Source organism: Pseudoalteromonas sp. BSi20480, from assembly GCF_000241365.1.
Lineage (GTDB): Bacteria > Pseudomonadota > Gammaproteobacteria > Enterobacterales > Alteromonadaceae > Pseudoalteromonas > Pseudoalteromonas marina.
This window is the reverse complement of sequence record NZ_BADX01000134.1, coordinates 1-42,438: the sequence shown is the minus strand read 5'-3', so window position 1 is coordinate 42,438 and position 42,438 is coordinate 1. Positions and strand designations below refer to the sequence as shown.

The following is a 42,438-nucleotide window of genomic DNA, read 5'->3' as shown; positions in this document are numbered from 1 at the left end:
CTTTTTTGTTTTTTAAATTTTAAAAAAGAGCAAACTAGCATTAGATTTTACTTTTTATTTCATCATAAACTTTTGCATGGCTTTTTGAGAATTCCACATTAGTTCTATCTATTTTATTTAACCACAAAGCCGCTTGTGTTTTGTTACCCAACTCCCAATACGATTGCGCTAAACGTAAACTATAGGTTGCTTGGTAAATGCTATCCGGTTCGATGTAGTCGAACGCAGTTTTATAATATTTTACTGCGTTATTAAAATCATTATGCTTAAAATATGAAAAAGCTAAGTTACCTAGCGCAATTACAGTTTTAGCATGGTGTTTTGTTCTTTTTATAGCGTTGTAAGCTTTTAAATTACTTTCTATCGCTTGAGGGTACTGTTGCCAATTGTAATAAATGTGCCCTTTATTGATGTGCAGCTCAAAGTGAAAAATAGCATCACTACTTTTTGCATAACGCTTTTCGGCATCAAGCAATACCCTTAGTGCCTTTTTTTTATCGCCAAATATGTGCTGTAAATTAGCCAGCTCTACAAGCCTTAAAGGATCACCAAATACATTATAAATTTCATCAAGTTGAGCAAATGCTTTTGCCGCATAGGCTTTCGCTTGTTGCTTATCACCCAAGTAATTAAGCGATTTAGCATAATAAAAATAAACTTGTATTTTAAATGCGCCAGGTAATTCTTCTTGGTCAACAAAGGGGCTTAATGCGCTATGAAGATTATCGAATTTTTGATAATCAAAATAATAGTCAAACTCGTAAGTTTTCAATTTATACCAATTAGAGGAGTTCTTTTGTGTATTTAAAAGGCGAGATTGAATGTAGGTTAAGCAATCTTGGTCTGTTTTCATACAAAACACTTCATGATCACTTAAGTTTTCAGAGGCTTTTGCACCCATGCTTACATATAAAAGTAAAAAACAATTAAAACATGCTTCAGCATTAGAACACTCATATTAGCCACATAAGTTTTAAGTGTAATATGAGTGTGCTCTATTTAACAATGGATAAAATAACTACGCGTATTGCCCGGCTGCAAATCCACAGCTCCAAGCGTACTGAAAGTTATACCCTCCAAGCCAACCGGTTACATCCGTTACTTCCCCTATAAAGTACAAGCCTTGTGATTTTTTGGCTTCAAACGTTTTAGAGCTTAGTTCGTCAGTATTTACACCACCCAGGGTTACTTCTGCAGTTCTATAACCTTCGGTTCCGTTGGGTTTTATTTGCCACGCATGAATGTAGTTAGCAAGGTCTTCAATTTGACTATGGGTAAGCTGATTAATATTGCAATCAGGTATTGCATTGCTTTCATGTAGTATTTCAATGAACCGTTTTGGCAATATTGTCGTTAGGCTATTTTTTAGTGATTTTTGAGGTTGCGTTTCTCGCCAGTCTGCAAGCCGCTGTTTTAAATCTAGCTCAGGAAGTAGGTTAATAGTAACAGCCTGCCCTGCACGCCAAAATGAACTTATTTGTAATATAGCGGGGCCAGATAAACCACGGTGCGTAAATAATATATTTTCTTTAAATGTGGTGCCGTCTTCACTTGTTACTTCGCACGGTATGCTAACGCCTGATAACCCTTCAAAGCGCTCTTTGTCGTGTTGGTGAAGGGTAAATGGTACAAGCGCGGCCATAGTAGGTAGTACGTTTAAACCAAACTGCTCAGCAATTTTATAACCAATAGGTGTAGCACCAAGCTTGGGCATAGTAAGCCCGCCCGACGCAACCACTAACGACTCACAATGCAAAGTCTCTTGCTCTGTGGTAACGCTATAACCCGACTCTGTTTTTTGAACACTAATCACTTCACTGCGCAAGGCTATGTTTACACCCGCCCACTCGCATTCTGTTAAAAGTATATTAACAATATCTTGCGCACTGTTATCGCAAAATAGCTGGCCTAACGTCTTATGATGGTATGCCAAACCGTGGCGGTCCACCAGCTCGATAAAGTCATGTTGCGTATAACGGCTCAAACATGATTTAACAAAATGTGGATTACCGCATAAATAGTTTTCTGGTGCGGCGTTTTCGTTTGTAAAATTACAGCGCCCGCCACCACTAATTAAAATTTTACGACCCGGCTTTTTACCCATGTCTAGCACTGTAACACGTCGGCCTCGGTATCCAGCTTGCGCCGCACACATTAATCCAGCCGCTCCCGCGCCAATTACAATTACATCTACCTGGGTCATCTATTTATCTCACTTAACAATTTGCTCGATTATAGCAAAATTTAATCGCCAGCAATGTACAGAATTCATTATTACAAATAACACAACAAATATATTTTCTACTTTTTAAAAGTATTAAAAATACAAATTAAAAAGCAGTACCTTTATATCATTTTTATTTTATATGACAAATACAAAACAATGACAAACCCCTTTAAAACACTCGTTATAACTAAATGAAATAGGGACATAATGATTTAGTATTTTAACTTTATTAACACATAATTTACCTTTGTACCTGCATTGTGACAATTCATCACGATATAACTAATAAAAAAATCTAGGGAAAATTATGACAACAAGTAAAACATTTAATAAGTGTGCAATAGCACTTACCATTAGTACGCTTTTTGCTACTGCATCAAGCATGGCCAATCCGGCACAACCAATTGGCCCTTCAGTGGCTGATACAACAGCTAAACTTCAAAATCAAAGTGGCTTTGAAACGCAATTCATCATTAAATATAAAAATAACAACGTTGATGCACTGAGTTACTCTACTGCAGATGAAAGCCCTGTAAACATGAAAGCACGTGCAAAAAACTTTGTTAAAAACTTTGCCTCTAAAAAAGGAAAAGTTAAAGCAAAGTACATTCGCGCAATGGCACTAAATAACCACCATGTTATGCGAGCAGATAAAAAACTTAGCGCAGCAGAAGCACAAGAGTTTATGCAAGAAATGGTTGATTCAGGCAACGTTGAGTACATTGAAGTTGACCAAATGTTAAAACCTTTTGCGACACCTAACGATCCGCGCTATGGCGACCAGTGGCACTACTATGAGCAAGCTGGCGGTCTAAACTTACCAACAGCTTGGGACACCGCAACAGGTAGTGGTGTAGTAGTGGCTGTTCTTGATACAGGTTACCGCCCTCATGCCGATTTAAACGCTAATATTTTGCCAGGTTACGATATGATTTCTAACCTATCAGTTGCTAACGATGGTGGCGGCCGTGATAGCGATGCACGTGATCCGGGCGATGCAGTAGCAGCCGGCGAATGTGGTAATAATGGTGCGCAAGGGTCTAGCTGGCATGGTACGCACGTTGCGGGTACTGTTGCAGCCGTTACAAATAATGGTGAAGGCGTTGCCGGTGTTGCTTATGACGCAAAAGTAGTTCCAGTGCGTGTACTTGGTAAATGTGGTGGTTTAACGTCTGATATTGCCGACGGCATTATTTGGGCATCTGGCGGTAACGTATCGGGCATCCCTGGAAACCCTAACCCAGCAGATGTTATTAACATGAGCTTAGGCGGAAGTGGCTCTTGTAGTTCTACAACACAAAATGCAATCAATACAGCTCGCAACAATGGCGCTGTTGTAGTTATTGCAGCAGGTAACGATAACGATAACTCAGCAAACTACAACCCAGGTAACTGTAACGGTGTTGTTAATGTAGCATCAGTTGGTCGAAATGGTGGCCGTGCTTATTACTCAAACTACGGTAGTAACATTGATGTTGCTGCACCCGGTGGTGCACAAAGCTTTGCTAACGATTCTGAAGGTGTTCTGTCTACGTATAACTCAGGATCGTCTTCTCCATCAACCGATAGCTATTCATTCTCTCAAGGTACATCTATGGCCGCTCCGCACGTAGCGGGTGTAGCTGCACTTATCAAGCAAGCAAAACCAAATGCTACGCCTGATGAAATTGAGAGTATTTTAAAATCGTCTACTCGCTCATTCCCTGCAACATGTAACAACTGTGGTACAGGTATTGTTGATGCTGCAGCTGCTGTTGCCGCAGCAAGTGGCGGTACAACACCACCCACAACAGGTGATAGTGAACTTGTTGATGGCGAAGCTAAAACCGGCTTAAGCGGTGGTGCTAACGCACAAGATTTTTACACCATGACCGTACCAAGCGGAGCAACCAATGTGACGTTTACAATGAGCGGTGGTACAGGTGATGCCGATCTATACGTTCGTGCTGGCAGCCAACCAACTACATCAAGCTACGACTGTCGTCCGTACAAAGGCGGCAACAGCGAAGAATGTTCTATCGATAATCCAACGGCAGGTACATACCATGTAATGCTTCGTGGTTACTCTGCCTACTCTGGTGTTAGTTTGGTAGGTAATATCACAGGTGCATCTTCTGGTGGCGGTTCAGGCACACCTGAAGCAGGTGGCGGTACTGTTAGTGACGTAAGTGCCAGTGCTGGTCAGTGGAAACACTACACACTAGATGTGCCTGCTGGTATGTCTACATTTACTGTAACTACTTCTGGTGGTACAGGTGATGCTGATTTATTTGTGAAGTTTGGTAGTCAGCCAACATCGTCTAGCTACGATTGTCGTCCATATAAAAATGGTAATGCTGAAACATGTACCTTTAATAATCCACAAGCCGGTACATGGCATTTAAGTGTAAATGCTTACAGAACTTTCTCTGGTTTAACTATTAGCGGACAATACCAACCATAATAGTAATTTCATAATCTTTGGGATAGCAAAGGCCAAACTGACTGTTTGGCCTTTTTTTGTGAATAAGATAATTTTTTAGTTTAATGAGGCTTAATACTAACGAGCTATTTTTAGACAACTAAGCCTCGTCAATCACTAGAGGAAGCTTCGTTATATACCTGTTTTATAAAAAGATTAAACGAACAATATCGGTTTTATTCCTTAAAACTGGTTGGGTATAGTTGCTAATGAACATACGTATTAGTTCAAATATATTACTAACTTATCACCAGAAAACAAAAAACCCAGCCTAAGCTGGGTTTTTAAATTCTAAAAAACTAAAATTACTTGATTTTAGCTTCTTTGAAAATCACGTGTTTACGAGCCTTAGGATCGAACTTTTTGATTTCCATCTTTTCAGGCATGTTACGTTTGTTTTTGTCAGTAGTGTAGAAAAAACCAGTACCGGCAGTTGAAACTAAACGGATTTTATCGCGCATGATTCAGTTCCTTAAACTTTTTCGCCGCGAGCACGGATTTCTGTAAGAACCGCGTCGATGCCTTTTTTATCGATAATACGCATACCTTTAGTAGTAGTGCGTAATGTTACAAAACGTTTTTCACTTTCAACCCAAAAACGGTGTGTTTGTAGGTTAGGTAGGAAACGACGTCTAGTCGCGTTTCTCGCGTGTGAACGGTGGTTACCAACCGCTGGACGCTTACCTGTAACTTGACATACTTTAGACATGTCTATATATCTCCAATAACTTCGCTCGAGCTTAATTTAATCTAAGGCCGTGTATTTCTGCCCTAGATAAATCGAAGGGCGCTCTTTATACAGCTTTTACAGGCAAAGATCAAATACTGATCTATCCAACCAGCTCATATGTAAATTTGATAGCGGCCAATTATAAAGATCGAATGCCCTTAGGGAAAGTAAAAACTGCATTTAAATTAAACTAATTTGCTAAAATGTATTAAACCGCTCATTTTTAGCACATTTCTATATCAAAGAGAGTTAAATAAGGCCACGCTCGGCAAACGAAACACACGTTTCACCTCCCACAATGATATGGTCAAGCACATTTATGTCTACTAATTGCAGTGCTTGCTGCAATTTATTGGTAATAAGCTTATCTGCTTGGCTTGGTTCAGCAATCCCACTTGGATGGTTATGAGCAAAGATAACAGCCGCTGCATTATTTTTAAGTGCTGCTTTAACAACCTCCCGCGGATACACACTTGCGGCATTTATTGTGCCGTAAAAAAGAATCTCATCTTTTACTAAGCGGTTTTGACTATCAAGATAAAGCACCATAAATACCTCTTGCTGTAGACCCCGCATTTGAATGGTTAGGTAATCGTATACTGAATTAGGGGAGTTAAACACGGCATCTCGTTGGCAGCGCTCCTGCATATAACGCTGACTTAATTCAAGTACCGCTTGTAATTGAACATACTTCGCCGTTCCCAATCCTTTTTGCGAACAAAATTCGTCCATGCTGGCATTAAACAAGTTATGTAATGTTTTATTTTCGTTCAGTAAGTGCTGAGCCAACTCTATTACGTTCATCCCCGGCAACCCGGTACGTAAAAATATGGCAAGGAGCTCTGCATCACTTAGCGCTTTAGCGCCTTTTTCGATAAGCTTTTCACGTGGGCGTTGAGCATTGGGCAGTGAAGTTAGTTGCATTTTTTCATCCTTGAATAACTCATGTGTCTTATAAATGTAATGCAAAATAAAAATTTAGCTTGTAATTTTAAATTAAAAACTTAGCTGAACGAGTAAAGATTTGTTATTTTAGGCGCCATATTTAATAAGATTGACAGACAACCATGATGACGTTAACAAACAAAAAAATTGTACTGGGTATTAGCGGTGGAATTGCAGCCTATAAATGCGCTGAGCTCGTAAGACGATTAAAAGAGCATGGTTGTGAAGTAAAAGTTGTCATGACTGAGTCAGCTAAGCATTTTATTACGCCACTCACAATGCAAGCCGTTAGCGGCGAGATAGTATCGGATTCATTGCTCGACCCTGCCGCTGAAGCCGCGATGGGACACATTGAGTTTGCCAAGTGGGCTGATCTTATTTTAGTCGCTCCTGCAACATGTAATATCATTGCAAAAATGGCGACCGGCATTGCAGACGACTTACTGACGACTTTACTGCTTGCGACCCCAGCAAAAGTTGCGGTAGCTCCAGCTATGAACCAGCAAATGTATGCACATGCTGCAACGCAAGCAAACCTAGCCACTTTAAAAGCGCGTAACGTTCTTATTTGGGGCCCGGGTAAAGGAGAGCAAGCGTGTGGTGATGTTGGCTCAGGACGTATGCTTGAACCACATGAGCTTGTAGCGTTATGTCTTGAAAAGCAACCTCCTCAAATTTTAGCTGGTAAAACAATTACTATCACTGCAGGCCCAACCCGTGAGCCGCTTGACCCTGTTAGGTTTATATCAAACCATAGCTCTGGAAAAATGGGTTACGCACTTGCAGAAGCCGCGTTGTTACTCGGTGCTAACGTTAATTTAATTTCTGGCCCTGTAACTATCAAAGCCCCTATTGGTGCAAATCTAATAAATATAGAAAGCGCAGAGCAACTATTAAATGAAGCACTAGTATATGCACCGCAGTCGGATGCGTTTATTGGCTGCGCAGCTGTTGCCGATTACAGAGCTGGCGAAGTAGCAACTCAAAAAATGAAAAAGCAAGGCGACGAGCTAACACTAACGTTAGTTAAAAACCCAGATGTCATTGCAGCGGTTGCTAATATAGAAAAAAACCGCCCTTACACTGTGGGTTTTGCCGCTGAAACGCAAAACGTTGAGAGTTATGCTAAAGGTAAATTAGTTAATAAAAACCTAGATATGATATGCGCAAACGATGTATCGCAAAGTGGTTTAGGGTTTAATTCTGATCAAAACGCGTTGACTCTGTATTGGCAAAATAAACAGTTAGAATTGCCCGTTAGCAGTAAAAGTACAATTGCTTTAAAAGTGATCGAACAGCTGGCTAAACATCTATAAAAGGCTGGAAACAAACTGAATAAAACATTAACATATGCTTTTCATTTGAACAAAAAATGATTAACCCCAGCCAAGAATAACTAATAAAAAAGGAATGTTCATGCCTGCGACAAAAAGAAGTAATCGCAAAGAGCAAATACTGCAAGCACTCGCACAAATGTTAGAAACAAGCCCTGGTCAACGAATCACCACAGCTAAACTAGCTGCTGAGGTTGGTGTATCTGAAGCGGCCCTGTATCGTCACTTTCCTAGCAAAGCGCGTATGTTTGAAGGCTTAATCGAGTTTATTGAAGACACTCTTTTATCGCGCATCAACCTTATTTTAGAAAACGAAAAAGAAAGCCAAACCCGTGTTTATAATATTTTACTTTTACTTTTAACATTTGCCGAAAAAACCCTGGTATTACCCGTATTTTAACCGGTGATGCGCTGCAAGGTGAACAAGAGCGCTTACGTGAACGCGTTCAAAGCTTTTTTGAAAAATTAGAAACCCAACTTAAACAAGTACTTAGAGAACGCAAGCTTCGTGAAGGAAAAAACTTCCAAAGCGATGAGCTTACACTGGCTAACTTTTTACTTGCCTATGTTGAAGGAAAAATGAATCAATTTGTGCGCAGTGACTTTAAAACTAAGCCAAGCGTCCAATTTGAAAAACAATGGCCTGAATTGCAAAAAATTTGGCTCTAACATAATTATACCCGCTGAATTAATTTTTAAATAAAACGACCAAATGGTCGTTTTATCGTTTATACCTGTTACTTATCGCCACCACCTGCCTTCTATCCTATCTGGTCGAAATATTAGTCAAACTCGTTACAATAAAATAATGTTAAAAAACGAGATTCAATAATGAAAACAAAGCTCACCCTACTAAGTAGCGCACTTATTACTGGCTTAGTCAGCACCGCGCCTAATGCAAAAGAGGCATTAGAATTCACAGATGTATTTAACTTTAAATCAGCCAAAGGCACACAACTATCTGAAGATGGACGTATTTTATCTTTAAGTGCCACGCCATACCGCGGCAATGCTGCAGGTCAGGTTTACTCTTTAACCTCAAATAGTTTAATCAGCGAAGTGGACCGCGGCACCAAGCCGTTTATAAACAAAGCAGCCAACTGGACTGCATTTACACAAGTACCCACATTACTCGAAAAAGAAACCACCAAGAAAAAAAACACGCTTAAAAATAACTTAGTGCTAGTGAATACTGAAACAGGTGAGCAAAAAAGTTTTGAGAATGTAGAAGACTACGTATTATCAAACGACGGGGTATGGCTTGCGTATCGCTTAGATAAAAAAGCAGATAAAACTGATAATGTAGAAAAAAATACCAAAAATGAGAGTAAAGAGGAAGACAGCAGCGCCATTTCACCTGACAAAAAAGACAAGGTTTACTCGCTCGTTATTGTTAATTTAAAAAACCAACAAAGTGAAACTATTGATAACGTTTTTAGTTACAGTATAAGTGCTACCAATGATCAGCTTTTACTAAGCCAAAGTTACCCTGATGGTAACGACAACCAAATAAAGCTAATCACACTAACATCTTTTAAAAGTGAAGTGCTAATTGATGAACCCGGTGTTATTGCTAATAAAATAGCATGGCACCCAATCGAAGCAACCGTAGCATTTACATTGGGTAATTATGTAAACGAAGATACCCGCCGTCGAAACCACTCACTACAATTATGGAAAAACGAAACACTTTCAACTATTGAATCTACAAACAAAGAGTGGACTATAGGCAAAACCGCAAAACTAAGCTGGTCAGAAAACGGCGAACGCTTATACTTTGAAAACCGACCAAAACTTGCAGCGAAAGTAAAAGCCAAAGAATTCGTAGATGAAACCTCACTCTATGACATTGCCACTATTCGCGAGCAAAAAGGCTTGGATGTTTGGCATAATAAAGACCCAGAAATAAAACCACGAGAAAAACAGCAATGGAACGCGGTTAATAAGCACCGTCACTACGAAGCCGTATACCATGTAAATTCACAAAAAGTGGTTCAACTAAGTACCCCTGCAATGCCTAGTGTTGCTCTTAATACAGAACGCGATACTTCCTTACTGGGCTCGTCAAATACTCCCTATTTAGAAAAAATAATGTATGGCGGCTTTTTTGCAGATTACTACGCTGTAAACATTAATACAGGCAAGCAAACTCCTATTGTGACTAACAGCCCTTTTAGACCTTCTCTTTCTCCTAATGGCTTATTTGCAGCTTACTTTGCTGACAACCAAATACAACTAAAAGAATTAGCTAACAATAAAGTTACTCCGGTTACAAAAGCCATAAAAGCAACTTTTGCCGACGACAAACACGACTACCCATCAGATCAACCAGGCTATGGTTTTGCAGGCTGGATGAGCGATAGCAGCCAAGTACTTGCTTATAGCAAATATGATATTTGGGCGTTTAATGTAAACACCAATCAAGCTAAACGCTTAACAAATGGAAAGCAGACTAATACACAGTATCGCGTCATTAATCTTGATAGAAACCAGGTAGGCTTTAAACAAGATGAAACACTGCTAGTTACTGCTGTTGACCTTCAAACAAAGCAACGGGGGATTGCAAAGCTTGATTTAGAAAACACGACCATTACTGAAGTACTCAGTGGTGATAAACGTTTTGATATTGTTAAAAAGGCCAAGAAAGCAGATAAATACCTATTTACGGAACAGAGTTATCATCAGTTCCCAGATTTCTATCAAACCGACTTAAGCTTTTTAAGCACACAAAAAGTAACTGATTTGAACCCTCAAACCGCAAATTTTGCTTGGGGTGAAAAACCTGAACTGATTAGCTACAAAGGCTTTGATGGTGAAGACTTGCAAGGTGTTTTAATAAAACCTGACGGTTACAAAAAAGGCGATAAAGTGCCTGTTGTCGTTTATTTTTATCGTTACATGAGCCAGCGTATGTTTGATTTTCCTAAAATGGAGTTAAATCATCGCCCTAATTTCCCAATGTTTACATCAAATGGCTACGCCATCTTTTTACCTGATATTCGTTTTGAAATAGGTCACCCGGGCAAATCGTCAACGCAAACCATGATCAACGCCACCCAAAAGTTAATAGATCTTGGTATTGCCGATCCAAACAAAATTGGCTTGCAAGGTCACTCATGGGCCGGGTACCAAAGTGCATTTATGATCACCCAAACAGATATGTTTAAAGCGGTTGTATCAGGCGCGCCGGTATCTAACATGACCAGCGCATACAGTGGCATACGCTTAAAGTCAGGCCTTGCTCGCCAGTTTCAATACGAAACAGGACAAAGCCGCATAGGTAAAAACTTATTTGAGGCACCAGAGTTATATATTGAAAACTCACCCGTATTTTTTGCTGACAAGGTCAATACGCCAATTTTAATCATGTTTGGAGACAAAGATGATGCGGTGCCTTGGCACGAAGGCGTACAGTATTATTTAGCACTTCGTCGTGCAGGCAAAGATGCCACTTTTTTACAGTATGAAGGTGAACCGCATCACCTTAAAAAATTCCCAAATCAGGTCGATTTTTCAGTCCGTATGATGCAGTACTTCGATCATTACCTAAAAGGTCAGCCTGCAGCTAAATGGATGATTGAAGGTGAAGCATTTATAAGTGAGTGAACTGAGACATTCATAAATAAACATGATAAAAGCTGATCAGGGTACTCTGACAGATAGAGGCCGATATTACTCAGTAATATCGGCCTCTAAATAGTCAATTATTTTTCCAGCAACAAAAAAGCCGCGATAATCGCGGCTTTTTTTAAATTACTAATAATTACAAACCAGCACGGTCTTTAATTACAGGAATAAGCGCAGAACCTGCGTGATTGCCTTCAGCCCAGGCTATGTCGGCACCGTCTGACAATGAACTTTTAGATAAGTTTTTAACAATATACTCACCTGCATCTACAGCATTGCTGGCAACAGCATGACGCAATAAGTTATTACCGTTACATTGAATAGAATCATATATGTTACGAATTTTTACACGAGAGCTTTTTAACTTACTACGTAAACGGTTTTTATCATCTGCTGCGATATACTCGCAAATAGATATTGCTAGTTGATCATCAGCTTTTACTGGAGCTGTGTACGAAAGTGAAACTGCAGCGATAGCAGAAATAACAACTAACTTTGATAATTTAAACATTGTCGACCCTTGTTTGGTACTTTATTCCTACGTTAACTGGTTAATATTGTACCAACCTAGTTAACCTTTCGCAATAATGTTAGCAGTATTTATATAAAGTTACGAATTTATAACTATGTTTATTTTTTTCGTCTGGCTGTTTAGATTGCTCTTCTTTCACTTCCCAATTTGCAATAGCTTGGTAATCAGGGAACTGTGTATCGCCTTCAACATCGAGATCAATAAAGGTTAAATATAAGCGCTCAGTTTGTGTTAAAAACTGCTGATAAACATTTCCACCACCAATAATCATCACTTCTTCAACATCACAAACCAAGCTCAGCGCGGCCTCTGGGCTTGTTACCGTTTCAATACCTTCGGCCTTATATTCAGTGTTGCGCGTAATAATAATATTGCGTCTACCAGGTAAAGGACGGCCAATAGACTCAAAAGTTTTACGACCCATGATCACAGGCTTGCCTGTAGTAACGGCTTTAAAATGTTGGAGATCTGCAGGTAAATGCCACGGCATTTTATTATCAAGACCAATAACACGGTTATTTGCCATAGCGGCAATCATTGAAATAATCACATTAAATACCTAATACTTTACTATTAAAAAACAAAAAGGAGCCTACGCTCCTTTTTATATTTAATGAAAATTAACGTTCGTAGACTACTTCTACATCGTAATCATCTTCATCCCAGTCATCCCAATCATCATCGCCTTTGGTGGCTTTTTGATGGTAGGTATCCCACTTAAATTCTATTTCTTCATCTTCAACTTGCTCAAACTTCTCTTTAGGCATGCTATCAAGCAATGTCATAATATCGTGTATAAGCGGTTGAGTATGCAGCTTGTTAATAGCTGAGATTTGATAAATATTTTCAGACTCACCTAGCTCTTGTGCAATCGCATCGCATAGTGCTTGTGCTTCATCTTCAGGTAACAAATCTATTTTATTAAATACTAACCAACGCGGCTTTTCTGCAAGTTTAGGGCTGTATTGATGCAGTTCGTTTATAATTGCAAACGCATTATCGACTGGGTTTGATCCATCTACAGGCATTACGTCAATAATGTGCAATAACACACGACAACGCTCTAAATGCTTTAAGAAGCGGATACCTAAACCGGCACCATCAGACGCACCTTCAATCAACCCAGGTATATCAGCTATTACAAATGACTTGTTAGCTTCCGGACGCACTACACCTAAATTAGGAATAAGCGTTGTAAATGGGTAATCAGCTACTTTTGGTCTTGCTGCTGACACACTGCGAATAAAGGTCGATTTACCAGCATTTGGCAAACCTAGTAAACCTACGTCAGCTAGCAATAGTAACTCTAATTTTAAGTTACGTACTTCACCGGGTGTACCTAGTGTTTTTTGACGAGGCGCTCGGTTAGTACTTGATTTAAAACGTGCATTCCCCAAGCCGTGGAAACCACCTTTTGCAACCAAAATTCGTTGACCATGTTGGGTCAAATCACCAAGCCCTTCTTGCGTATCAACATCGGTTATACGCGTACCCACAGGGACCATTACAAACAAGTCGTCTGCTTTTTTACCTGTACAGTTTCGGCTACGTCCGTTTGTACCGCGTTCAGCTCTGTGAAAGCGCTCAAACTGATAGTCAATCAGGGTATTTAAGTTTTCATCAGCTTGTAGATAAACACTACCACCGTCTCCACCGTCACCGCCGTCAGGCCCACCATCTGGGACATATTTTTCACGTCGGAAAGACACGATACCGCTTCCGCCGTCTCCGGCCTCTGCGCGAATTTCTACTTCATCTACAAACTTCATGATTACTCACTTTAGGGATTGGCTTGCTAATTTATACATTATATACCGAAGCCAAGCCGATTGCAGGCTTGGCTTTGGTATATATTTTTGTCTCAAAACAAAAAACCCCGCAAAGGCGGGGTTTTTTAACTACCTTACTGATTACTCAGTTACGATAGTTACGTATTTACGGTTTAAAGGACCTTTTTGTTCAAATTGAACTTTACCATCTGCTTTTGCAAAGATAGTGTGGTCTTTACCGATACCTACGTTTGTACCAGGGTGGAAACGTGTTCCACGCTGACGAACAATGATGCTACCCGCTAGAACTGATTCGCCACCAAAACGCTTAACACCTAGGCGTTTGCTTTCTGAATCGCGACCGTTACGAGTACTACCAGCTGCTTTTTTATGTGCCATTTCTAAGTACCTCTAATTAAGCGCTAATGCCAGTGATTTTAACTTCAGTGAACCATTGACGGTGGCCCATTTGCTTACGAGAATGCTTACGGCGTCTAAATTTAACAACCTTAATTTTCTCACCGCGACCATGTGAAACAACCTCAGCTGTTATCTTACCACCGTTTACGAACGGTACACCGATCTCGATCTTCTCACCATCAGCAACTAAAAGCACTGAATCAAATTCAACTGCCGCACCAGTTTCAACGTCTAATTTTTCAAGACGAATCGTTTGACCTTCAGTCACACGATGCTGTTTACCACCACTTTGGAAAACCGCGTACATAATTAACTCCGTCTGTGCACCCTCAAATCGGCGCAACTAAAATATTCTTCGATAGGGCGCGAAGTTTACGCTAACGCGAAATAACTAGCAAGCCTATTTTGTAATTAAAATGAATAAAAAGTAGCTGCTTTGAGAGCAATTCAATATTTTCTCTATTTTATATTAATTAAGCCTTTTGCCAAGCGCTTTTTAACTCTTTGCAAAAATAACCCTACTAATAAAATTACAACCTGCGTCGACCATTATTCAAACTCAAAAACCATCTTTCATCGTCTAGTAATTAAACACATTTGTGATTGAATTAAGCACTTATTAAGCACTTTAGGTAGGTTTTTAAATCAATCGTCACAAAATATCGAGCTAGTGCGTTTTTTGTTGTACAATCTGCGCCGTTCACACATAAAAATTGGCTCGGAGATCAATGGATATAAAAGCTATCCAGGCGTTAATAGAAAGCGATATGAATGACGTCAATCAACTTATACATGCGCAAATGCGCTCAGAGGTGGCGTTAGTAAACCAACTTGGTTTATACATAGTTAATAGCGGCGGCAAACGCGTTCGCCCTATGTTGGCTATTTTAGCTGCCAAAGCGCTAGGTTATACTGGTAAAGACCACATTACACTTGCGACCATTGTTGAGTTTATTCACACCGCGACCTTATTACACGACGACGTTGTTGATGAGTCAAACTTACGCCGAGGCACCCCGACCGCTAACGCTGAATTTGGTAATGCTGCTAGCGTATTAGTTGGCGACTTTATATACACGCGCTCATTCCAGTTAATGGTTGGTTTAGGCAAAATGCAAATTATGCAAATACTCGCCGATGCTACCAATATCATTGCTGAAGGTGAAGTGCTGCAACTTATGAATTGCAACGATCCAGACACAACCGAAGCCAGCTACATGCAAGTTATTTACTCCAAAACGGCTAAGCTGTTTGAAGCTGCTACCGGGCTTGCTGCTATTATTACCAACAATGATGAAGCCACGCTCAATGCATTAAACTTATACGGTATGCACTTAGGTACGGCATTTCAACTTGTTGACGATGTGCTTGATTATAACGCCGATGCAGACCAGCTAGGTAAAAATATAGGCGATGATCTAGCCGAAGGTAAGCCTACCCTACCACTTATATATGCAATGCAACACGGTAATGCGCATCAAACACAGTTAATTCGTGATGCCATTGAGCACAGTAATGGTATGGAACATTTAGAAGAGATTTTATCTACGTTAAAACAAACCAATGCGCTTGAGTTTACAATGCAAAAAGCAGAGCTTGAAGCCGATAAAGCAATTGCTTGCTTAGATTTTCTACCAGAATCTGAATACAAGCACGCATTGGTAAGCTTAGCCCGTATAGCCGTTGACCGTGATCACTAGCCTTAACGAGCCTCTTATTCAACATTAAGAGTAAATAACATTCGAGCAACAAAAAAAGCCTGCAAATAGCAGGCTTTTTTAATGCTCATTCTGGCTATTACGCCATGAAATCAACACCTTCTTTGATGTCTTTTTTCAGTGTTTCAAGCATATCGTTCTTCGCTTTTTCTTCAAACGCGCTTAGCTCGCCGTAAGAAAGAATTTCTTCAACGCCGTTTTTACCTAAACGTACTGGGTGTGCAAAATACTCTGCATCCCCATCTTCAACAGCAACGTATGCGTAATCTACAACATCTTCACCTTGTAGGCCTTTAACTAAAGACATACAAAAACGTGCTGCAGCAGCACCCATTGATAATGTAGCTGAACCACCACCTGCTTTAGCGTTTACTACTTCAGTACCTGCATTTTGGATACGTGGAGTAAGTGCTGCAACTTCGTCTTCAGTGAAAGTTACGCCTTCCACTTGAGAAAGTAGAGGAAGAATAGTTGTGCCAGAGTGACCACCAATTACTGGTACTTTAACTGTAGCAACGTCTACGCCTTTAAGTTCAGCAACAAATGCTTCTGAACGAATCACGTCAAGCGTAGTAATACCAAATACACGGCTTGCATCGTATGTGCCTGCTTTTTTGAACACTTCAGCAACAATCGGTACTGTGCCGTTTACTGGGTTCGTAATGATACCCACAAGTGCTTTAGGACAACTAGCTACAATGCCTTCAGCTAGTGTTTTAATGATACCGGCATTTACGTTAAATAAATCTGCACGATCCATACCTGGTTTACGTGGCATACCCGCTGGGATTAAAACAATATCAGCACCGTCAAGCGCTTTGTTTAAATCGTCTGCGCCAAAACCTGCTACTTTAACATCAGTTGGGATGTGTGATAGGTCAACAGCAACACCTGGTACAACTGGTGCAACATCGTAAAGTGATAATTCAGAACCAGCTGGTAAGCCTGTTTTTAATAGTAAAGACAATGCTTGACCGATACCGCCTGCAGCACCTAATACAGCAACTTTCATTGGAATTCTCCGTCATTTGAGGTAGGAAATACTTGTGGCCCTTAAGATAATGAAATTAGCGCCTAAAAACAAATTTATCGGGCCTATTTTGCGATATTTTCGACCATAGTTGTAAACTTTGGTGGTTTATCGCATCAAACTGTCAAGTTGACTAAACAACTGCTGCATAATTATTCATTTTTGTGTAGTATTTACAGCATAAATAACAATAATGAATAAAGACTATGCAACCTCAAGATAAACAAGAAGCATTGGTAAAAGCGTTTAAATCACTTTTAAAAGAAGAAAACTTTGGCTCTCAGGGCGAGATAGTTGATGCGCTTAAAGAGCAAGGCTTTGACAATATAAGCCAGAGTAAAGTGTCACGCATGTTAAGTAAGTTTGGTGCTGTGCGAACCCGCAACGCTAAACAAGAAATGGTTTACTGCCTACCCGCTGAAATGGGAGTGCCGACAGCTAAAAGCCCATTACGCCAGTTAGTCATTGATATTATGCATAATGAAATGATGATCATTATTCGCACCAGCCCAGGCGCTGCGCAGCTTATTGCCCGCTTACTTGACTCGTTAGGAAAGGCCGATGGTGTATTAGGTACTATTGCCGGAGACGATACTATATTTATTGCTCCAGCAAAAATTTCTGAAATAGATGTCACACTTGAACGTGTACGTATTTTGTTTGATACGGTTTAAATTTGCTTTAAAAACCCAACTGAGGGGGCAAAAAAAGCTGACCCCATATCGGCTTGAGTAAAATCAAGCCAATGATCGTAACACTCCCCCTCTCCTAAACGGCTATTTAATACAGCCTCAAATGCAGTACCAGTACTTGCGCAGCTTATGCATAACATACCTTGCTCATAAACATCGCCATAAGGCATGCTTTGATTCAACAAAAGGGGTTGCCCCTCTTCATCTTTTAACTCACTACGCGTGGCATGACTGGTATTTAATGCTGGGGTTATAAGCGTATTATCAAGTCGTGTACGGCCCATAATTTGCTCTTGCTCACTGAGCGATAAGTGCTGCCAAACAGTTAAGTCGTGTTTATAGCGCTGAACATGAATATAACTTCCCTGATCTTCAAAACAACCAGGTTTATTAATTAAAGCAGTTGAACGCTTTTTTCTTCCATGTGGCATATCACCACCATAAATAAAACCATTAAAATCTCGGCCATCTAAAAAACGAAAGTTACGTATTTGCTCCACCAGCTCTACATCAGGTGCAAAAAGCTTTAAAACTTGCAATGCAAATAAGTGGTTTACGTCTTCTCTGTCTGAACGCACCTGCACAAACAAGTCGCACGGCTGAACACTCATTTGGTGATCTGGATGATTTATATTAGGAAAGCTTTGCAACTCACTAGGAATATACTCAGGAAGAATATGAGGCCAATATTGGGCGCCAATGGCAACAACGCACGACAACATCGACTCTGAAAACTGATCATTAAACTCTTCTTCGATTGCGCTTACTTGTTTTAATTTAGCGCGCAATGATTCGTCTTGACCATCAAACACATTAAAAAATAAATGCAAACCATGCAGGTTTGCTTCAGCACAAATCCCAGATTGCGCTTGCGCCATTGTTATTCCTCAGTTTTACAGATATAAACACAGTGAATGACATTAATTATGATTCAAAAAAATTCACTGTGTGGGGTTTATTTTTATTATAACCTGCTCATTGATTTCAAATGATTGGCCATATTGCGCTTCAACTTCAAGCGTTTGTTCGGCTATAACAACTTTATAAACATACGCAGAGCCAATAAAGCGACGACTTAATATTGTAGCCCGTTTACTGAGTTTGTCACTTTGACACTCTTGCACAAGTTCAATTTGGTGAGGTCGCACATATAACTCACCACTACATGGATAGCAGCTCGTTTGCATATCTGACTCAACGGTGCCAAAAGGTGTTTTATATTCAGTAGCCGTTAATGCTTCTGCGGATAAGTATATGCCTTGACCTAGAAACTCTGCAACCACCTTTGACCTAGGAGCAGCAAAAAGCTGCTCTGGCGTGCCTTGTTGGGCAATACTACCGCGATCCATAATGGCAAGCGTATCAGAAAAAGCAAAAGCCTCTTCTTTTGAATGGGTAACAAATACCGCTGATACTTGTTGCGCCTTAATAATACGGCGAATATCTGCAATTAATTCAAAACGAACTTGGGTATCTATATTTGAAAACGGCTCATCAAGAAGTAGTAAACTTGGTTTATAAGCCAACGCACGGGCAATCGCAACGCGTTGCTGCTGCCCACCAGAAAGCTGGTGAGGAAATCTATCTGCGCAACCAGACAAATGCACTAACTGAAGCATTTCATCCACACGCTGTTGTTTTTCGGATTGGCTCATTTTACCTAACCCAAACGCAATGTTATTTGCTACGCTTAGATGAGGAAACAACGCGTAATCTTGAAACATCATACCTATATTTCGGTGCTCTGGTGCAATAAATGTTGACCCATCACTTACCAGCTTGCCATCTATAAATACACTTCCGTGCTTGGCCTCAACTAAGCCTGCAATGGCTTTTAATGTGGTGGTTTTACCGCAGCCACTGGCACCAAGCAAGCATACAATCTCATCTTTACCCACGGTTAAGTCTAAGTTTTCGATCACCTTTGTACCGTTATAGTGATAGCTGACACCTTGCAAAATTAAACTACTCATTTAAGTGTGTTGCTCCATAGAACGATTAATAAAATACAAGGGGATAAATCCAACAATAACAATAGATAAAGCAGATATAGAAGCCAGCTCTAACTGCTCATCACTCACGTACTGAAAAACATGCGTTGCTAGACTTTCAAAGTTAAATGGTCTGAGTAATAACGCAGCAGGAAGTTCTTTCATGCATTCAATAAAAACGAGTAAGGCAGCTGTCAGTAAGCCTCTTCTTAATAAAGGTAGGTGCACTAAACGCAATGTTTGGCCTTGGCTTTTACCCATAGACTGGCTTGCCATATCAAGTGATGGACTAATACGCACAAAGCTCGACTCTATCGCTCCGTGAGCAATGGCATAAAACCGAACGACATAAGCAATCACAATAGTAAACACACTGCCTGTTAGTAACAGACCTATGTCTAAATTATAAGGCTCTAATACATTATTAATACTACTTTCTAACAGTGTTAAAGGTAATAAAACGGCAATTGCTAATACGGTGCCAGGCAGTGCATAGCCCGTACTCGCTAGTCGCCCAGGAACGAGAGGGTAAGACTGTGTTGCTATACGCTGATAAAAAACAACAAAAACACCTAATGCAATTGTTATTACGCTCACAACGCCTGCCACTTTTAGGCTTTGCCACGCATAATTAAAAAACTCAGCACTCCATGCTTTTTCAAAGTAGGTAATGGCGTAATTAAGTAGTACTGCAATCGGGATCACAAAAGATACAAGTAAAACCGTGCCACAAAATGCCGTTGCTAACCAAGCCGACTTTCCCTTTAAAATATAAAGTGCTTCACTATTTACGCCCGATTGGCGTTCAAATACAGCTTGATTACGACGACTAAAGCGCTCTGCCATAAGCGCTAAAAATAGAAGTAACAGCATGACACCTGATATTTTTGCAGCAGCAGTCAAGGAGTAATAACCAAACCATGTATCGTATACCGCGGTTGTGAGCGTGCTAACAGCAAAATAACTTACTGTTGCAAAATCGGCCATTGTTTCCATACTAATAAGCGCAAGGGCCGCAACAATAGAACCACGAGATAATACAAGACTCACTTTAAAAAAACTTTTAGTTGGGGAAAGTCCCATTAATTGACTTGCCTGTACCAATTTAAAAGACTGCTCTCTCAAAGCCGTTTTAAAAATTAAAAATAAGTATGGGTAAAGCACCAAGGCAATCATGACTATTGCGCCCGGCAGGGTACGTATATCAAAAAACCAATAGTCACTGGGAGATTGCCAGCCAAACCACTCCCTTAGAGTTATTTGCACGGGTCCTGCGTAATCAAGTAAATCAGTATACACGTAGGCAATAATGTAAGTAGGCATAGCAAGGGGCAGCATGAGCGCCCATTCAAAATGTTTTTTACCGGGAAAGTTACAATAAGCAGTTAGCCAACCAAGTGGCAACGCGATAACACTACTGAGTGCACACACACCCAATATAAGTAGTACAGTATTAGAAATGTAATCCCAAAGCACAGTGTCCCAAAGGTGAGTAAAAACCTCTGAGTTGCCTTGTAGCGATTCAAAAAGAAGGAAGAACAACGGGGCCGACAAAACTAAACCTGTCGACCACGCGAATAGCTGCCATTTAGACAGCTTAAATTTATAAGTCATTAAAGATCGAACTTCACCTCATCAATTAACTTAAGCGCTAACGGACGATATTTACTGATCTCATCAAGTGGCAAGCTATCTTCTTTAAAGCTGCCCCATGATGCAACCAAACTGGATAATTGCACACCAGGCTTAACTGGGTATTCCATATTAAGCGATGCATACATGTTTTGCGCTTTATTGTCGGTCATATACTCTATGAGTTTCAAGGCATTTTCAGGGTTTTTAGCATATTTAGTAATAACGGCCCCCGAAACATTAATATGTGAACCACGATTAATTTGATTAGGAAAATTAATGTGTACCGTCTCAGCCCATGTTTTTTGTTCTTCGTCTTGCAACATTTTACCTAAGTAGTAACTATTGCCTAACGCAAGATTACATAGCCCCTCTTTAACGGCTTTAACTTGAGCACGGTCATTGCCTTGTGGTTTACGTGCTAAATTAGCCTTGACGCCTTCAAGCCATGTTTTAGTTTGCGCTTCACCGTGATGAGCAATCATTGAAGCAACTAACCCTAAGTTATACGGATGTTTACCTGAACGAGTACAAATTTGCCCTTTATACTTTGGATCGGCTAGTTCTTCGTAAGTGAGCTTTGGTAATGCGCCCAAACGATCTTTGGACGAATATACATTTCGCACGCGTTTTGTTAGCGCGACCCATTGGCCATCTCCATCTCGAAAAGCAGAAGGTACGTTAGCATTTACATTAGTACTATTAATTGTTTGAGTTAAGTTTAAATCTTCCAATTGAATGAGTGCACTAAAATTAGAAGTAAGAACTAAATCAGCTTTACTATGTTTACCTTCGCGTTTTACACGCTCGATTAAGCCTTTTTTAGCAAACACAACATTTGTTTTGATACCGGTTTGTTTTGTAAAATCGTCTAAAATAGGTTGTATTAAAAAAGGTTGGCGAAAAGAGTAAATATTAACAACATCATTTGCAAAGGCTGGCGCCGATACGATAAACCCTAAAGCGATAGCGAGTGTTTTCTTCATTATTCCACCTAAATAGTAATTATTATCAATAATTCTACCGTGAACAGTTAAAAAGTGCACACCCTAAATACCCATAAATACTAAAAAAGCGTCCAAAACAGAAATACCCTGTAAGAGATATCTCACGGAAGTGGCAGCTTATAAGTAAAACGCCGATTAAATACCTAGCAAAAACAACATAAGCCATTGATATTTAATACCTATATAGTATTTAACAATAATAATACATAAACTATTTAGGGTTTTTGCCCTACTTTAGTTGGACCATTCACCTATAATTACCTCATCAACTAAGCAATGACGCTTAACGAGTAAAAGGACAGGGATCAATTACTCGCAAACCAGTGACTCGTTATGAAGGATAACACGGAGTTAGGACAGGCTCAGGATGAGTATCGCAACGGAGTGTTAATAAACGGACAGCATCAGGAAGATGCACAAAGGAGTGCAACATTGGAGTGTTGCTTAACAGGAAGTTGAAGGAATATAAAGGACAGGCCTTAACAGGCAACACAATGGACTGATAACAACACGGAAGCACTAGGACGTGCAAATGAAGGATTTGGTAATAGGTTTTACCGCAACAGGACGTATAGGAATAAAGGAGATAAGCCCGGATTGGCTTATATTGCATAGAACTAAAAAGTAATATAGCAATAAACATGGAACAGTAAAAATTGGAGTTGATTAAGTTCAATTGCAGGATGCAGAAAATTAGAAGATTCCGCAAGCGCGCCTAGAGATAGAGCGCGCTTTTCTTTGACCTAAATTTAATACTACCACTCAATACAATCGGTATTAAAGAGACTCTGGTCTGCCTTTATTTCGTTTTCCCATAAGATACGCATCCCGAAACTTTATAAAGTGATCCTCAAGCTTTTTAGCTGCATCCATTTCACCCGCGAGTGCTAGCACTAAAATACCTACTTCAGCTGTGCCTAATTGATGCGCATGAGGCGCAACTCGTAAGCGGTAATCTGATAACTTATCAGCTGTAATAGACAATACGGGCAAGTTATCTAAATATGGGCTTTTACGAATCATTTTTTTCGCTTCACGCCATGTACCATCTAAAAATATGAATAGCGGCTTTTTGTTAGGCTCAATATTTACTTGCGTAATAGCTCGCCCCTCTTCTACATCCTCAGCAGGAAAAATAACCATTGGCTGATATTGCTCATCATTAATAAGCGCTATTAGCGCATCATCTGGATTAGTTCTATCCCATTTAAAAGCATGGTTATCGGGTATAATTTCGGCAATTAAACGCCCCGTATTTGAAGGTTTAAAACTTTCGTTATGGTACATCAATAAACACACTGCAGCATCGCACTGCGCTTTCTCTACGCCTTCACAAATACAGTAGTGCTTTGCAATTAAGCATTGCTCACAACGTGCTAACTTAGCGCCACGGGCATTAAATTCGCGACGAGATTCACTAATTTGCTGAGCGCGTAATACCAGTACTGAATTATGGGAAGAGTGAGTCACAGTGATTAATTACCTTAAATTTGATCGGCGCATATTGTAGCTAAAAACGTGATGAATAGATATCAGCTATCAGCTATCAGCTATCAGCTATCAGCTATCAGCTATCAGCTATCAGCTATCAGCTCAAAATAAAATGGTATTTTATTAAAGCAAATTTTGTTTATGTTTGGATTAACAGCTATAAAAACAAAAAACCCAAGCCGAAGCTTGGGTTTAAAAAAAGCGTTGCTAGTTAAAAGAATTTACTTCTTCTTTTTAACTGCTTTTTTGTTTGGCAAATCAGTGATTGAACCTTCAAAAATTTCAGCTGCAAGGCCAATTGATTCGTTCAATGTTGGGTGAGCATGAATAGTAAGTGCTAAGTCTTCACCATCTGCCCCCATTTCAATACCTAAACCGATTTCGCCAAGCATTTCGCCCGCGTTAATACCAATCATAGCACCACCGATTATACGGCCGCTTTCTTTATCAAAGATAAGCTTAGTAGAACCTTCAGTACGAGAAGACGCAATTGCACGGCCTGAAGCAGCCCACGGGAATACCGCAGTTTCAATGCTTAAACCTTGCTCTTTAGCTTCTTTCTCAGTAACACCTACCCACGCAATTTCTGGGTCAGTGTAGGCAATTGAAGGAATACATTTAGGGTCGAAGAAGTGCTTCTGACCAGAGATAACTTCTGCAGCAACATGACCTTCATGAACCGCTTTATGCGCAAGCATAGGCTGGCCAACTAAGTCACCAATTGCAAAAATATTGCTTACATTAGTACGTAACTGTTTATCAACGTTAATAAAACCACGCTCATCTACATTTACGCCTGCTTTTTCAGCATCAAGTAAATTACCGTTAGGCGTACGACCTACTGCAACAAGTACTTTATCGTAACGTACTGGCTCAGCTGGTGCATTTTTACCTTCAAATGTAACGTATAAGCCATCGTCTTTCGCTTCAACAGCAACAACTTTAGTTGAAAGCATAACGTTAAACTTATCGCTTACGTATTTTTGGTAAATTTTGATAATATCTTTATCAGCTGCAGGAACTAATTGATCAGCAAATTCTACTACATCAATGGCAGAACCTAATGCGCGGTAAACAGTACCCATTTCAAGACCGATGATACCACCGCCTAAAACAAGTAGTTTTTCAGGAATATCTTTAAGCTCTAATGCGCCAGTTGAGTCAATTACACGGTCATCTTCTGGGATAAAAGGTAAATTAACTGGTTTTGAACCTGCGGCAATAATAGCATTGTCGAACGTGATAGTAGTTGTACCGTCAGCACCTTCAACAGCTAAAGTGTTGCTACCAGTAAATTTACCATAGCCTGGTACAACTTTAACTTTACGCATTTTAGCCATGCCGTCTAAGCCGCCCGTAAGCTGACCAACAACAGACTCTTTCCAAGAACGGATCTTGTCTAAGTCTATCTGCGGTGCACCAAAAGTAACACCATGAGATGACATTTCTGCAGCGTCATCAATTACTTTAGCTACGTGTAAAAGTGCTTTTGAAGGGATACAACCCACATTAAGACAAACACCACCTAATGTTTCACGTGATTCTACTAGTGTAACTTCTAAGCCCAAGTCAGCAGCGCGGAAAGCTGCAGAGTAACCACCTGGGCCACCGCCTAGTACAACAACTTGAGTTTTTAATTCGTTGCTCATGCTATTACCTTAATTGTTTGAACGGGACACTGCCCTAAAATTTAACTGCCATGTTTCTGCATGGGCAGAAAATCAGAGCAATTCACAAATAGTGCAAAGATTGTATCATTGCATATAGTAAAAATCCCAGCTAAAAACAACTGGCTGGGATTTGATTTTGTTCATATTGTAGCGATTACATCACTAATTGACGTATGTCGCTCATGTAGCTAGCAAGCGTTGCGGTAAAGCGTGCAGCTAGTGCACCGTCAATCACGCGGTGATCGTACGACATAGACAACGGAACCATTAATTTAGGTTCAAAGTCTTTACCGTTCCACTTAGGTTTCATTTCAGATTTAGACACACCTAAAATAGCAACCTCTGGTGCGTTAACAATTGGCGTAAATGCCGTACCACCAATACCGCCTAAACTTGAAATAGTAAAACAACCGCCTTGCATATCTGATGCAGTTAGCTTACCTTCACGCGCTTTTTTAGACACTTCCATTAGCTCACGAGATAGCTCAATAATGCCTTTTTTGTCCACGTCTTTAAACACTGGAACAACTAAGCCATTAGGCGTATCTACCGCAACACCAATATTAATGTACTTTTTAAGAATCAAGCTTTCGCCATCTTCAGACAGCGACGAGTTAAACGTTGGGAACTCAGCAAGTACTTTAGCCGCAGCTTTCATCACAAACACTAGTGGTGTGATTTTAACGCCAAGCTTTTTCTTCTCGCTTAAAACGTTTTGTTCTTTACGGAATACTTCAAGGCTTGTGATATCTGCTTCGTCAAACTGTGTAACATGCGGTATTTGTACCCAGTTACGGTGTAAGTTTTTACCCGATAGCTTTTGGATGCGAGACAGTTTTTTCTCTTCAATTTCACCAAATTTAGCAAAATCTACTTTTGGCCAAGGAATTAAGCCAAGCTCACTGCCACCAGCATTACCTGCTGATGCTGAAACTTGACCAGACTCAACTTGCTTCACTAAGCTTTTAACATAGTTTTGCACGTCTTCTTTAACCACACGGTTTTTACGACCCGTGCCTTTTACGTTCGCTAAGTTAATACCAAACTCACGTGCTAAACGACGAACAACTGGCGATGCATGAGCATACGCGCTATTGTTTTCAAAACTTTCGTTGCTAACTTTAGCGGCAGGTGCAGCCTGTGCTGGCGCAGACTCGGTTTTTGCAGGTGCCGCCGCTGGCTTTTGTTCAGCAGGTGCTGAAGCTTTTGCAGGTGCACTGCCTGCAACTTCAAATACAAAAATAAGTGAACCGGTTTTTACTTTATCGCCCGCTGCTACTTTAATTTCTTTAACTGTGCCTGCAAATGGCGCTGGTACTTCCATAGCCGCTTTGTCGCCTTCAACGTTTAAGATAGATTGCTCTTCTTCAACGGTATCGCCAACAGCAACCATGATTTCAGTTACTTCAACTTCGTCGTCGCCAATGTCAGGTACGTTTACTTCTTTTGTGCTTGGCTCGGCGCTTTGAACAGTCTCTGCTGGCGCAGATTCTTGCTTAGGCGCATCTGATGCTGGTGCGCTCGAACCTGCAACTTCAAAAACAAATACTAATGAACCTGTTTTTACTGTATCGCCAGTAGCTACTTTAATCTCTTTTACAGTACCAGCAAACGGTGCTGGTACTTCCATAGCCGCTTTGTCGCCTTCAACGTTTAAGATAGATTGCTCTTCTTCAACTGTATCGCCAACAGCAACCATGATTTCAGTTACCTCAACTTCGTCATCACCAATATCTGGTACGGTTACTTCTTTAGTTGAAGAACCTGAAGCGTGAGCTGGTGCCGCCGATTCAGCGGGGGCTTCAGGTGCTGAATCAGCACCTGCGCTTTCGCCTTCAAATATAAATACTAAAGAACCCGTTGTTACTGTATCGCCAACATTTACTTTAATTTCTTTTACGGTACCCGCTTGCGCAGCAGGTACTTCCATTGAGGCTTTGTCGCCTTCAACTGTCAGTAAAGATTGGTCAACATCTACTTTGTCACCAACGCTTACTAAGATTTCGGTTACTTCTACGTCATCGCCACCGATATCTGGAACATTAATTTCAATACTCATTACAAACCTCTTATGCGTACAGTGGGTTTAGTTTATTTGTGTCGATGTCGAATTTCTTAAGCGCGTCAACAACAACAGACTTTTCAACTTCACCGCGTTTAGCAAGTTCAGATAACGTAGCAACAACAACGTAGCTTGCGTTAACTTCAAAATGACGACGTAAGTTTTCACGGCTATCAGAACGACCGTAACCATCTGTACCTAACACTTTATAGTTGCTGCTAGGAATAAATGAACGCGCTTGTTCTGCGTAGTTTTTCATGTAATCGGTAGCGGCAACAGTTACTGAGTCGTTTAATACACTCGTGATGTAAGCTGTTTTTTGCTCGCTTTCTGGGTTAAGCATGTTGAAACGCTCAACATCTTGACCATCACGCGTAAGCTCATTGAATGACGTTACAGAGTAAACGTCTGATGCAATGCCGTAATCATCACTTAAAATTGCAGCCGCTTTACGCACTTCAGTCATGATAGTACCTGAGCTTAATAACTGTACGTTGGCTTTTTTACCCTCGTAGCTTTCAAGCTTATAAATACCTTTACGAATACCTTCTTCAGCACCTTCAGGCATAGCTGGCTGATGGTAGTTTTCGTTCATTAGCGTTAGGTAGTAGTAAATATTTTCTTGGTCATCACCGTACATACGACGAATACCATCTTGTACAATTACGGCAACTTCAAATGCGTAAGTCGGGTCGTAAGAAATACAGTTAGGAACCGTGTTTGCAAGAATATGGCTGTGGCCATCTTCGTGCTGTAGACCTTCACCATTTAGCGTAGTACGACCAGCCGTAGCACCTAACAAGAAACCACGTGCTTGTTGGTCACCCGCCATCCATGCCATGTCACCAACACGTTGGAAACCAAACATAGAGTAGTAAATGTAGAATGGGATCATTGGTAAATCATTCGTGCTGTATGATGTTGCAGCAGCAACCCATGACGACATTGCACCTAACTCATTAATACCTTCTTGAAGTACTTGCCCTGATGTAGCTTCTTTATAGTAAGAAACAATATCACGGTCTTGAGGGGTGTAGTTTTGGCCGTGTGGGTTGTAAATACCAATTTGACGGAATAAACCTTCCATACCAAAGGTACGCGCTTCATCTGCAATAATTGGTACAATGTTTTTACCAATGCCTTTGTCTTTCAATAAAATATTAAGAGCACGAACAAAGCCCATTGTGGTTGAAATATCACGTTTTTGCTCTTCAAGTAGTGGCTTAAATGCTGAAACTTCTGGCAACTGTAATTTTTCAGAAAACTTAGCTATACGTGTTGGTGTATAACCTTCTAAGTCTTTACGACGAGCGTGTAAGTACTTGTACTCTTCAGAGCTTTCATCAAGCTCTAAGTAAGGTAAGTCTTTAATTGCTTCTTCAGAGACTAAGTCTTGTAGGCCTAAACGGTCACGTAAGTGTTCAACATGGCTCATGTCCATTTTTTTCACTTGGTGCGCAATGTTTTTACCTTCAGCTGCTTCACCCATGCCGTAACCTTTTACAGTTTTAGCAAGTATCACAGTAGGACGGTCGTTAGTTTGCTCGGCCTTTTTAAATGCAGCATAAAGTTTTGATGGTTCATGGCCACCACGCTTAAGTGCAAAAATTTCGTCATCCGTCATATCAGCAACAAGGGCTGCTGTTTCTGGGTAACGACCAAAGAAATGCTCACGAACGTACGCGCCATCTTTTGCTTTATATGTTTGGTAATCACCGTCAATTGTTTCGTTCATCAATTGTAGTAATTTACCTGTTGTATCTTTAGCTAGCAGAATATCCCAACCGCTTCCCCATACAACTTTAATTACGTTCCAACCAGCGCCTTTAAATAGGCCTTCTAGTTCTTGAATAATTTTACCATTACCCATTACAGGGCCATCTAGACGCTGTAAGTTACAGTTAATTAAGTAACATAGGTTGTCTAACTTTTCACGTGCAGCGAAAGAGATTGCACCACGTGATTCTGGCTCATCCATTTCACCGTCACCTAAAAACGCGTATACACGTTGGTTTTTAGTGTCTTTTAAGCCACGGCCGTCTAGGTATTTTAAGAAACGCGCTTGGTAAATAGATGCTATTGGACCTAAACCCATTGAAACCGTAGGGAACTGCCAAAATTCAGGCATTAATTTAGGGTGTGGGTACGACGGTAAACCTTTACCATCTACTTCTTGGCGGAAGTTGTCTAGTTGAGCTGCGCTTAAGCGGCCTTCAACAAATGCACGCGCGTAAATACCCGGAGAAATATGGCCTTGGTAATAAACTAAGTCACCACCGTCTACCTCGTTTGGCGCTTTAAAAAAGTGGTTAAAACACACTTCATAAAATGCTGCTGACGATTGGTAAGACGCCATATGGCCGCCTAAGTCGAGATCTTTTTTAGATGCACGCAGAACGATCATAATCGCGTTCCAACGAATAATTGAACGAATACGACGTTCAAGGTTCACATCACCTGGGTAAGCAGGCTCTTGATCTACAGGAATAGTATTAACGTAGTTCGTGGTAATACCCGTTGGCATATCAACGCCGTCTAAGCGGGCTTGCTCTAATACTTGCTCAAGTAAGTACTGAGCTCGTTCAACACCTTCTTCGCGCACAACTGATTCAAGAGCTTGTAACCACTCTTGTGTTTCTAGCGCGTCTACGTCAATTTTATTGACTTCAGACATATGGAGGTTTCCTTATGTTTAAAATACGAATGTTGTTAATTTAATACAACTGATACTTAAGTTAGTGTGTTCAAGTAATAGAGTATTAGCTTAATTTTGTTTTGTGCGTCTTAAACTACGTTCAATTCGCGAATATTCTTTGCCCGCTTCAAGTAATGCTTCTTCAATAAACGCTAAATGCGCATTACTTGCTAAACGAGCTTGCTCTGGATTGCCGTCAATAACCGCATCCATTAACAAACGCCTGTGCTCGGCTAACTGACTGCTAATATCAGGTTTTTCTAATAAAACCGTTAAATTTTGCAATACGTTTTGCTCAAGCAGCGCCTGCATACCTCTCACCAAGTGCAATAACACAACATTATGTGAGGCCTCAGCCACACTAAAATGAAAGGCATTAATTGCTTTTGCTTTTTGCTGTAGGTCATCATGCGAAAGCGCAATTTTATCAAAGCTTTGTTTTACTTTAGTAAAATCGTTACTTGTACCTCGCAGTGCTGCGTAGTAAGCAGCAATACCTTCTAAAGCATGACGAAATTCGAGCAAATCAAATTGTGACTCAGGGTGTTTACTTATCAGTTCAAACAACGGATCAGTTAACCCTTCTTCCAGCTGATTTTTTACAAACGTACCACCGCCTTGACGACGCGTAACTAGCCCTTTTGCTTCTAACTTTTGAATGGCCTCGCGCAGCGAAGGACGAGACACTTCAAACTGTTTTGCTAGTTCACGCTCTGGAGGCAGCTTTTCTCCTGGTGCTAACGATCCCTCAAGAATCATATTCTCAAGTTGCTGTAAAATAACATCAGATAGTTTTGCTGCTTTAATCTTTAAAGACATGAATCAACGTCCGCGTTGTATAAATACCAAGCCCTAAAACTGGAGCTTAAAGTTATAAGATTTACCCAAAAGGTAAATTGGTCATACCAAGAATTTGCAATACGTTATCAAAAACCCATATGGCTGTCAATTTACAGGTTACTTGTACGGGGATATTAGCGTAACGCATTTTTAACGAAGATCAAACAATACACAATATAGCTTAGTTTTGAGAAGCTAGTAAGGTGGCCATTCAAATGGTCTGACCAGATAAGTTTAGAGTTTTAACTCTATTTTAGGGGGAGGTTTAATCGCTATGTTTAAAACGTTTTAAATAGGCAAGGAAGCCAAAACCAAAGCACTTTAGCGTAAATAAGTGCTTTGCCTTTAAATTGGCTTCAAAAAATAAGGTGTTAAGACAAACCGCCAAACAAAGTAAGTAATGCAATTAAAACTAAATAAAATAGTACATTACGCTTAACTAACTTAATCATACACGTTGCCTCGTAAGTGCAACCGTAATAACGCTTTTCTACTTGCTCTGCTGCAAGCGCAGTATAAGTGACGACCTTTCGGTTAGGGCTTGAAAAATCAAGCGCGTAGTGTAACCAGCAGCTCGTTCCTTTATTAAAGTTACCAATTACTAAGTAACCAAAACTCGCTATACGTGCCGGTAACCAATCTAACCAAAACAGTAATTTATGTATTAACTTAAAATGTTTAGCAAATATCACTTTGTGGTTATCTCGCACTAAATCGGCAAAGGTACGTACAAGGGCATATAAAACAGCACCCGGCGCACCTAAAACAACAAACCAAAAAATAACTGCACAGTAAAACCTAAAATTTACCCAAGCAAGTGTTTGCCCAAAGGTTTCACCGCCTTTTTGATCTTCAGTACGTTTTTGCCCCATTTGCAATGCATATAAAGACGCCGCGGTACCATCATCGCGTGTAAGTGCGTTTAAATACGCTTTATATAAAGCACGTTGCTTTGCACAGCCAAAGCAAACAAGTAAAACAGCAATATTAATGGCCAACTCCCACAAAACAAATTCCGACAAGTTGTAAATACACGCCATAGCTACTACAGGTAAAAATAGCCAAATTAAAAAACCCATTGCCGAACTAAATAAACCGTTACTGGCAAGTAAGCGGTTGGAGCGTTTTAAATAGCCATTAGCGTAATAGCTTATTTGCCAATAGTTAGCTCGCGCCCCTAAACGCTCTAAAATTAACGCTAAAATAATAGAAACTAAAATCATGATAGTGACTCTCTCAGCTTGGTTGCTCAAGCATATTTAAAAATAATGGCCAGTTAAAACTACTGCCGGGGTCTGTTTTGCGACCGGGTGCAATATCGCAGTGCCCCACAATACGCGAAGAGGTAATTTTGGGATAGCGCTGCATTACAGATTTACTTAAATTACATAACGAGGCGTACTGAGCGCGAGTATAAGCAGCTGTATCGGTACCTTCAAGCTCAATACCAACACTGTAATTATTGCACGCAGTTTGTCCTTCATATTCAGATACGCCGGCATGCCAAGCACGCTTGTTAAATGGCACGTATTGAATCACCTCACCAGTGCGTTTAATAAAGCAATGCGCTGATACACGCAGCCCTTTTAAATCACTAAAACTTGTATGGGCATTGCAATCAATACACCCCATAAATAAATCATCCACAAAGGGGGTACCAAACTGCCCTGCGGGGAGTGAAATATTATGAATGACCAACAAGGTAATATCTGTGTGTTCTGGGCGCTCATCATAGTGCGTGCATGCGCGCTGTTGCGCCGTTAATAACACTCCATTTAAATCAATTGCCATTACATTTATACCAAACTATTCATAACCTTGATGCTAAAGGATTTATAAAAATAATGATAGTAACCAAGCCTCACCTAGGTAGGTAGGGAATTATAAGCTGCTTATATTTTGGTATTAAAGCTCTCAGCTATGCTCTAATGATTAAAAGCGCTTCTATTCATTATTTAAACATAGTAAAATTTTCTTAAATTTATTAATGCTTATGAGCTTTTAGCCATGTCTATTTCGCACACTTTACTTAGTCAACTTGTTACCCTTGCGCTCGACGAAGATTTAAACTACCAAACCGCAGCCGATGGTGACATAACCGCTCAGCTTATCCCACAAAACGAGCAAGCAAGTGCCAAAGTTATAACCCGTGAAGACTGCACATTTTGTGGAAAAGACATCATTATTGAAGTGTTCAAACAAGTAGACCCAACAGTGCAGGTATCAGTACTGGTAAACGATGGCGACGTTGTGACTGCCAACAGTACTGTATTTACAGCAAAAGGCTCCGCCCGCGCAATTTTAACAGCTGAGCGCACTGCACTTAACTTTGTACAAACGCTTTCTGGCACAGCAACAACCACAGCGCATTATGTAAAAGAGCTTAGTGGTACAACTACACAATTACTCGATACCCGCAAAACGATTCCAGGACTAAGAGCCTTACAAAAATATGCAGTAAAATGCGGCGGTGGCGAAAACCACCGTATTGGGTTGTTTGATGCGTTTTTAATAAAAGAAAACCACATAGCAGCCTGCGGAGGTATTGAAAAAGCCGTTGCTCAGGCAAAACTAAACCACCCAAGCAAACCGGTTGAAGTTGAAGTTGAATCGCTGCAAGAGCTAAAACTAGCCATAGACGCAGGCGCCGATATAATCATGCTTGATAACTTTAGCGTTGAACAAATTAAGCAGGCCGTAGTATTAACTAACAAGCGCGCTAAATTAGAAGTGTCTGGCAATATGACGCTAGGAACACTTAAAACGTATTCACAAGCGGGTGTTGACTTTATATCTAGCGGTGCATTAACAAAAAACTTACAATCAATCGATTTATCGATGCGTTTTGAATGATGCATAGCCAAAGTAATAATTTAGTTCTACATTTAATAAATGCTAAAGCGTTGACAAGTTAAAACAAAAGTAATTTAATAGTTAAAAATAACTAATTGTAACAATTTGTTAAATTAATTAGCAGTTTTAGGAAAAGTAGCGTGCTAACAACTAAAATAAAATGATACACTTGTACTGTTTTATTATAAAAGCTCGTCATAAATAATTAGATACTTGTTTTTAAGCTCATCCAAACAAGGAATCCAAGTTACTTATGACTACACTTTCTATTAGCTGCTGTTAGCACTTATTTTCAACCAGCTAATAAATAGCAAGTTATTTGCAAAATATAATGAATTTACACCTAGCTTTTGTGTTTCATACCCTAAAGCTAAAGTGCAAATATAGCGCTAACTCTGCAGCAAAATGTGGATAGCGCAAAAGTTTATTTTAAGCAAAACTGTAAAGTAAATCAGTTAAATTAAGTTCGGCACAATGCCAATTAAGTGATTTAACTTACACAATCTATCCTTTAGGAGAGGAAACATGAAAACAATGACTCAAAAACAACAGGGTTTCACCCTAATTGAATTAATGATTGTAGTAGCAATCATCGGTATTCTTGCTGCAATCGCACTTCCACAGTACCAAGATTATACAGCTAAATCACAAGCTGGTTCCGCGTTTGCAGAAGTATCTGCTCTAAAAACACAGTTTGAAGTTGCAGTTAATGAAGGTAAAACCCCTTCGCTAGTCAATACCGAAGCAGGCTTCATTGGTCAAACTGCAAATGGTGGAACATACTGTACAATAGACCTAACAGGCACTACAGCTATTGAATGTACAATGAAAAATGGTAATGCTGCTAAAATTAACAACAAGACTTTAACACTTAATAGAAGTGCAAATGGTGTTTGGAGTTGTGCTACTGGTGGTGGTCTTGAAGCAAAATTCAAACCAGGTAACTGTAGCTAACCCGTCGAATATATGGGCTAATACAACTTAGCCCTTTAACAATATGCATAAGATCTCTCCACTTCATTTACTATTAGCATTATTTTTCTTAATAACACTCTTACCGTTTGTACCAAATCTGTCTTATGATTACCATAATAGCCAAAGGGTTTTTCAATTCATTCTTTTAGTATCATCTTTACTATGTTTTAGTAGAATGAAAATTAAATCAGTTAATGTAGACACTGAAACTAAATACGCTTTCTATCTTTTTATCGCCTTAAATATAGTATCGTCACTACTTTCTGATTTTCGTATATCCAGCTTTTTCAATATCTTGCATTATATTGCTTTGGTTTATCTAGCCTTATATATTTGCCAACTAAATAAAATTAGCTTAAAGATAATTTGGATATCATTATTTTTGGCTCACAGTGTTTTAATTCTATTCTGCTTTTTGAATTTATTATTTACTCTGATAGAAAGATCAAATTTATCAGCGCATTTAATCTACATGAAGTTTGACAACATTAGGCACTTTAATCATATTCAGCTCTTAGTTTTACCTTTTTCACTCTATTTAACAAAAAATAAAAATTTAAAGTAATCGTTTTTTCATTGATAACGATTAACTTACTACTCTTATTTGTAGGAAGTTCACTCGCGGCCTTATTGCTCTTACCTTTGATATTTCTTCTACTATATTTATTGAAGTTACGTACTTATCTATATACATACCTATACTCTATTTTATTATCATTACTCTTTTATCTATGTATATGCTTGTATTTACCAATAAATGAAAACGACGCTTCATATTTTTCAAGCTCTGGTAGATTTGAAATGTGGCAAAACAGTATTTCTGAAGGACTGAATTTATTTAGCGGTATTGGTACTGGAAACTATAGCTACCGAGTAAATGCAACTGTTTTAAGCCATCCGCATAATTCAATCATTCAAATACTTACTGAAAGTGGTATATTGTCTGGAATTTTGATTATATTTATACTCAGTAAAATATTTTGGGTGCAGTTTAATAATCAAAATGATAGAACTGAGGCCGAAAAGATTTACTTTTTAACCTTTATCTGTTGGATTGTGTACTCTCTAGTTTCAGGATTGATGGTTATGCCTGTTACTCAGGTTATTGCATGCTTATTGTTAGGGTCATTAATGTGCGTAACTAAATGTGTTAGTCCTATAGCAATGAGTAAGTGGAATAAGTTTTATTTGCTCCTATTAAGCGCTGTTTACAGTATTATGTTTTACTGCTCTTTCATTCAACTAAATGCTGACACTCCAAAGATGGCAGGGCCGAGCTTTTGGTCTGCAGGTGAAAAAAATTTACAACTAGGTATTTATGAAAAATAAAGACAATAAAAATTTAGATACTTTTTTATGGGTAGGGGTTAGTGCCCGAGGTAAACGCCTTGAAGGGGAGTTAACTGGTAGCAGTATTGCTATTGTGAAAGCACAACTTCGTAAGCAGGGTATTACTCCATCAAAGGTAAAGCGTAAGCCAAAACCTTTATTTGGCATTCAAAGTGTTCAAAAAATCACCCCAAAAGATATAGCACTTGTTACACGCCAAATTGCCACTATGCTAATGGCGGGTGTACCGCTTATACAAGCTATTGAAATGATAGGATCGGGCTCTGCAAATAAAAGTGTAGCTAAGTTAATGGAGTCTATTGGCGATGAAATTAAAGCAGGTCAGCCGCTTAACCAAGCACTTCGAAAGCACCCCCGCTACTTCGATGACCTATATTGTGATTTAGTCGCATCAGGTGAGCAATCAGGTGCGCTTGATAAAATATTTGATCGTGTTGCATTGTACAAAGAAAAATCGGAAGCGCTTAAATCAAAAATTAAAAAAGCGATGTTCTACCCTATTGCAGTTATGGTTGTAGCTCTTATTGTTACCTCTATTTTATTAATTTTTGTAGTGCCACAGTTTCAGGATATATTCTCTGGCTTTGGCGCTGAACTCCCCGCATTTACCTTATTTGTAATCGGTATATCTGAGTTTATGCAAGAATACTGGTGGATGATTTTAGTTGCACTTGTTGGTTTTGGCTTTGCGTTTAAAGAAGCCAAGTTCAGGAGTTTAAAACTCAGAGATGCAACCGATAGAGCTATTTTAAAACTCCCTGTTATTGGCATGATCTTAAACAAAGCTGCAGTGGCGCGTTATGCTCGTACGCTTTCGACCACCTTTGCTGCAGGTGTACCACTTGTTGATGCGCTTGACTCTGCTGCTGGCGCCTCGGGTAATGCAGTATACCGTTATGCCATTTTAGATATAAAAGCTGAGGTAAGTTCAGGTAACCAAATGAACTGGGCCATGCGAAATTCTAAAATATTCCCTGATATGGTAATTCAAATGGTTGCCATTGGTGAAGAGTCTGGCTCATTAGATGGCATGCTAGCAAAAGTAGCGACTATTTACGAGCAAGAGGTTGACGATGCGGTTGATGGCCTTTCAAGCCTGTTAGAACCATTAATTATGGCCGTACTTGGTGTGCTTGTCGGTGGTTTGATTATCGCGATGTACTTGCCGATTTTCCAATTAGGTTCTGTTGTTTAATTAATAAAAAATTTTATAGAAATTAAAGAGCGCCTTATTTTTATAAGGTTGGCGGTTTAGTCTTTTCATTTGCTCTCTTTAACTTCTCTTTGTGATAATTATCTCACTTAATTTTTAGACCTTTTTTTAGACTTTTTTTAGACAAATTTTCAGGTATATATGCAAAGTATTATTGAAGTAATGCAAAGCCAACTGTGGTTTTATTTAACTACCGTTGGCTTAGTTAGTTTATGTGTGGGTAGTTTTTTAAACGTAGTTATTTACCGTTTGCCGCTTATGATGCAGCGAGAGTGGCAAAGCGAGTGTAGGCTATTACTTGAAGGCGATCTCAATACAAACCAAGCTAAATCAAAAAACACCAGCGAGCCTTTTAACCTTGTAAAGCCAAATTCTACCTGCCCAAAATGCAAAACGGCCATTAAGCCTTGGCAAAATATTCCTATCATTAGCTGGTTAATACTTAAAGGTAAATGCGCAAGTTGTAATAACCCTATCTCTATTCGATACCCTGCTATTGAGGCCATTACCGCTCTATTAAGTTTAGTAATTGCTTATACCTTTGGCGCAACAGAACAAGCATTATTATACATAGTGATCACGTGGGCACTTGTGGCACTGACCTTTATTGATATAGACCACATGTTACTGCCTGACCAGCTCACTTTACCGCTTGTTTGGCTGGCACTTATTGCTGCCGTTGCCGGAATTACAATTACACCAAGTGATGCCATTATGGGCGCAGCCTTTGGTTATTTAAGTTTATGGAGTGTTTTTTGGTTATTTAAATTGGTAACAGGCAAAGAAGGCATGGGCTATGGCGACTTTAAACTGTTAGCGTTATTTGGTGCTCTGCTAGGCTGGCAATCGTTACTTACTATAATACTGCTTTCAAGTGTTGTTGGCGCCATTATTGGTATCGCTTTATTAAGTATTCAAGGTAAAGATAAGGCTTCGCCCATTCCATTTGGTCCTTACTTAGCAATAGCCGGGTGGATCACGTTACTGTGGGGTAACCACTTACAAAGCGCGTATTTTAATTTAATTGGGTACTAACTTGAGTGCTGACTAAAATGAGTGACACCATAAATAAAACATCACCTTGGGTTCTTGGCTTAACAGGCGGTATAGGCTGTGGCAAAACGGCTGTAAGTAATATGCTTGAGCAGCTTGGCATTACAATAGTTGACGCCGACATTATTGCGCGCCAAGTCGTAAAGCCTAAAAGCAATGGTTTAAATGCTATTGTAAGCAAATTTGGGCAAAGCATTTTATTGCGCGATGGCACACTAAACAGAAGCGCTTTACGCGAGCGTATTTTTACTAATAGTGCCGACAAAGAGTGGCTAAATAATTTATTGCATCCACTCATTAGAAATAAAATATATAACGACCTTACTGCCGCCAAAAGTCCATATGTAGTACTTGTAGCACCACTTTTGTTTGAAAACGCCCTAGATAAATTGTGTAATCGAACGCTACTGATTGATATACCTCAAAATGTACAAATAGAGCGCACAGCTTCGCGTGATAACGTAAGTGTTGAGCAAGTAAAAGCGATTATTGCAGCGCAAATGTCACGCGAAGACAAACAAAAAAAAGCAGATGATATTTTAAATAACGACCGTGCACTTAACGACGTTAACCACGACTTATTAACGCTGCATAAACGTTATCTGCACATGGCACAAATGCAAGCAACTTAAATTGTAAAACCGAGTAAAAACAAACTAATCTCCTATATTAATTAATAAATTTAGCCTAGATTGTGAAGAGTAATGTAATCCCCTTCTTTTTTCTGATAAATTACTCTCTCTGAAGGATTAAAAAGGTGCGCAATGAATATTAACTCACCGTTATTAAGAAAGTTTCTTACGCTTGGGCGTATTGATGCCGATACGGTAAAAGCAAAGCAGCAAGAGTTTGCCTCAACCGCTGAACTGATTTCTAAATGCGGAAAAATAGACAGTAAAGAGTTAGCAGAGCAATGTATTGATTTGTTTCGTGTTCCCTATTTTGATTTAAAAGACTTTGACCCTGCGTCTATTCCTGCCGATCTTGTAAAAGAAAAACTGATCCGCAAACACCATATTTTACCGTTGGTACAAAAAGGCCGAAAAGTGTATGTGGCAGCCTCTGATCCAACCGATTACGGCGCCTTCGAAAACTTTGAATTTAGTACCGGCCTTTCATGCGAAATAGTCGTCGTTGATTACATTCAGCTCGATAATAAAATTGAGCAATTGCTAGATGCAACCGGCAGCCTAGATTTGAGCGATGATGAGTTTAAAGAATTTGCCGACCTAGACACAGAAAGCCAAAAAGAATCTGCACCGCAAGATGACGACAAAGACGATGCACCAATTATTGTGTACATCAATAAAATTTTAATGGACGCGATAAAAAAAGGCGCATCGGATCTACACTTTGAACCTTACGAGCATAAGTACCGAATTCGTTTTCGTATTGATGGCATCTTGCACGAAGTGGCAAGTCCACCTAATACATTAGCAACCAAGCTTTCTGCTCGTATTAAAGTAATGTCGCGACTTGATATTGCCGAAAAGCGTAAACCACAAGATGGCCGAATTAAATTGAAAATTACTGAGCGAAAAAGTATCGATTTTCGTGTCAGTACTATGCCTACGCTGTGGGGCGAAAAAATAGTAATGCGTATTCTTGATTCATCAAGCGCTATGCTAGGTATTGATGTACTTGGTTACGAAGAAGAGCAGAAAAAGTTATACATGGATGCACTTGGTCAACCACAAGGCATGATACTCGTTACAGGTCCTACCGGTTCAGGTAAAACAGTATCGCTTTATACGGGTTTAAACATATTAAACCAACCTGAGCGAAACATTAGTACCGCAGAGGATCCGGTTGAGATAAACCTTGAAGGGATAAACCAAGTACAAATTAACCCTAAAGCCGACATGACCTTTGCTAATGCATTGCGTGCGTTTTTACGTCAAGATCCCGATGTGGTCATGGTAGGTGAAATACGTGACCTTGAAACCGCAGAAATTTCAATAAAAGCGGCGCAAACAGGTCACTTGGTTTTATCTACGTTACATACCAATTCAGCGCCAGAAACCATTACCCGACTATTAAATATGGGCGTACCCGCCTATAACGTAGCCAGCTCAATTAGTTTAATTATTGCACAGCGACTAGCACGCCGTTTATGCCCTAAATGTAAAACGCCAGAACAATTGCCAAGCGAAGAGCTCTCTCGCCAAGGGTTTAGTACAGCGCAAATTGAAGATATGACTTTATATGCACCTAAAGGGTGTGATGGCTGTACAGATGGTTACAAAGGTCGTGTAGGTATTTACGAAGTTATGCAAATCACACCAGAAATTGCACAAATAATCATGCGTGGCGGTAACTCACTAGAAATCGCTGAGGTATCATTAAAAGCCGGTTTTAATAATTTGCGCCTATCGGGTTTACGTAAAGCCGCTGATGGTTTAACGTCACTTGCTGAAATAAACCGCGTAACTAATATGTAAAACTATTTAGCGCTTTGCTTACTTTAAATACAGTAAGCGCTAATGAGTAATCTGTTGAGAGTAAAACATGCCTACTGTTGTAAATTGTCCAACCTGTAAAACAAATGTTGAGTGGTCTGAGCAAAGTCCTCACCGCCCATTTTGTTCTAAGCGTTGCCAACTAATTGATTTGGGTGAGTGGTCGTTTGAAAATAATAAAATTTCAGCGCCAATCACATCGGCTGATCAAATAAACCAAGACATGATTGAAGACATAGAAGCCATGATGGCTAAAAACGAAGATGACTTTTTTAAGTAATGTCATCTAGTTTTTATATAAACAAAAGCCAGCTAAATGCTGGCTTTTTAGTACTCACTTAAAAGTTAACCTTAGGGTCAGTTAGCTTTTTTGCTTACGCTGCTTTTTACTTTTACGCTTTTGAATTTTAGCAAACTTTTCTTTTTGCTCTGCGTTAAGCAACTGCATTACTTGATGCTGCGTTTTTAGCTTAATTAAGGCAAACTCTTCACCTTTACTTTGGCGCTCACTTAAAAGCTCTTTTGCTGCATTTTCGTCAAATGTTGCTGCTGATAGTAATGCATCCATTTTTGCTTTGTGCGCTTTACGCATTGCTTTACGTGCTTCTTTATCGTCGCCTCGTAAGGCTTTCATTTGCGTTTTTTGTGCTTCAAAAATAGCTTTTAGCTTAGTTTGCTGATCTTGCGTTAAATCAAGTTTTTCGGCGCCGCGTTCAGAAAGTAAAAAACGCGCTGAAGAATGCCCTTGTCGATCATGCATACCGCCTTTAGCTAGTACGCTACCTGCACCAAGTGTGGCTGTTGCTAAGCCACAAATAAGTACTAATTTTGAAAGTGTATTTACTTTAGTCATAATCATCACCTTAACTGTTGGGTTGGTTGTGGTTGGCTGTCGTGTAATTGCCTAGCCAGTGAGTTAACTATAACTAACTCAACGCAAAGTAACGCAAAGCAGTGTAAAGGTTGTGTAAAGATTCACTTTTGAGCAATTAAGGGCGTAAAATAAAGAAATGAAATATTGCCTAAGGGTTTGTAAATGAAACTATTAATGATTGACGACGATACGGGTCTTTGTGAGTTACTCAGCGAATACCTTTTAAGCCAAGGGTTTGAAATACAAAGCGTACACGACGGCGAACAAGGCCTAAAGTTAGCACAGGCAAACGACTACGCATTAATATTGCTTGATGTCATGCTACCTACGCTAGATGGCTTTGAAGTTCTAAAACAACTTAGGCAAACCAAACTCACCCCAGTCATTATGCTTACAGCTAAAGGTGAAGACTTTGATCGTATTTTTGGATTAGAGCTCGGTGCGGATGATTACATACCAAAACCATTTAATCACAGAGAGTTACTTGCCCGCGTAAAAGCGATTACACGTCGTATAGAGCATATAAACAGCTTAAATATCAACACAACTAATAAGCTGCTTGTAAATGGTGTAACTATTAACCTTGCAGCACGAGAAGCCTCTATTGATGAGAATACACTCACGCTGACTGGCACAGAGTACGAAATACTGGCACTTTTGTGTAAAAACGCCAGCCAAGTTGTTAGTAAAGAGCAAATTAGTGAAGAAGTGCTAGGCAGGCGTTTAGCATCGTTCGACCGCTCTATTGATATGCATGTAAGTAATATCCGAAAAAAATAAGCAGAGCA

At 39.7% G+C, this 42,438-nt stretch carries 35 protein-coding genes and 3 pseudogenes; 15 read left to right on the top strand and 23 right to left on the bottom strand.

What is annotated here, in order from left to right; genetic code table 11:
- Positions 1-40: 40 nt before the first annotated feature.
- Positions 41-853 carry a tetratricopeptide repeat protein gene (locus tag P20480_RS05760; RefSeq protein ID WP_238530308.1) on the bottom strand — a complete coding sequence of 271 codons (813 nt, stop codon included), beginning with the start codon at positions 851-853 and terminating at the stop codon, positions 41-43.
- A 165-nt stretch (positions 854-1,018) separates the two neighbouring features.
- The gene (locus P20480_RS05765; RefSeq protein WP_008131142.1) at positions 1,019-2,203 is read right to left on the bottom strand and encodes a BaiN/RdsA family NAD(P)/FAD-dependent oxidoreductase; all 1,185 of its coding nucleotides are present in this window, start codon (positions 2,201-2,203) and stop codon (positions 1,019-1,021) included.
- A 331-nt stretch (positions 2,204-2,534) separates the two neighbouring features.
- Here P20480_RS05765 and P20480_RS05770 point away from each other — a divergent pair, with 331 nt between their 5' ends.
- Positions 2,535-4,670, top strand: coding sequence for a S8 family peptidase (locus tag P20480_RS05770; RefSeq protein WP_008131140.1), 2,136 nt, complete (start codon positions 2,535-2,537; stop codon positions 4,668-4,670).
- 323 nt (positions 4,671-4,993) lie between these two features.
- Here the strand turns inward: P20480_RS05770 and rpmG are convergent, their stop codons facing one another.
- The 3 genes from rpmG to radC form a co-directional block, all read right to left on the bottom strand.
- A complete protein-coding gene (gene rpmG, locus P20480_RS05775) occupies positions 4,994-5,149 on the bottom strand; it encodes a 50S ribosomal protein L33 (protein WP_004587947.1) in 156 nt (51 codons plus the stop codon).
- An 11-nt stretch (positions 5,150-5,160) separates the two neighbouring features.
- Entirely contained in the window at positions 5,161-5,397 is a 237-nt protein-coding gene (gene rpmB, locus P20480_RS05780; RefSeq protein WP_006793236.1) for a 50S ribosomal protein L28, read from the bottom strand.
- A gap of 270 nt (positions 5,398-5,667) precedes the next feature.
- Positions 5,668-6,342: a RadC family protein gene (radC, locus tag P20480_RS05785; protein WP_008131137.1), complete on the bottom strand. Its 675-nt coding sequence runs from the start codon at positions 6,340-6,342 to the stop codon at positions 5,668-5,670.
- Between the two features lie 143 nt (positions 6,343-6,485).
- Here radC and coaBC point away from each other — a divergent pair, with 143 nt between their 5' ends.
- The 3 genes and pseudogenes from coaBC to P20480_RS05795 all read left to right on the top strand — a co-directional run bounded on the left by coaBC (position 6,486) and on the right by P20480_RS05795 (position 11,303).
- Positions 6,486-7,679 carry a bifunctional phosphopantothenoylcysteine decarboxylase/phosphopantothenate--cysteine ligase CoaBC gene (gene coaBC, locus P20480_RS05790; protein ID WP_008131136.1) on the top strand — a complete coding sequence of 398 codons (1,194 nt, stop codon included), beginning with the start codon at positions 6,486-6,488 and terminating at the stop codon, positions 7,677-7,679.
- Between the two features lie 100 nt (positions 7,680-7,779).
- Positions 7,780-8,366 (top strand): annotated as a pseudogene (slmA, locus tag P20480_RS18425) (nucleoid occlusion factor SlmA).
- 162 nt (positions 8,367-8,528) lie between these two features.
- Positions 8,529-11,303, top strand: coding sequence for a S9 family peptidase (locus P20480_RS05795; RefSeq protein WP_008131133.1), 2,775 nt, complete (start codon positions 8,529-8,531; stop codon positions 11,301-11,303).
- Positions 11,304-11,460: 157 nt separating this feature from the next.
- Here P20480_RS05795 and P20480_RS05800 read toward each other — a convergent pair whose 3' ends face one another.
- The 5 genes from P20480_RS05800 to rplU form a co-directional block, all read right to left on the bottom strand.
- On the bottom strand, positions 11,461-11,835 hold the full coding sequence (locus P20480_RS05800) for a DUF3718 domain-containing protein (RefSeq protein WP_008131132.1): 375 nt from the start codon (positions 11,833-11,835) through the stop codon (positions 11,461-11,463).
- 79 nt (positions 11,836-11,914) lie between these two features.
- Positions 11,915-12,406 carry a type 3 dihydrofolate reductase gene (gene folA / locus P20480_RS05805; protein ID WP_008131131.1) on the bottom strand — a complete coding sequence of 164 codons (492 nt, stop codon included), beginning with the start codon at positions 12,404-12,406 and terminating at the stop codon, positions 11,915-11,917.
- A gap of 70 nt (positions 12,407-12,476) precedes the next feature.
- Complete coding sequence (gene cgtA, locus P20480_RS05810) at positions 12,477-13,625, bottom strand: Obg family GTPase CgtA (protein ID WP_008131130.1); 1,149 nt, start codon at positions 13,623-13,625, stop codon at positions 12,477-12,479.
- A 141-nt stretch (positions 13,626-13,766) separates the two neighbouring features.
- Positions 13,767-14,024, bottom strand: a complete 258-nt coding sequence (rpmA, locus tag P20480_RS05815) for a 50S ribosomal protein L27 (RefSeq protein ID WP_002957747.1) — start codon at positions 14,022-14,024, stop codon at positions 13,767-13,769.
- Positions 14,025-14,040: 16 nt separating this feature from the next.
- The gene (rplU, locus tag P20480_RS05820; RefSeq protein WP_006794538.1) at positions 14,041-14,352 is read right to left on the bottom strand and encodes a 50S ribosomal protein L21; all 312 of its coding nucleotides are present in this window, start codon (positions 14,350-14,352) and stop codon (positions 14,041-14,043) included.
- Positions 14,353-14,773: 421 nt separating this feature from the next.
- Here rplU and ispB point away from each other — a divergent pair, with 421 nt between their 5' ends.
- Positions 14,774-15,745 (top strand): octaprenyl diphosphate synthase, encoded by a 972-nt coding sequence (ispB, locus tag P20480_RS05825; RefSeq protein ID WP_008131122.1) that lies wholly within the window; start codon positions 14,774-14,776, stop codon positions 15,743-15,745.
- 97 nt (positions 15,746-15,842) lie between these two features.
- On the opposite strand, the gene mdh is transcribed toward ispB, so the two are convergent.
- Complete coding sequence (mdh, locus tag P20480_RS05830; RefSeq protein ID WP_006794540.1) at positions 15,843-16,775, bottom strand: malate dehydrogenase; 933 nt, start codon at positions 16,773-16,775, stop codon at positions 15,843-15,845.
- A 224-nt stretch (positions 16,776-16,999) separates the two neighbouring features.
- Between mdh and argR the strand changes: the two genes are divergently transcribed.
- Complete coding sequence (gene argR, locus P20480_RS05835; RefSeq protein ID WP_006794541.1) at positions 17,000-17,467, top strand: transcriptional regulator ArgR; 468 nt, start codon at positions 17,000-17,002, stop codon at positions 17,465-17,467.
- Here the strand turns inward: argR and P20480_RS05840 are convergent.
- The 11 genes and pseudogenes from P20480_RS05840 to ampD form a co-directional block, all read right to left on the bottom strand.
- Complete coding sequence (locus tag P20480_RS05840) at positions 17,464-18,363, bottom strand: Dyp-type peroxidase (protein ID WP_008131120.1); 900 nt, start codon at positions 18,361-18,363, stop codon at positions 17,464-17,466. The genes argR and P20480_RS05840 overlap by 4 nt on opposite strands.
- Positions 18,364-18,409: 46 nt before the next feature.
- Positions 18,410-19,458: pseudogene (locus P20480_RS05845) on the bottom strand (ABC transporter ATP-binding protein).
- Positions 19,459-21,090, bottom strand: a complete 1,632-nt coding sequence (locus P20480_RS05850) for an ABC transporter permease (protein WP_008131115.1) — start codon at positions 21,088-21,090, stop codon at positions 19,459-19,461.
- Entirely contained in the window at positions 21,090-22,094 is a 1,005-nt protein-coding gene (locus P20480_RS05855) for a Fe(3+) ABC transporter substrate-binding protein (RefSeq protein ID WP_008131112.1), read from the bottom strand. Before P20480_RS05855 ends, P20480_RS05850 begins: the two co-directional genes overlap by 1 nt.
- 798 nt (positions 22,095-22,892) lie before the next feature.
- Entirely contained in the window at positions 22,893-23,585 is a 693-nt protein-coding gene (locus P20480_RS05860; RefSeq protein WP_008131110.1) for a tRNA-uridine aminocarboxypropyltransferase, read from the bottom strand.
- Positions 23,586-23,827: 242 nt separating this feature from the next.
- Positions 23,828-25,255: a dihydrolipoyl dehydrogenase gene (gene lpdA, locus P20480_RS05865; RefSeq protein ID WP_006794548.1), complete on the bottom strand. Its 1,428-nt coding sequence runs from the start codon at positions 25,253-25,255 to the stop codon at positions 23,828-23,830.
- Positions 25,256-25,430: 175 nt separating this feature from the next.
- Positions 25,431-27,335, bottom strand: coding sequence for a pyruvate dehydrogenase complex dihydrolipoyllysine-residue acetyltransferase (gene aceF / locus P20480_RS05870; RefSeq protein ID WP_008131105.1), 1,905 nt, complete (start codon positions 27,333-27,335; stop codon positions 25,431-25,433).
- A 10-nt stretch (positions 27,336-27,345) separates the two neighbouring features.
- A complete protein-coding gene (gene aceE, locus P20480_RS05875; RefSeq protein ID WP_008131103.1) occupies positions 27,346-30,012 on the bottom strand; it encodes a pyruvate dehydrogenase (acetyl-transferring), homodimeric type in 2,667 nt (888 codons plus the stop codon).
- 90 nt (positions 30,013-30,102) lie between these two features.
- Positions 30,103-30,852: a pyruvate dehydrogenase complex transcriptional repressor PdhR gene (gene pdhR / locus P20480_RS05880; protein ID WP_006794551.1), complete on the bottom strand. Its 750-nt coding sequence runs from the start codon at positions 30,850-30,852 to the stop codon at positions 30,103-30,105.
- A 392-nt stretch (positions 30,853-31,244) separates the two neighbouring features.
- Complete coding sequence (gene ampE, locus P20480_RS05885; RefSeq protein ID WP_008131099.1) at positions 31,245-32,096, bottom strand: beta-lactamase regulator AmpE; 852 nt, start codon at positions 32,094-32,096, stop codon at positions 31,245-31,247.
- A gap of 13 nt (positions 32,097-32,109) precedes the next feature.
- Positions 32,110-32,664: a 1,6-anhydro-N-acetylmuramyl-L-alanine amidase AmpD gene (gene ampD, locus P20480_RS05890; protein WP_008131097.1), complete on the bottom strand. Its 555-nt coding sequence runs from the start codon at positions 32,662-32,664 to the stop codon at positions 32,110-32,112.
- 216 nt (positions 32,665-32,880) lie between these two features.
- On the opposite strand from ampD, the gene nadC reads away from it, so the two are divergent.
- The 8 genes from nadC to yacG all read left to right on the top strand — a co-directional run bounded on the left by nadC (position 32,881) and on the right by yacG (position 41,056).
- Positions 32,881-33,726, top strand: a complete 846-nt coding sequence (gene nadC / locus P20480_RS05895; RefSeq protein ID WP_008131091.1) for a carboxylating nicotinate-nucleotide diphosphorylase — start codon at positions 32,881-32,883, stop codon at positions 33,724-33,726.
- A 525-nt stretch (positions 33,727-34,251) separates the two neighbouring features.
- A complete protein-coding gene (locus tag P20480_RS05900; protein ID WP_008131089.1) occupies positions 34,252-34,680 on the top strand; it encodes a pilin in 429 nt (142 codons plus the stop codon).
- A gap of 597 nt (positions 34,681-35,277) precedes the next feature.
- Positions 35,278-36,030, top strand: a complete 753-nt coding sequence (locus tag P20480_RS18420; protein WP_008131087.1) for an O-antigen ligase family protein — start codon at positions 35,278-35,280, stop codon at positions 36,028-36,030.
- Positions 36,020-37,246, top strand: a complete 1,227-nt coding sequence (locus P20480_RS05905) for a type II secretion system F family protein (RefSeq protein WP_008131085.1) — start codon at positions 36,020-36,022, stop codon at positions 37,244-37,246. The genes P20480_RS18420 and P20480_RS05905 overlap by 11 nt, the downstream gene beginning before the upstream one ends.
- 159 nt (positions 37,247-37,405) lie before the next feature.
- Entirely contained in the window at positions 37,406-38,299 is an 894-nt protein-coding gene (locus P20480_RS05910; RefSeq protein ID WP_008131084.1) for a prepilin peptidase, read from the top strand.
- A gap of 17 nt (positions 38,300-38,316) precedes the next feature.
- Positions 38,317-38,949, top strand: a complete 633-nt coding sequence (gene coaE, locus P20480_RS05915; protein ID WP_033025655.1) for a dephospho-CoA kinase — start codon at positions 38,317-38,319, stop codon at positions 38,947-38,949.
- A gap of 132 nt (positions 38,950-39,081) precedes the next feature.
- The gene (gene pilB, locus P20480_RS05920; protein WP_008131082.1) at positions 39,082-40,758 is read left to right on the top strand and encodes a type IV-A pilus assembly ATPase PilB; all 1,677 of its coding nucleotides are present in this window, start codon (positions 39,082-39,084) and stop codon (positions 40,756-40,758) included.
- 67 nt (positions 40,759-40,825) lie between these two features.
- Entirely contained in the window at positions 40,826-41,056 is a 231-nt protein-coding gene (gene yacG, locus P20480_RS05925; RefSeq protein ID WP_006794561.1) for a DNA gyrase inhibitor YacG, read from the top strand.
- 81 nt (positions 41,057-41,137) lie between these two features.
- Here the strand turns inward: yacG and P20480_RS05930 are convergent, their stop codons facing one another.
- Positions 41,138-41,629: a Spy/CpxP family protein refolding chaperone gene (locus P20480_RS05930; RefSeq protein WP_008131081.1), complete on the bottom strand. Its 492-nt coding sequence runs from the start codon at positions 41,627-41,629 to the stop codon at positions 41,138-41,140.
- A 183-nt stretch (positions 41,630-41,812) separates the two neighbouring features.
- On the opposite strand from P20480_RS05930, the pseudogene P20480_RS05935 reads away from it, so the two are divergent.
- A pseudogene (locus P20480_RS05935) lies at positions 41,813-42,427 on the top strand (response regulator); the annotation flags it as partial.
- Positions 42,428-42,438 lie beyond the last annotated feature (11 nt).

Bases quoted from the DNA above. Each gene is read 5' to 3' on its own strand.
- cgtA (WP_008131130.1), bottom strand. From the start codon at position 13,625: ATGAAGTTTGTAGATGAAGTAGAAATTCGCGCAGAGGCCGGAGACGGC.
- P20480_RS05795 (WP_008131133.1), top strand. From the start codon at position 8,529: ATGAAAACAAAGCTCACCCTACTAAGTAGCGCACTTATTACTGGCTTA.
- P20480_RS05930 (WP_008131081.1), bottom strand. From the start codon at position 41,629: ATGACTAAAGTAAATACACTTTCAAAATTAGTACTTATTTGTGGCTTA.
- yacG (WP_006794561.1), top strand. From the start codon at position 40,826: ATGCCTACTGTTGTAAATTGTCCAACCTGTAAAACAAATGTTGAGTGG.
- coaE (WP_033025655.1), top strand. From the start codon at position 38,317: ATGAGTGACACCATAAATAAAACATCACCTTGGGTTCTTGGCTTAACA.
- aceE (WP_008131103.1), bottom strand. From the start codon at position 30,012: ATGTCTGAAGTCAATAAAATTGACGTAGACGCGCTAGAAACACAAGAG.
- ampE (WP_008131099.1), bottom strand. From the start codon at position 32,096: ATGATTTTAGTTTCTATTATTTTAGCGTTAATTTTAGAGCGTTTAGGG.
- argR (WP_006794541.1), top strand. From the start codon at position 17,000: ATGCAACCTCAAGATAAACAAGAAGCATTGGTAAAAGCGTTTAAATCA.
- P20480_RS05760 (WP_238530308.1), bottom strand. From the start codon at position 853: ATGAAAACAGACCAAGATTGCTTAACCTACATTCAATCTCGCCTTTTA.
- P20480_RS05800 (WP_008131132.1), bottom strand. From the start codon at position 11,835: ATGTTTAAATTATCAAAGTTAGTTGTTATTTCTGCTATCGCTGCAGTT.
- lpdA (WP_006794548.1), bottom strand. From the start codon at position 25,255: ATGAGCAACGAATTAAAAACTCAAGTTGTTGTACTAGGCGGTGGCCCA.
- nadC (WP_008131091.1), top strand. From the start codon at position 32,881: ATGTCTATTTCGCACACTTTACTTAGTCAACTTGTTACCCTTGCGCTC.
- pilB (WP_008131082.1), top strand. From the start codon at position 39,082: ATGAATATTAACTCACCGTTATTAAGAAAGTTTCTTACGCTTGGGCGT.
- P20480_RS05905 (WP_008131085.1), top strand. From the start codon at position 36,020: ATGAAAAATAAAGACAATAAAAATTTAGATACTTTTTTATGGGTAGGG.
- P20480_RS05770 (WP_008131140.1), top strand. From the start codon at position 2,535: ATGACAACAAGTAAAACATTTAATAAGTGTGCAATAGCACTTACCATT.
- rpmB (WP_006793236.1), bottom strand. From the start codon at position 5,397: ATGTCTAAAGTATGTCAAGTTACAGGTAAGCGTCCAGCGGTTGGTAAC.
- P20480_RS05840 (WP_008131120.1), bottom strand. From the start codon at position 18,363: ATGGCGCAAGCGCAATCTGGGATTTGTGCTGAAGCAAACCTGCATGGT.
- pdhR (WP_006794551.1), bottom strand. From the start codon at position 30,852: ATGTCTTTAAAGATTAAAGCAGCAAAACTATCTGATGTTATTTTACAG.
- P20480_RS05765 (WP_008131142.1), bottom strand. From the start codon at position 2,203: ATGACCCAGGTAGATGTAATTGTAATTGGCGCGGGAGCGGCTGGATTA.
- P20480_RS05910 (WP_008131084.1), top strand. From the start codon at position 37,406: ATGCAAAGTATTATTGAAGTAATGCAAAGCCAACTGTGGTTTTATTTA.
- P20480_RS05850 (WP_008131115.1), bottom strand. From the start codon at position 21,090: ATGACTTATAAATTTAAGCTGTCTAAATGGCAGCTATTCGCGTGGTCG.
- P20480_RS05900 (WP_008131089.1), top strand. From the start codon at position 34,252: ATGAAAACAATGACTCAAAAACAACAGGGTTTCACCCTAATTGAATTA.
- coaBC (WP_008131136.1), top strand. From the start codon at position 6,486: ATGATGACGTTAACAAACAAAAAAATTGTACTGGGTATTAGCGGTGGA.
- rplU (WP_006794538.1), bottom strand. From the start codon at position 14,352: ATGTACGCGGTTTTCCAAAGTGGTGGTAAACAGCATCGTGTGACTGAA.
- ampD (WP_008131097.1), bottom strand. From the start codon at position 32,664: ATGGCAATTGATTTAAATGGAGTGTTATTAACGGCGCAACAGCGCGCA.
- ispB (WP_008131122.1), top strand. From the start codon at position 14,774: ATGGATATAAAAGCTATCCAGGCGTTAATAGAAAGCGATATGAATGAC.
- P20480_RS05855 (WP_008131112.1), bottom strand. From the start codon at position 22,094: ATGAAGAAAACACTCGCTATCGCTTTAGGGTTTATCGTATCGGCGCCA.
- rpmA (WP_002957747.1), bottom strand. From the start codon at position 14,024: ATGGCACATAAAAAAGCAGCTGGTAGTACTCGTAACGGTCGCGATTCA.
- rpmG (WP_004587947.1), bottom strand. From the start codon at position 5,149: ATGCGCGATAAAATCCGTTTAGTTTCAACTGCCGGTACTGGTTTTTTC.
- aceF (WP_008131105.1), bottom strand. From the start codon at position 27,335: ATGAGTATTGAAATTAATGTTCCAGATATCGGTGGCGATGACGTAGAA.
- mdh (WP_006794540.1), bottom strand. From the start codon at position 16,775: ATGAAAGTTGCTGTATTAGGTGCTGCAGGCGGTATCGGTCAAGCATTG.
- radC (WP_008131137.1), bottom strand. From the start codon at position 6,342: ATGCAACTAACTTCACTGCCCAATGCTCAACGCCCACGTGAAAAGCTT.